General features: G+C 66.9%; 45 protein-coding genes, 7 tRNA genes and 1 pseudogene. 31 read left to right on the plus strand and 22 right to left on the minus strand.

The window, feature by feature from the left end:
* Window positions 1–122: 122 nt before the first annotated feature.
* From greB to VV867_RS26090, 3 genes are read right to left on the minus strand one after another with little or no spacing between them, the layout of a single operon-like run.
* The gene (gene greB / locus VV867_RS26080) at window positions 123–620 is read right to left on the minus strand and encodes a transcription elongation factor GreB (protein ID WP_089391706.1); all 498 of its coding nucleotides are present in this window, start codon (window positions 618–620) and stop codon (window positions 123–125) included.
* A gap of 37 nt (window positions 621–657) precedes the next feature.
* Window positions 658–3,150 (minus strand): ABC transporter permease, encoded by a 2,493-nt coding sequence (locus VV867_RS26085; RefSeq protein ID WP_328567975.1) that lies wholly within the window; start codon window positions 3,148–3,150, stop codon window positions 658–660.
* 13 nt (window positions 3,151–3,163) lie between these two features.
* Window positions 3,164–3,847: an ABC transporter ATP-binding protein gene (locus VV867_RS26090; RefSeq protein WP_109933153.1), complete on the minus strand. Its 684-nt coding sequence runs from the start codon at window positions 3,845–3,847 to the stop codon at window positions 3,164–3,166.
* Window positions 3,848–3,857: 10 nt separating this feature from the next.
* Between VV867_RS26090 and VV867_RS26095 the strand changes: the two genes are divergently transcribed.
* The 3 genes from VV867_RS26095 (at window position 3,858) to VV867_RS26105 (ending at window position 5,864) form a co-directional block, all read left to right on the plus strand.
* Window positions 3,858–4,463, plus strand: coding sequence for an arylesterase (locus VV867_RS26095; RefSeq protein WP_109933152.1), 606 nt, complete (start codon window positions 3,858–3,860; stop codon window positions 4,461–4,463).
* A 71-nt stretch (window positions 4,464–4,534) separates the two neighbouring features.
* Complete coding sequence (locus VV867_RS26100) at window positions 4,535–4,813, plus strand: hypothetical protein (protein WP_109933151.1); 279 nt, start codon at window positions 4,535–4,537, stop codon at window positions 4,811–4,813.
* A gap of 76 nt (window positions 4,814–4,889) precedes the next feature.
* Window positions 4,890–5,864 (plus strand): L,D-transpeptidase family protein, encoded by a 975-nt coding sequence (locus VV867_RS26105; RefSeq protein WP_109933150.1) that lies wholly within the window; start codon window positions 4,890–4,892, stop codon window positions 5,862–5,864.
* A 128-nt stretch (window positions 5,865–5,992) separates the two neighbouring features.
* Here VV867_RS26105 and oprI read toward each other — a convergent pair whose 3' ends face one another.
* Both oprI and VV867_RS26115 read right to left on the minus strand, forming a co-directional pair.
* Window positions 5,993–6,244: an outer membrane lipoprotei OprI gene (gene oprI / locus VV867_RS26110; protein ID WP_024128796.1), complete on the minus strand. Its 252-nt coding sequence runs from the start codon at window positions 6,242–6,244 to the stop codon at window positions 5,993–5,995.
* 405 nt (window positions 6,245–6,649) lie between these two features.
* A tRNA-Ser gene (locus VV867_RS26115) sits at window positions 6,650–6,739 on the minus strand.
* A 161-nt stretch (window positions 6,740–6,900) separates the two neighbouring features.
* On the opposite strand from VV867_RS26115, the gene earP reads away from it, so the two are divergent.
* Window positions 6,901–8,031, plus strand: a complete 1,131-nt coding sequence (gene earP / locus VV867_RS26120; protein WP_328567958.1) for an elongation factor P maturation arginine rhamnosyltransferase EarP — start codon at window positions 6,901–6,903, stop codon at window positions 8,029–8,031.
* A 43-nt stretch (window positions 8,032–8,074) separates the two neighbouring features.
* Window positions 8,075–8,641 carry an elongation factor P gene (gene efp, locus VV867_RS26125; RefSeq protein ID WP_009623501.1) on the plus strand — a complete coding sequence of 189 codons (567 nt, stop codon included), beginning with the start codon at window positions 8,075–8,077 and terminating at the stop codon, window positions 8,639–8,641.
* A 59-nt stretch (window positions 8,642–8,700) separates the two neighbouring features.
* On the opposite strand, the gene VV867_RS26130 is transcribed toward efp, so the two are convergent.
* The 4 genes from VV867_RS26130 to VV867_RS26145 form a co-directional block, all read right to left on the minus strand.
* The gene (locus VV867_RS26130) at window positions 8,701–9,720 is read right to left on the minus strand and encodes an alpha/beta hydrolase (protein WP_328567959.1); all 1,020 of its coding nucleotides are present in this window, start codon (window positions 9,718–9,720) and stop codon (window positions 8,701–8,703) included.
* A 27-nt stretch (window positions 9,721–9,747) separates the two neighbouring features.
* On the minus strand, window positions 9,748–10,176 hold the full coding sequence (locus VV867_RS26135) for an organic hydroperoxide resistance protein (protein ID WP_109935380.1): 429 nt from the start codon (window positions 10,174–10,176) through the stop codon (window positions 9,748–9,750).
* Window positions 10,177–10,322: 146 nt separating this feature from the next.
* Window positions 10,323–10,775, minus strand: a complete 453-nt coding sequence (locus tag VV867_RS26140; protein WP_109935381.1) for a MarR family winged helix-turn-helix transcriptional regulator — start codon at window positions 10,773–10,775, stop codon at window positions 10,323–10,325.
* A gap of 45 nt (window positions 10,776–10,820) precedes the next feature.
* A complete protein-coding gene (locus VV867_RS26145; RefSeq protein ID WP_275627142.1) occupies window positions 10,821–11,792 on the minus strand; it encodes a LysR family transcriptional regulator in 972 nt (323 codons plus the stop codon).
* 101 nt (window positions 11,793–11,893) lie between these two features.
* Here VV867_RS26145 and VV867_RS26150 point away from each other — a divergent pair, with 101 nt between their 5' ends.
* Window positions 11,894–12,634 (plus strand): sulfite exporter TauE/SafE family protein, encoded by a 741-nt coding sequence (locus tag VV867_RS26150; RefSeq protein ID WP_328567960.1) that lies wholly within the window; start codon window positions 11,894–11,896, stop codon window positions 12,632–12,634.
* A 6-nt stretch (window positions 12,635–12,640) separates the two neighbouring features.
* On the opposite strand, the gene VV867_RS26155 is transcribed toward VV867_RS26150, so the two are convergent.
* A complete protein-coding gene (locus VV867_RS26155) occupies window positions 12,641–13,498 on the minus strand; it encodes a LysR substrate-binding domain-containing protein (RefSeq protein ID WP_109936011.1) in 858 nt (285 codons plus the stop codon).
* Window positions 13,499–13,595: 97 nt separating this feature from the next.
* On the opposite strand from VV867_RS26155, the gene VV867_RS26160 reads away from it, so the two are divergent.
* The 3 genes from VV867_RS26160 to VV867_RS26170 all read left to right on the plus strand — a co-directional run bounded on the left by VV867_RS26160 (window position 13,596) and on the right by VV867_RS26170 (window position 15,616).
* Entirely contained in the window at window positions 13,596–13,829 is a 234-nt protein-coding gene (locus VV867_RS26160; RefSeq protein ID WP_109936012.1) for a DUF1127 domain-containing protein, read from the plus strand.
* 30 nt (window positions 13,830–13,859) lie between these two features.
* Entirely contained in the window at window positions 13,860–14,330 is a 471-nt protein-coding gene (locus tag VV867_RS26165; protein WP_328567961.1) for a DUF3291 domain-containing protein, read from the plus strand.
* Between the two features lie 62 nt (window positions 14,331–14,392).
* Window positions 14,393–15,616 (plus strand): winged helix-turn-helix domain-containing protein, encoded by a 1,224-nt coding sequence (locus VV867_RS26170; protein ID WP_328567962.1) that lies wholly within the window; start codon window positions 14,393–14,395, stop codon window positions 15,614–15,616.
* Between the two features lie 6 nt (window positions 15,617–15,622).
* Here VV867_RS26170 and VV867_RS26175 read toward each other — a convergent pair whose 3' ends face one another.
* A complete protein-coding gene (locus tag VV867_RS26175; RefSeq protein ID WP_109936015.1) occupies window positions 15,623–16,486 on the minus strand; it encodes a universal stress protein in 864 nt (287 codons plus the stop codon).
* Between the two features lie 179 nt (window positions 16,487–16,665).
* Between VV867_RS26175 and VV867_RS26180 the strand changes: the two genes are divergently transcribed.
* Entirely contained in the window at window positions 16,666–17,271 is a 606-nt protein-coding gene (locus VV867_RS26180) for a tRNA-(ms[2]io[6]A)-hydroxylase (protein ID WP_328567963.1), read from the plus strand.
* Window positions 17,272–17,600: 329 nt separating this feature from the next.
* Here the strand turns inward: VV867_RS26180 and VV867_RS26185 are convergent, their stop codons facing one another.
* The 3 genes from VV867_RS26185 to VV867_RS26195 all read right to left on the minus strand — a co-directional run bounded on the left by VV867_RS26185 (window position 17,601) and on the right by VV867_RS26195 (window position 19,126).
* On the minus strand, window positions 17,601–17,810 hold the full coding sequence (locus VV867_RS26185) for a YgdI/YgdR family lipoprotein (RefSeq protein WP_089391689.1): 210 nt from the start codon (window positions 17,808–17,810) through the stop codon (window positions 17,601–17,603).
* A 73-nt stretch (window positions 17,811–17,883) separates the two neighbouring features.
* Window positions 17,884–18,627, minus strand: coding sequence for a UDP-2,3-diacylglucosamine diphosphatase (gene lpxH, locus VV867_RS26190; protein WP_328567964.1), 744 nt, complete (start codon window positions 18,625–18,627; stop codon window positions 17,884–17,886).
* A 4-nt stretch (window positions 18,628–18,631) separates the two neighbouring features.
* Window positions 18,632–19,126, minus strand: a complete 495-nt coding sequence (locus VV867_RS26195) for a peptidylprolyl isomerase (protein ID WP_328567965.1) — start codon at window positions 19,124–19,126, stop codon at window positions 18,632–18,634.
* Window positions 19,127–19,249: 123 nt separating this feature from the next.
* On the opposite strand from VV867_RS26195, the gene VV867_RS26200 reads away from it, so the two are divergent.
* Window positions 19,250–20,932 (plus strand): glutamine--tRNA ligase/YqeY domain fusion protein, encoded by a 1,683-nt coding sequence (locus tag VV867_RS26200; RefSeq protein ID WP_328567966.1) that lies wholly within the window; start codon window positions 19,250–19,252, stop codon window positions 20,930–20,932.
* Complete coding sequence (cysS, locus tag VV867_RS26205) at window positions 20,933–22,318, plus strand: cysteine--tRNA ligase (protein ID WP_109936330.1); 1,386 nt, start codon at window positions 20,933–20,935, stop codon at window positions 22,316–22,318.
* 340 nt (window positions 22,319–22,658) lie between these two features.
* On the opposite strand, the gene folD is transcribed toward cysS, so the two are convergent.
* On the minus strand, window positions 22,659–23,513 hold the full coding sequence (folD, locus tag VV867_RS26210) for a bifunctional methylenetetrahydrofolate dehydrogenase/methenyltetrahydrofolate cyclohydrolase FolD (protein ID WP_109936331.1): 855 nt from the start codon (window positions 23,511–23,513) through the stop codon (window positions 22,659–22,661).
* Between the two features lie 263 nt (window positions 23,514–23,776).
* Here folD and VV867_RS26215 point away from each other — a divergent pair.
* From VV867_RS26215 to VV867_RS26255, 9 genes are all read left to right on the plus strand, one after another.
* Window positions 23,777–23,853, plus strand: a tRNA-Arg gene (locus VV867_RS26215).
* 29 nt (window positions 23,854–23,882) lie between these two features.
* Window positions 23,883–23,958 (plus strand) — tRNA-His (locus tag VV867_RS26220).
* Between the two features lie 52 nt (window positions 23,959–24,010).
* Window positions 24,011–24,095 (plus strand) — tRNA-Leu (locus VV867_RS26225).
* Window positions 24,096–24,237: 142 nt separating this feature from the next.
* Window positions 24,238–25,548 (plus strand): trigger factor, encoded by a 1,311-nt coding sequence (gene tig / locus VV867_RS26230; RefSeq protein ID WP_275627137.1) that lies wholly within the window; start codon window positions 24,238–24,240, stop codon window positions 25,546–25,548.
* Between the two features lie 91 nt (window positions 25,549–25,639).
* Window positions 25,640–26,278: an ATP-dependent Clp endopeptidase proteolytic subunit ClpP gene (gene clpP, locus VV867_RS26235; protein ID WP_009623460.1), complete on the plus strand. Its 639-nt coding sequence runs from the start codon at window positions 25,640–25,642 to the stop codon at window positions 26,276–26,278.
* Between the two features lie 106 nt (window positions 26,279–26,384).
* A complete protein-coding gene (gene clpX, locus VV867_RS26240) occupies window positions 26,385–27,665 on the plus strand; it encodes an ATP-dependent Clp protease ATP-binding subunit ClpX (protein ID WP_109936333.1) in 1,281 nt (426 codons plus the stop codon).
* Window positions 27,666–27,799: 134 nt separating this feature from the next.
* On the plus strand, window positions 27,800–30,196 hold the full coding sequence (gene lon / locus VV867_RS26245; protein ID WP_109936334.1) for an endopeptidase La: 2,397 nt from the start codon (window positions 27,800–27,802) through the stop codon (window positions 30,194–30,196).
* A gap of 136 nt (window positions 30,197–30,332) precedes the next feature.
* Entirely contained in the window at window positions 30,333–30,605 is a 273-nt protein-coding gene (gene hupB, locus VV867_RS26250; RefSeq protein WP_003087931.1) for a nucleoid-associated protein HU-beta, read from the plus strand.
* Between the two features lie 230 nt (window positions 30,606–30,835).
* Complete coding sequence (locus tag VV867_RS26255; protein WP_275627136.1) at window positions 30,836–32,713, plus strand: SurA N-terminal domain-containing protein; 1,878 nt, start codon at window positions 30,836–30,838, stop codon at window positions 32,711–32,713.
* Window positions 32,714–32,995: 282 nt separating this feature from the next.
* Here the strand turns inward: VV867_RS26255 and VV867_RS26260 are convergent, their stop codons facing one another.
* Window positions 32,996–33,766: a DODA-type extradiol aromatic ring-opening family dioxygenase gene (locus VV867_RS26260; RefSeq protein ID WP_328567967.1), complete on the minus strand. Its 771-nt coding sequence runs from the start codon at window positions 33,764–33,766 to the stop codon at window positions 32,996–32,998.
* Between the two features lie 338 nt (window positions 33,767–34,104).
* Between VV867_RS26260 and VV867_RS26265 the strand changes: the two genes are divergently transcribed.
* Together VV867_RS26265 and VV867_RS26270 are read left to right on the plus strand one after the other, a co-directional pair.
* Entirely contained in the window at window positions 34,105–34,296 is a 192-nt protein-coding gene (locus tag VV867_RS26265) for a hypothetical protein (RefSeq protein ID WP_146219654.1), read from the plus strand.
* Between the two features lie 98 nt (window positions 34,297–34,394).
* Window positions 34,395–35,048 carry a thiopurine S-methyltransferase gene (locus tag VV867_RS26270; protein WP_328567968.1) on the plus strand — a complete coding sequence of 218 codons (654 nt, stop codon included), beginning with the start codon at window positions 34,395–34,397 and terminating at the stop codon, window positions 35,046–35,048.
* Between the two features lie 48 nt (window positions 35,049–35,096).
* Here VV867_RS26270 and htpX read toward each other — a convergent pair whose 3' ends face one another.
* From htpX to VV867_RS26285, 3 genes are all read right to left on the minus strand, one after another.
* On the minus strand, window positions 35,097–35,987 hold the full coding sequence (gene htpX / locus VV867_RS26275) for a protease HtpX (protein WP_328567969.1): 891 nt from the start codon (window positions 35,985–35,987) through the stop codon (window positions 35,097–35,099).
* Between the two features lie 144 nt (window positions 35,988–36,131).
* Window positions 36,132–36,578 (minus strand): hypothetical protein, encoded by a 447-nt coding sequence (locus VV867_RS26280; RefSeq protein WP_328567970.1) that lies wholly within the window; start codon window positions 36,576–36,578, stop codon window positions 36,132–36,134.
* 2 nt (window positions 36,579–36,580) lie between these two features.
* A complete protein-coding gene (locus VV867_RS26285; protein ID WP_089391675.1) occupies window positions 36,581–37,792 on the minus strand; it encodes a pyridoxal phosphate-dependent aminotransferase in 1,212 nt (403 codons plus the stop codon).
* A 301-nt stretch (window positions 37,793–38,093) separates the two neighbouring features.
* Between VV867_RS26285 and msrB the strand changes: the two genes are divergently transcribed.
* From msrB to VV867_RS26300, 3 genes are all read left to right on the plus strand, one after another.
* Window positions 38,094–38,495, plus strand: a complete 402-nt coding sequence (msrB, locus tag VV867_RS26290; RefSeq protein WP_109936341.1) for a peptide-methionine (R)-S-oxide reductase MsrB — start codon at window positions 38,094–38,096, stop codon at window positions 38,493–38,495.
* Window positions 38,496–38,607: 112 nt separating this feature from the next.
* Complete coding sequence (locus VV867_RS26295) at window positions 38,608–39,093, plus strand: glutathione peroxidase (protein ID WP_328567971.1); 486 nt, start codon at window positions 38,608–38,610, stop codon at window positions 39,091–39,093.
* Entirely contained in the window at window positions 39,090–39,557 is a 468-nt protein-coding gene (locus tag VV867_RS26300) for a MarR family winged helix-turn-helix transcriptional regulator (RefSeq protein WP_328567972.1), read from the plus strand. The genes VV867_RS26295 and VV867_RS26300 overlap by 4 nt, the downstream gene beginning before the upstream one ends.
* A gap of 13 nt (window positions 39,558–39,570) precedes the next feature.
* Here VV867_RS26300 and VV867_RS26305 read toward each other — a convergent pair.
* Window positions 39,571–41,941 (minus strand): annotated as a pseudogene (locus tag VV867_RS26305) (ATP-binding protein).
* 95 nt (window positions 41,942–42,036) lie between these two features.
* Between VV867_RS26305 and VV867_RS26310 the strand changes: the two are divergent.
* Window positions 42,037–42,930: an ATP-binding protein gene (locus tag VV867_RS26310; protein WP_275627131.1), complete on the plus strand. Its 894-nt coding sequence runs from the start codon at window positions 42,037–42,039 to the stop codon at window positions 42,928–42,930.
* Window positions 42,927–43,409, plus strand: a complete 483-nt coding sequence (locus VV867_RS26315) for a GAF domain-containing protein (RefSeq protein WP_328567973.1) — start codon at window positions 42,927–42,929, stop codon at window positions 43,407–43,409. The genes VV867_RS26310 and VV867_RS26315 overlap by 4 nt, the downstream gene beginning before the upstream one ends.
* 272 nt (window positions 43,410–43,681) lie before the next feature.
* Here the strand turns inward: VV867_RS26315 and VV867_RS26320 are convergent, their stop codons facing one another.
* Both VV867_RS26320 and VV867_RS26325 read right to left on the minus strand, forming a co-directional pair.
* Entirely contained in the window at window positions 43,682–44,359 is a 678-nt protein-coding gene (locus VV867_RS26320; RefSeq protein WP_328567974.1) for a glutathione S-transferase family protein, read from the minus strand.
* A 10-nt stretch (window positions 44,360–44,369) separates the two neighbouring features.
* Window positions 44,370–45,137: a hypothetical protein gene (locus VV867_RS26325; protein WP_109936346.1), complete on the minus strand. Its 768-nt coding sequence runs from the start codon at window positions 45,135–45,137 to the stop codon at window positions 44,370–44,372.
* Between the two features lie 217 nt (window positions 45,138–45,354).
* Here VV867_RS26325 and VV867_RS26330 point away from each other — a divergent pair.
* The 3 genes from VV867_RS26330 (at window position 45,355) to VV867_RS26340 (ending at window position 45,669) form a co-directional block, all read left to right on the plus strand.
* Window positions 45,355–45,430 (plus strand) — tRNA-Glu (locus VV867_RS26330).
* A 2-nt stretch (window positions 45,431–45,432) separates the two neighbouring features.
* Window positions 45,433–45,508: transfer RNA gene (locus VV867_RS26335), tRNA-Gly, on the plus strand.
* Window positions 45,509–45,593: 85 nt separating this feature from the next.
* A tRNA-Gly gene (locus tag VV867_RS26340) sits at window positions 45,594–45,669 on the plus strand.

Here is a 45,669-nt window from a genome sequence, read left to right on the forward strand (position 1 = left end):
GCCTAATACATAGATGCAATCGGGTTCCTCTGTTCAAAAGCGGGTTGACGGTGGGGGTGAGTCCATACATAGGAGCGGACCTTGTCCGCGATTGCGCCGGCAGGCGCTGCGCGGGGCCTCGCTCAGGGATAGTCGATCTCGACCACGAACCAGAGCTTCTCGCCCGCCGGCGTGCGCACCAGCACCTCGGCGTCCAGCTCCTTGCCCACCAGGGCGCGGGCCAGGGGCGAGTCGATGCTGATCTGGTTGCTGCGCAGGTCCAGTTCGTCCGGCCCGACGATGCGGTAGCGGGCCTGTTCGCCGTCCTCGTCCTCCAGCGTCACCCAGGCGCCGAAGTAGACCTTGTTCGGGTCGCCCGGGCGGTCGCGCACCACCTTGAGGTTCTCCAGGCGCTTGCGCAGGAAGCGCACGCGGCTGTCGATCTCGCGCAGCATCTTCTTGCCGTAGATGTACTCGGCGTTCTCCGAGCGGTCGCCGAGCGCGGCCGCCTCGCTCACCGCCTGGGTCACCTGGGGGCGGCGCACGTTCCACAGTTCGTGCAGTTCGGCGCGCAGGCGCGCCTCGCCTTCGGGGGTGATCAACGGGGTTCCGGCGGTGCGCGGCGGGCGATAGCGGCTCATGGGGTTCCGGCTGTGGCTGGGCAGGCCAGGGAGTCTATCAGCCTTCGCGCAGCAGGCGCAGCGGGCTCAGGGTCAGCGCCCGGCGCGTGCCGAACAGCCCGGCGCCGCCCACCAGCAACGCGCCCAGCAGCGGCAGGCCGAGCAGCCAGGGGTGCGGCCGCCAGGGCAACTGGAACACCAGACTGTAGAGCAGGTAACTGATCAGCTCGCAGCCCAGGGCCGCCAGCACGCCGCTCACCGCGCCGAGCAGGGCGAACTCGCTGCGCCGGGTGCGCTGCAGCAGCTCGCGCTCGGCGCCCAGGGCACGCAGCAGGGCGCCCTGGCGCAGGCGCTCGTCGAGGGTGGCCTGCAGGCCGGCGAAGAGCACCACGAAGCCGGCGGCGAGGACGAACAGCAGCACGTATTCCACCGCCAGGGTGACCTGGTCGAGGATGCTGCGCAGCTGGCTCAGCAGCACGTCCACCGGCAGCAGGGTGACGGTGGGGAAGGCGCGGGCCAGTTCGATGGCGCTGCGCGGGTCGCTGGCGGGCAGGTAGAAGCTGGTCAGGTAGGTCACCGGCAGGTCGGCGAGGGTGCCGGGCTGGAAGACCATGAAGAAGTTCGGCTGGAAGTTGTCCCACTTCACCGAGCGCAGGCTCTGCACCTGCACCTCGCGGGTCTGCCCGGCGACGCTGAAGCTCAGGCGGTCGCCCAGCTTGATGCCGAGGTTGCCGGCGAGCTTCTCCTCCACCGAGACGCCGGGCAGTCCGCCCGCCGCGGCATCGCCCCACCAGCGCCCGGCCACCAGCTGGTTGCCGGCGGGCAGCTGCTGCGCCCAGGTCAGGCCGAGGTCGCGCTGCAGGGCGCGCTCGCTGCGCACGTCTTCGCTGAGCGCCTGCACCGGCTGGCCGTTCACCGCCACCAGGCGGCCGGGGACCATGGGGAACAGCCCTTCGGCGTTGGGCGAGACCTTGCGCACGCGGGCCTCGAAGGCGTCCTTCTCGGCCGGCAGGATGTTCAGGGCGAAGTAGTTGGGCGCGTTGGCCGGCAACTGGGCGTGCCAGGTGTCCAGCAGCTCGCCGCGCAGCAGGGCGATCAGCGCCATGGCCAGCAGGATCAGGCCGAAGGCCAGGCTCTGCCCGGCGGCGGCCAGCGGGTGGCGCAGCAACTGGCCCAGGCCCAGGCGCCAGGGCAGGCTGGCGCGCGCGAGCAGGCGGCGCAGGCTGTTCAGGGCGAACAGCAGCAGGCCGCCGAGGAGGGCCGCGGCGACCACCCCGCCGCCCAGCAGGGCCAGGGTCAGGCGCAGGTCCAGGCTCAGCCGCCACATGATCAGGCCCAGCGCCAGCAGCGCGCAGCCGTAGGCCAGCCAGCTGCGCATGGGCACCGGCAGCAGGTCGCTGCGCAGTACCCGCAGCGGCGGCACCCGGCCCAGGGCCGCCAGCGGCGGCAGGGCGAAGCCGGCGAGGGAGACCAGGCCGGTGGCGACGCCGGCCAGCGCCGGTACCGGCCCGGCCGGCGGAATCTGCGGCGGCAGCAGGTCGCCCAGCAGTGCCACCAGGCCGAGCTGCGCCAGGTAGCCGAGCAGTGCGCCCAGCAGGCTGGCGGCCAGGCCCAGGCTGAACAGTTGCAGCCCATAGAGCAGCAGGGCTTCGCGACGGCTCAGGCCCAGGCAGCGGAGCAGGGCGCTGGCGTCGAAGCGGCGGGCGGCGAAGCGGTTGGCCGAGAGCGCCACCGCCACGCCGGCGAGGAGGATGGCTGCCAGGCTGGCGAGGTTCAGGTAGCGCTCGGCGCGTTCCAGGGCGTCGCCGATCTGGCGGTTGCCGTGGTGCGCGTCGAGCAACTGCTGGTTCGCCGCCAGCCCCGGTTCCATCGCGCGGCGGTAGGCCTGCAGGGCTTCGCCGTCGCCTTCCCAGAGGTCGCGGTAGCGCACCCGGCTGCCGGGCTGGACCACGCCGGTGGCGTCCAGGTCGCGCAGGTTCATCAGCACCCGCGGGGTAAGGCTGTAGAAGTCGCCGGCGCGGTCCGGCTCGTAGGTCAGCACGCGGGCGATGCGCAGGCCCTGGCGGCCGATCTCGATGCTGTCGCCGACCTTCAGGTCGAGGCTGGTGAGCAGGCGTGCCTCCACCCACACCTCGCCGGGCTGCGGGCGACCGCCGGCCTGCTCCGGCTCCAGGGGCGCCGCCGCGCTCTTCAGCTCGCCGCGCAACGGGTAGCTGTCATCCACTGCCTTGACGCTGCTCAGCTGGATGCCCTGGTCGGTGGCGATGACGCTGGAGAACTCGACGCTGTAGGCGTGCTTCAGGCCCAGGCGGTTGCCGCTGTCGACCTGCTGCTGCGCGGCCGGCTGGGTGCCGCTCAGGACCAGGTCGGCGCCGAGGAATTCCGAGGCGCGCACCAGCATGGCGCCGTTCAGCCGCGCGCTGAAGTAGCCGATGGCGGAGCTGGCGGCCACCGCCACCAGCAGGGCGAAGAAGAGCACGCGCAGTTCGCCGCTGCTCCACTCGCGCAGCAGTTGGCGCAGGGCCAGGCCGAACAGGCGCGACAGCGGCAGCGATTTCATCGGCTCAGGGCTCCGCGTGGTCGATCAGGTGGCCGCTTTCCAGGCGGATCTGCCGTTGGCAGCGGTGCGCCAGGCGTTCGTCGTGGGTGACCAGGACCAGGGTGGTGCGGCGCTCGCGGTTGAGCTCGAAGAGCAGGTCGCTGATGCGCTCGCCGGTGGCGCTGTCGAGGTTGCCGGTGGGCTCGTCGGCGAACAGCACGTCGGGCTCGGCGGCGAAGGCGCGGGCGATGGCGACGCGCTGCTGCTCGCCGCCGGAGAGCTGGCGCGGGTAGTGGGTCAGGCGCTGGCCCAGGCCGACGCGCTCGAGCAGGACACGGGCGCGCTCGCGGGCGTCGCCGCGGCCTTCCAGCTCCAGGGGCAGCATCACGTTCTCCAGCGCGTCGAGGCTGTCGAGCAGCTGGAACGACTGGAAGACGAAGCCGACATGGGCGGCGCGCACCCGCGCGCGCTGGTCCTCGTCCAGTTCCGCCAGGCGGTGCCCGGCCAGTTCGACGCTGCCGCCGCTGGGCTGGTCCAGCCCGGCCAGCAGGCCGAGCAGGGTGGACTTGCCGGAGCCGGAACTGCCGACGATGGCCAGGCTGTCGCCGCGCTGCAGGGCCAGGGAGAGGTCGTGGAGGATGGTCAGCTCGCCTTCCGCGCTGGGGACGACCTTGCTAAGGTTGCGCGCGGTGAGAATGCTTTCGCTCATGGAGGGTCCGATGCGTGCATGGCTATCGAGCGTCTGCCTGGCGTTGCTGCTGGTCGCCCAGCAAGCCGCGGCGCAGACGCTGCTGGTCGTCGGCGATAGTATCAGCGCCGGTTTGGGGGTGGATACCGGCCGCGGCTGGGTCAGCCTGCTGGAGCAGCGGCTGAAGGACGAGGGTTTCGACTACCGGGTGGTCAACGCCTCGGTCAGCGGCGACACCAGTGCCGGCGGCCTGGCGCGCCTGCCGGCGCTGCTTTCCGGGGAGAAGCCGAGCGTCGTGGTGATCGAGCTGGGCGGCAACGACGGCCTGCGCGGGCAGGCGCCGCAACAATTGCAACAGAATCTTGCTTCGATGGTCGCGGCCTCGCGCCAGGCCGGGGCCAAGGTGCTGCTGCTGGGCATGCGCCTGCCGCCCAACTATGGCGAACGCTATACCCAGGCTTTCGCCCGGGTGTTCCAGCAGGTCGCCGAGCAGGGCAAGGTGCCGCTGGTGCCGTTCTTCCTCGACGGCGTGGGCGGGGTGCCGCAGATGATGCAGGCGGACGGCATCCACCCGGCCGTGGTGGCGCAACCGCGCCTGCTGGATAACGTCTGGCCGCAGCTCAAGCCGTTGCTCTGATCGCCGGGTCGTCGGAAGGCTTCCCCGCGCGGGGGCTTTCCGCTATGTTTGCGCACCCTTCAGGAGCCGCCATGTCCCGCCCCGCCTGGACCCTCTTCGCCTACCAGCTGATCGAACCCGATTCCCAGCTCGATCTGTTCGCCTGCCGCGAGGTGCGCGTGCATCTCGTCGCCCGGCAGCTGGAGCTGGGCTCCCCAGCGGACCGCACCCTGTGCGGTGGCCTGTTGCCGGCGCAACCGCTCTGGCGCGAGGCTCAGCGGCCGCAGCTGCGCGACCGGCGGCTGTGCCCGGAGTGCCTGAAACGCCTGGAACAGGAAAAGCGCGGGCAACGATTTTCCTGGCTATTGTGAACTCTCCCGGAAAACAGGGTCTGAGTGGTACACTAACGCCCCCTCTGTCAACTGTGCTCTCGCCAAGGATCTCCGGATGTTGTCGCGTGTTATCGCCGCCTGCTCGCTGTCTTTTGCCGCGCTGCTCTCGGCCGGCCCCGTTTCCGCCCTCGAGCTGCCGTTGCCGGCGCCCGGCGAGGATATCGTCGGCCAGGTGCAGGTCATCAAGGCCAAGTACGAAGACACCTTCGCCGACCTCGGCCAGACCTATGACCTGGGCTACCAGGAGATGCTCGCCGCCAACCCGGGCGTCGACGCCTGGCTGCCCGGCGTGGGCACCGAGGTCATCATCCCGACCCGCTTCATCCTGCCGCCGGGCCCGCGCGAAGGCATCGTGATCAACATCGCCGAGTACCGCCTGTACTACTTCCCGAAAGGCAAGAACGTGGTCTACACCTACCCGCTGGGTATCGGCCGCGAGGGCTGGGGCTCGCCCATCGCCCACACCAACATCGTCGCCAAGACCAAGGACCCGGCCTGGTACCCGCCGGCGTCGATCCGCGCCGAGCACGCCGCCGACGGCGACCCGCTGCCGACCGTGGTGCCGCCGGGCCCGGACAACCCGCTGGGCCCGTACAAGATGTCGCTGGGCGTTCCCGGCTACCTGATCCACGGTTCGAACAAGAAGTTCGGCATCGGCACCCGCACCAGCCACGGTTGCTTCCGCATGTACAACGGCGACGTGACCGAGCTCTTCCCCATGGTGCCGGTGGGCACTTCGGTGCGCATCATCAACGAGCCGTACAAGTTCGGCCGCAGCGAAGGCAAGATCTACCTGGAGGCGCACACGCCGATCGACGACCATGGCAACCCTTCGGTCGTGGACAAGCACACCGCGGTGATCAACGCGCTGCTCAAGCGTGAAGACATCGCCAACCAGATGCAGATGGACTGGAACGTGGTGCGCGAAGTGGTGGCGGCCGAAGACGGCCTGCCGGTGGCCATCGCCCAGCCGCAGCAGCCCGGTACCTCGGTGGCCGCCAGCGAGAACACGACGGTGCAGATGCCCTGACGCCCGGGGCCTGCCGCAGGAGCCCGCCGACCGCAAGGTCCGCGGGCTTTTTGCTGCCCGTGGAAAACGCCGGGCAATAAAAAAGCCGACCTCGAGAGGTCGGCTTTTCGAACAGATCCGAGGATCTATTACTTGCGGCTGGCTTTGTCCAGCATACGCAGGGCGCGCTCGTTAGCCTCGTCAGCGGTCTGCTGGGCTTTCTGAGCAGCGGCCAGAGCTTCGTCAGCGTGACGGTAGGCTTCGTCAGCGCGGGCTTGGGCACGGGCAGCGGCGTCTTCAGTAGCGGTCAGACGGGCTTCGGTTTCTTTCGAGTGGCTGCTGCAACCGGTGGCCAGAACAGCAGCCAGAGCCAGAGCAGAGAATTTCAGAACGTTGTTCATCGTGTTCCCCTTAAGGTGGACATTTCCATTAAAGCAATTCCCCATGGGACTGGGAAATTAGCCGGACTACATAGTACTCATTACTTGTAGTAAGTAAACTGACTGAACGCAAGTAGGGCACTTTTTTTTCATGCTACGCGGGGTTGAACTCTTATTACCCCGGCATGTTGTGCAAAAAATGTGCAGATACGCCCGGCTGCCCTACAGTGGGGCTGTTGCAATGTCGTGAAGCACGGGCCAAGTGTTCGAGTATAGCGCCCCGAACTAATGCTAATTCGCGATAGGACGAAAGTCTGGTGGGAACTAACGGCGAGTAACTGTGGTCGCCAATTGCCGGTGCATTGGATGCAACCGGCTGGAATGAAAAAGCCCGGCTAACTTCATCAGTCAGCCGGGCTTTTGATCTGGCGGTGAGGGAGGGATTCGAACCCTCGATACGGTTTCCCGTATACACACTTTCCAGGCGTGCTCCTTCAACCGCTCGGACACCTCACCAGGGTTTCGACAGCGCGTTGTCTGTCGAGGCGCGCACTTTACTCAAAGGTTTTCCCAAACGCAAATGTTTTTTCAACGGATTCATCGGCTTAAGGTGATCAAGGGGAAACCGCGGCGGCCCGCCTTGTTAAACTGGCGGCTTCCTTGGAAAGGCGAGTGCGATGGCGAGCTGGGATCTCTTCTGCTGCGTGGTGGACAACTACGGCGACATCGGCGTGACCTGGCGCCTGGCCCGCCAGCTCGCCGGCGAGCATGGCCAGGCGGTGCGCCTGTGGGTGGACGACCTCAAGGCGTTCGCGAGGCTGTGCCCCGGGGCCGATCCGGCGCTGCCCGGCCAGCGCCTGGCGGGCGTCGAGGTCCGCCACTGGCCGGCGCTGTGGGAGGACACGCCGGCCGCCGACGTGGTCATCGAGGCGTTCGCCTGCCCGCTGCCGCCGGCCTACGTGGAGGCCATGCGCGGGCGCGCCGTGCCGCCGCTGTGGCTGAACCTGGAATACCTGAGCGCCGAGGACTGGGTGGCTTCCTGTCATGGCCTGCCTTCGCTGCAGGCCAGCGGCCTGCAGAAGTATTTCTATTTTCCCGGCTTCCAGGCTGGCGTCGGCGGCCTGCTGCGCGAGGCGGGGTTGCTGGAGCGGCGCCGGGCGTTCCAGGCGGATGACGCCTGCCGACGGAGGTTCCTGGCCAGCCTCGACGTGGAGGTGCAGGGTGAGGAATGCCTGATTTCCCTGTTCGCCTACGAGAACCCGGCGCTGGCGTCCTGGCTGGATGCGCTGGCGCAGGGACCGCGACCCACGCTGTTGCTGGTGCCGGAAGGGCGCGTGCTGGGCGATGTCGCCGCCTGGCTGGGCCTGCCCGGGCTGGCGCCGGGCGACCGCCACCGGCGCGCCAGCCTGCGGGTGCAGGTACTGCCGTTCGTCCGCCAGGAGGACTACGACCTGCTGCTGTGGAGCTGCGATGTCAACGCGGTGCGCGGCGAGGATTCCTTCGTCCGCGCGCTCTGGGCGGGGCGGCCGTTCGTCTGGCACATCTATGAGCAGGAGGAGGGCGTGCACCTGGAGAAGCTGGACGCCTTCCTCTCTCTATACAGCGAAGGCATGGAGCCTGGGCTCGAGGCTGCCCTGTTGGCCTACTGGCACGCCTGGAACGGCCTCGGCGACGCGGCGACGGCCTGGATGGCGCTGCAGCAGCGGGCCGGAGACTGGCGGGAATGGGCGCTGCGCTGGAGCGAAAAGCATGCCGCACAGCCGGATCTCGCCGCGGGGCTGGTGCGTTTTTATACAAATTGGCTATGATACGTCCCCTGTTTTTTGTCTCCAATCCAAATCGGATATTCGTATGAAAACCGCTCAAGAGTTCCGCGCAGGCCAGGTTGCCAACATCAACGGCGCCCCCTGGGTCATCCAGAAGGCCGAGTTCAACAAATCCGGCCGTAACAGCGCCGTCGTCAAGATGAAGCTGAAGAACCTGCTGACCGGCGCCGGCACCGAGACCGTGTTCAAGGCCGATGACAAGCTGGAACCGATCATCCTCGACCGCAAGGAAGTGACCTACTCCTACTTCGCGGACCCGCTGTACGTCTTCATGGACAACGAGTTCAACCAGTACGAGATCGAGAAGGGCGACCTGGAAGGCGTGCTGACCTTCATCGAAGACGGCATGACCGACGTCTGCGAAGCGGTTTTCTACAACGACAAGGTGATCTCCGTCGAACTGCCGACCACCATCGTTCGTGAAATCGTCTACACCGAGCCGGCTGTCCGCGGCGACACTTCCGGCAAGGTCATGAAGACCGCCCGCCTGAAGAACGGTGCCGAGCTGCAGGTTTCCGCGTTCTGCGAAATCGGCGACTCCATCGAGATCGATACCCGCACCGGCGAGTACAAGTCCCGCGTCAAGGCCTGAGCCTTCGCGTGACCTGAAAATGCCCGGCATCTGCCGGGCTTTTTCGTTTCTGGCACAGGTTATTTCAGGTGCACCTTCAGCTCCTCGCCGGCCTGGCGCAGGGCGGCCTGCACGGCGGGTACGCCAGCCAGCGGGTTGAGCAGGCCGTAGTCGTGGATCATGCCGTTGTAGCGCACGGCGGTGACCGCCACGCCGGCGGCGTCCAGCTTGCGGGCGTAGGCTTCGCCTTCGTCGCGCAGCACGTCGAACTCGGCGGTCTGCACCAGCGCCGGCGGCAGGCCCTTCAACTGGTCTAGGGTGGCGCGCAGCGGCGAGGCGTAGATCTCCGCGCGCTGCTTCGCGTCGGTGGTGTAGCTGTCCCAGAACCACTGCATCATCGGCTTGGTGAGGAAGTGTCCCTGGGCGAACCGGTTGTACGAGGCCGTCTCGAAGCTGGCGTCGGTCACCGGCCACAGCAGGGCCTGGAAGCGCAGCTTCGGAGTGCCCTTGTCCTTGGCCATCAGCGCGACCACCGCGGCCATGTTGCCGCCGACGCTGTTGCCGGCCACCGCCAGGCGCGAGCCGTCGACGTCCAGTTCCTTGCCGTGCTCGGCCACCCACTTCGTGGCGGCGTAGGCCTGGTTGATGGCCACCGGGTAATGGGCCTCGGGGGAGGGCGTGTAGTCGACGTACACCGCCGCAGCGCCGGAGCTGACCACCAGGTCGTGGATCAGCCGGGCGTGGGTCGGGTAGTCGCCCAGCACCCAGCCGCCGCCGTGGAAGAACATGAAGGCGGGCAGGCTGCCCTTGGCGCCGGCCGGGCGGACGATGGTCAGCTTGATGCGCTGGCCGTCGGCCTGGATGGTCTTCTCGCTGACGCGGGTGCCGGAGAGGTCGACCTTCACCGAGGCCTGGGCGCCGCTCAGTACCGCGCGGGCATCCTTCGGCGCCAGGGTTTCCAGGGGCTTGCCGCCGCCGGCCTGCAGGGCCTCGAGGAAGGCCTGGGTGTCGTGCTGCACGCCGGGGCTGCCGGCGGCGAAGGCGTTGCCGATGGCCAGGGCGAGCAGGCCGCCGGCGAGAGTCTTGCTGAGCGCTTTCATGTTCGGGTTCTCCTTGGGCGGTAGGGGTCAGACGGCGACGTTCAGGCGGACTTCGATGTTGCCGCGGGTGGCGTTGGAGTACGGGCAGACCTGGTGGGCCGCGGCGACCAGTTCCTCGGCGACGGCGCGCTCCAGGCCGGGCAGATCGATGTTCAGTTCCACTTCCAGGCCGAAGCCGCCGGGGATCTGGCCGATGCCGACCTTGCCGGTGATGGAGGCGTCGGCGGGGAGCTGCCGTTTGCTCTGGCTGGCGACGAATTTCAGTGCGCCGATGAAGCAGGCCGAGTAGCCGGCGGCGAAGAGTTGCTCGGGGTTGGTGGCGTTGCCGCCCTGGCCGCCCAGTTCGCGCGGGGTGGTCAGTTTCACGTCGAGGTTGCCGTCGGAGGAGACGGCGCGGCCGTCGCGGCCTCCGGTGGCAGTGGCGGTAGCGGTGTAGAGGGCCTTGATGGTTTGCATGGTGGTGTCTCCGGGTCTGGTTTGTTCGTTAAAGTTTTGCGCGCTAAGTAAGTGCGTGAGGCAGAATTTAGTCCTGAGTTATTTTGCGCGCAAGATATTTATCGGAAGAATTCGCGATAAGCGCTTCCTGAATCGGGAATAAGGCGCTAGTCCGCGCCTTGCAGGCTGCCGCGCAGGTCCACCAGCTCGTCCTTCAGCTTGCCCAGCTGTTCCAGGTCCAGGCCGCTGGCGGCGAGGATGCAGCCGGGGATGCGTTCAGCCTGGCGCTGCAGGGCGCGGCCCTTGTCGGTCAGGCGCAGCTCGACCACCCGCTCGTCGCTGGCGCTGCGCTTGCGGGTGATCAGGCCTTCGCCTTCCAGGCGCTTGAGCAGCGGGGTGAGGGAGCCGGGGTCGGTGAGCATACGCGCGCTGATCTCGCCGACGGTGATGCCGTCCCGCTCCCAGAGCACCAGCATGGCGATGTACTGCGGGTAGGTCAGGCCCAGTTCCTGGAGCAGCGGCTTGTAGACCTTGGTCATCTGCAGCGAGGTGGAATAGAGGGCGAAGCACAGCTGGTTATCGAGCTTGAGCGATTCGCAGGCGTCCTTGGGTTGGCTCATGACGGGCCTCCGAATAGATGATTGCGCCTTAATTTAGCGCGCTGGCTATTTTTTCGCCAGTTCGTCGCTCGCCAGGTGCCCGGCGAGGGCGCTGTCCCAGGGCGGCGGGAAGCCGAAGCGTTCGACGAGGAAGGCCAGCAGCCGCTGGCTGCGCGGGTGTGTGCCGCGTTCCAGGCGCAGGGCGTGGATGCCGCCCGGCTCGGGCTCCGGCAGGCCCTGCTCGCAGAACAGTGGCTGCAGCTCGCCGCGCACCAGGTATTCGCTGCACAGCCAGGTCGGCAGGTGGGCCAGGCCGAGCCCCTGCAAGGCGCCTTCGACCAGGGTTTCCGCATTGTTGGCGGTCAGCCGCAGGCGCCGCGGGCGCAGGTGCTGCAGGCGCCCGTCGACGGCGAAGCGCCAGGCCAGCGGCGGGGCCAGGCCTTCCCAGTCCAGGCCGACGTGCCCGGGTAGCTGCAGCGGCGAGGCAGGCCGGCCGTGGCGGGCCAGGTAGTCGGCGCTGGCGCAGACGATGCGGCGCATGGGCGCCAGCGGCGTGGCCACCAGGCGGCTGTCCGGCAACGGGCCGATGCGCAGCACCAGGTCGACCTGGCCGAGGTTGTCGCCCTGCAGGTCGGTGAAGCTGTCGATCAGGCGCAGCTGCACGTCCAGGCCGGGGTTGGCCTTGAGGAAGTCGGCCAGGGCTGGCGCCAGGTGGCGGCGGCCGAAGGGCACGGGCGCGTCGATGCGGATCAGGCCCTCGGGCGCGGTGCTCAGCGATACCGCTTCGGCGCGGGCCTGGCGCAGTTCCTCGACGATGCGCCGGGCCCGCTCGGCGAACGCCAGGCCGGCCGGGGTGGCGCGCACCAGGTGGGTGCTGCGGGTCAGCAGGGGGCTGCCCAGGCCGCGCTCGAGGGCGTCCATGCGCCGCGCCACCGCCGAGGGCGTGAGCTGGCGCAGGCGCGCGGCGGCGGAGAAGCTGCCGCTGTCGAGGACGTCGAGGAACAGGTCCAACTGGTCTTCCAGGGCGCTGGGGGTCATGGCGGCTGCCTTTGCAGAAAACGCCAAGCCATTGTGCTCGGCTTTGCGTTTCCCATCCAGCAGCGGTCTTCTAGCATGGCGCCGAAGGGTAGGAGGTAGCGATGCTGGACATGGGCTTGGACTTTCTTCTGGGGCTGGTCCTGGGTTGCCTGGGCGGGCTTTTCGGGATCGGCGGCGGGCTGCTGGCGATCCCGGCGCTGGGCGTGCTGTTCGGCCTCGACCAGCAACTGGCGCAGGGCACGGCCCTGGTGATGGTGGTGCCCAACGTGCTGCTGGCGCTGCGCCGTTATCACCAGCGCAATCGCATCGATCCCGGCCAGGCGGCGGTGCTGGCGGTGACCGGGCTGCTCTGCGCCTTCCTCGCCTCCAGCCTGGCGCTGCGCATCGACGCGGCGCACATGCGCACGGCCTTCGTGGTGTTCCTGCTGGCCCTGGCCGGCTACCTGCTGCTGCGCCAGCGCGGCGAGGCGCAACCGCGGGAGGCCGCGCCGGGGCTGCCCTGGTTCGCCGCACTGGGCCTGGGGGCGGGTTCCCTGGGCGGGCTGTTTGGGGTGGGCGGCGGCGTGCTGGCCACGCCGGTGCTGACCTCGCTGTTCGGCTTCAGCCAGGTGGTGGCCCAGGGGCTGGCCCTGGCATTGGCGGCGCCGAGCACGGCGGTGGCGCTGGGCACCTATGCGCTGCACGGCCATGTCGACTGGCGCATGGGTGCCTGTCTCGCGGCCGGCGGCCTGCTGAGCATCTCCTGGGGCGTGAGGCTGGCCCACGCGCTGCCCGAGCGCGCCCTGCGCTTCGCCTTCAGCCTGTTCCTGGTGGCCTGCGCGCTGCTCCTGCTGCGCCAGTGAGGCGGCTCAGGCGGCGGCGAAGCCTTCGACGATGTAGTCGGCCAGCTTGTCGGTGACCGGCGACTGCCGCGGCGGGTTGCGCAGCAGCACGATGCTCGCCGAGGGCAGGGTCGGCAGGCCTTCCTCCTCGCCGATGATGCGCAGGTTGCCGGTGAGCAGGCTGCGCAGCTGGGCGGTGACCGCCAGGCCCGCGCTGGCCACGGCGAACAGCGCCGAGAGGCTGGGGCTGCTGTAGGCGATGCGGTAGTCGATCTCCATCGCTTCCAGGGCATTGCAGGCCCAGGCGCGGCAGAAGCAGGTGGTGTTGAACATCGCCAGCGGCAGCGGGCGCTGCTCCTGCGGACAGAAGCTTTCCGCGGCCATCCAGACGAAGGGCTCCTGGCGCAGCAACTGGCCGATCTCGGTGCCCGGCTCGCGGGTGACGATGGTCAGGTCCAGGTCCTTGCGGGTGAGCAACTGCGAGGAGGTCTCGCAGTGCACTTCCACCTGTACCAGCGGGTAGGCCTGGGCGAAGCGCGAGAGGATGTCCGGGAGGAAGCGCATCACGTAGTCGTCCGGCGTGCCGATGCGCACCGCGCCGACCATGTGCGGCTGGCGCAGGGTGTTGAACACCTCGCCCTGCAGCCGCAGGATGCGCCGCGCGTAGCCCAGCAGCACCTGGCCCTCGGGCGTCAGGCGCACCTGGCGGCCGTCGCGTTCGAACAGGGTGCGTTCCAGCACGTCGTCCTCCAGGCGTTTCATCTGCATGCTCACCGCCGACTGGGTGCGGTTGACCACTTCGGCGGCGCGGGTGAAACCACCGTGGTCGGCGATGGCGACGAAGGTGCGCAGCAGTTCGCTGTCGATGCTGGGGAAGCTGCTCATACATCAAGCTCCGAGATGGGATGCATAAGAATGATTCGTTGGATTGATCTTATGCCCGGCGCGAGACTGGTGCCAACCCCACAGGGAGGACGGCACGATGAAAGCGCAATTCGGTTTCGTGATGGCACCCTCGGTGCTTGCCCAGCGGCACTCCGCCGCTGTCTTCTGGCATGGCCTGCTGGGCCGCATCCGCCGCTGGCGGGAGCTGGCGCGGCAGCGCGAACAGCTGGCCAGCCTCAGCGACGCGGCGCTCAAGGACATCGGCCTGAGCCGCGCGGACATTCTCCAGGAAGCGGAGAAACCCTTCTGGATCGACCACCTGCGTCGCTGAACCCCGCCTGACGTGCACAAGGAAAGGCCCATGTCGCAACCCTACCACCTGGCCCAGGTCAACATCGCCCGGGCCAGGGCCCCGCTCGATCACCCGCTGATGCGGGATTTCGTCGACCAGCTGGCGCCCGTCAACGCCCTGGCCGAGGCCAGCCGCGGTTTCGTCTGGCGTTTGCAGGACGAGGCGGGCGACGCCACCGGCGTCCAGGCCTTCGACGACCCGCGGATCATCGTCAACCTGTCGCTGTGGGAGTCCCTGGAGGCCCTGCGCGACTATGTCTATGGCGGCGAGCACCTCGCCGTGCTGCGTCGGCGCCGGGACTGGATGGAGAAGCTGCCGGGGCCGACCCTGGCGCTCTGGTGGTTGCCGGCCGGGCAATTGCCGAGCCTGGCCCAGGCCCGCGCGACCCTGCGCAGCCTGGCCGAAAGGGGGCCGAGCGCCGAGGCCTTCAGCATCGCCCGGCCGTTCCCCGCGCCCGGCATGGAAGCCCTGCCGGCCTGATGTCGGCGCTGGCGGCTTTGGCGTAGGATCGAGAGCCCCGATCCGCCCAGCAGGAAGCGCCCATGACCGACAGCCTGTCCCTCAAGCAAGCCCGCCGCCTGGCCCTGGCGGCCCAGGGTTTCGCCGGCCGCCGGCCGCTCGCCCGGGTGCAGCGCCGGCACCTGCAGCAGGTGCTGGAACGCCTGGGCGTGCTGCAGATCGATTCGGTCAATGCCCTGACCCGCTCGCACTACCTGCCGCTGTTCTCGCGCCTGGGCTGCTACCCGCAGGCGCTGCTGGACGAGGCGGCCTGGAGCGCCGGGCGCCACCGGCGGATGTTCGAGTACTGGGGGCACGAGGCTTCCCTGCTGCCGCTGGAGCTCTACCCGCTGATGCGCTGGCGCATGCGCCGCGCAGCCGTGGGGCAGGGCATCTATAAGCAGCTGGCGCGCTTCGGCGAGGAGCGCCGCGAGGTGATCGAACGGGTGCTGCAGGCGGTACGTGAGCAGGGCGCCCTGGGCGCCGGCAGCCTGACCACCCGCAGCGAGCGCGCCGGCCCCTGGTGGGACTGGAGCGACGAGAAGCACGCCCTGGAATGGCTGTTCGCCGCCGGCGAGGTGACGGTGGCCGGGCGCCGCGGCTTCGAGCGGCTCTACGACCTGCCCGAGCGGGTGCTGCCGGCCTCCTTGCTGGCGCTGCCGGAGCCGGGCGCCGAGGAGGCCCAGCGCGGCCTGCTGCTGCATGCCGCCAACGCCCTGGGCGTGGCCAGCGAGACCGACCTGCGCGACTACTTCCGCCTGGATCCGGCCGACAGCAAGGCGCGCCTGGCCGAGCTGGTGGAAGCCGGCGCCTTGCGCCAGGTGCGCGTGCAGGGCTGGTCGCAGGCGGCCTACGTCGCCGGCGAGCCGGTCATTCCGCGCAAGGTGACGGCCAGCGCGCTGCTGTCGCCCTTCGATTCCCTGGTGTGGGAGCGCGCCCGCACCGAGCGGCTGTTCGACTTCCGCTACCGCCTGGAGATCTACACCCCGCAGCACAAGCGGGTCTACGGCTACTACGTGCTGCCCTTCCTGTTCGACGAACGCCTGGCGGCGCGCATCGACCTGCGCGCCGAGCGGGCGGCGGGGCGCCTGGCGGTCCATGCCGTGCACGAGGAACAGCGGCCGCTGGGCGAGGAGGGGATGCTGGCGCTGGCCGGGCGGTTGCGCGAGATGGCTGCCTGGCTGGGCCTGGAGGAGGTACACGTGGGCTGCCGCAAGGCGGAGGGCGTCCGCCTGCGGGCGATGCTGGCGGCCGGGGCGGCCGCCTAGCGGTGGTCAGGCCTTGGCGGCCAGTTCCTCGAGGTGGGCGATGACTTCGTCCGGCTTGAGCACCAGCACGTCGCTTTCCAGGGCATCGAGCACCACCTCGGCGGTGTTGCCGATCAGCGCGCCGGAGAAACCGGTGCGCGCCACGGTGCCGATCACCGTCACCGCCGCGTCCAGCTGGTGCGCGGTACGCGGGATGAGCACGTCGGCCGGGCCTTCCTCGATGTGCAGGTGCTGGTCGTCCACCCCGTACTCGGCCTGGAAGGCCTTGCAGGCCTCGCGGTAGCGGGCCTCGATGGTTTCGCTGAGCTGGAAGGTCGGGTCGGCGGCGGACAGCATCGGCGAGGGGTGGGCGCTGATCACGTGCAGCGGGCCGTGGGTCAGCCCGGCGATGTCGTAGGCGTGGCTGACGATGTTGGCGTGCAGCGCGTGGTGCTCGGCGTCGTTGTTGCCGACGTCGACCGCGGCGAGGATGTTGCGCCCGGCCCAGGGCGTGGCGCTCTTCACCAGCAGCACGGGGGCGGGGCAGTAGCGCAGCAGCTTCCAGTCGTCGGGGGTGAGCAGGGCCTTCTTCAGCGGGCTGTCGGGGTGGTGCTGCTTGACCACCAGCCCGCAGCCCTCGGCCTGCTGCTCGGCGATGATGGTGGCGTGCAGGCTGTCGTGCCAGGCCTGCCGGCAACTGCTGCTGTAGCCTTCCTCGCGCAGGCTGGCGGTCAGTTCCTCGAGCCGGGCGCCGGCGTCGCCTTGCTTGCTGCAGGCCAGCAGGTGCAGGTGGGATTGAGTGACGCTGGCGATCAGCTTGGCGCGCTTGAGCGCCAGGCCGTCGGGCTGGTCGGGGGCCACTACTACGAGAATGCTGCGGATGGCTTGCATGGTCGTCTCCCTTGGCACTTGCCGTTGCTTTGCAGCAACTGTAGACGCGATCCGGCCGCGTGCTTCTTGAGGTGCGTCAAGTGTGGCGCTGGCCGTGCGCCGCCGCATTCGTATAATGCTCCGCCTTTGGCCGCCGGCGAACCCTTTTGCGCTGCGGCGATGAGCGACTGGAGCCCGTCATGTTGTCCGAAATCCGCGAATTCCTTGGTTGCGCCACGCCCGACGCCTGGGTCGAGGCCGCACTGCGGGACCAGGAAGTGCTGCTGATCGACCACAAGAACAACGAGTTCAAGGCCGCCAGCACGGCCCTGGCGCTGATCGCCAAGTACAGCGCCCACGAGGAGCTGGTGAACTTCATGTCGCGCCTGGCACGCGAGGAACTGCGCCACCACGAGCAGGTGCTGGCGATCCTCAAGAAGCGCGGCATCGCCCTGCGGCCGATCTCCGCCGGCCGCTATGCCTCGGGCCTGCGCGCGGTTGTGCGCAACCACGAGCCGCACAAGCTGGTCGACACCCTGATCGTCGGCGCCTTCATCGAGTGCCGCAGCTGCGAGCGCTTCGCCGCGCTGGTGGACCACCTGGACGCCGACCTGGCGAAGTTCTACGGCTCGCTGCTGAAATCCGAGGCGCGGCATTTCCAGGGCTACCTGGCGCTGGCCCGGCGCTATGGCGACGAGGTCGATATCCAGCGGCGGGTGGCGGACATCCGGGAGGTGGAGGCGGGGCTCATCAGCTCGCCGGACGGGGAGTTCCGCTTCCACAGCGGTGTGCCGCAGGTGGCTTGAGGCCTTCCCTGTTGGCGAACCCGATCGCGGACAAAGTCCGCTCCTACAGGGAAATGCCACGCCTTCCGGCAACCTGTAGGAGCGAGCTTGCTCGCGAACGGACTCCGCAGCGGGGTTTATTCGCGAGCAAGCTCGCTCCTACGAAGAGCATATCGGCGCGGGGCGCAAGACAGTTGCTCCTACGATCGTGCCCCCCTGGAACTGTAGGAGCGGGCCCTGCCCGCGATTCGCGCGCAGGGCGCGCTCCTACAGGGGAATGATGTGGGTGGGGCGGTGTAGGAGCGGACTCCGTCCGCGATAGGCGGATGACGCCCGTGCCCCGCGTGCCTTCAGCGCTCGATGATCTGCCGGATCTGCGACTGCGGGATCATCTGTTCCCGGCCCTCGGCGTCCTCGAAGCGGATCATGCCGCTGGCCTTGTCCAGCTTCGGCTTGTTGTCGGTGGTGATCATCTGGCCATCGGCGGTGCTGATGATGTACTCGCTGGAGCAACCGGCGAGGGCGAGCAGGCAAGCGGCGAGCAGCAGGTGTCTTTTCATGGTGGTCCCGGGCGGTTCGGCTATGAATAGCTTGAGCATAGCTGCTGGCCCGGGGCCATGAAGTTGACGGGCGTCAGTGGTCGGAGGGTTCCGCCTCGAGGCCGAAGGGCGCCTGGTTCAGGCCGTTGGCATCGGCCTGCAGGGCCCAGCCCTGGCGGTCCCAGTCGCCGAGGACGATGCGCCGTGCGCGCTGGCCGTCGAGCTGCAGTTCGTGCACCGCCGGGCGATGGGTATGGCCGTGGATCAGGGTGCGCACGCCATGCTCGCGCATGACCTTCAGCACCTCTTCCGGCGTCACGTCGACGATCTCGCTGGCCTTCATCCGCGTTTGCGCGCGGCTTTCCTTGCGCAGCTTGCGCGCCAGCTGGTGGCGTTTCGACAGCGGCAGGTTGCGCAGGATGAACAGCGAGACCGGGTTGCGCAGCCAGCGGCGCAGCTTCATGTAGCCGGCGTCCAGGGTGCACAGGCTGTCGCCGTGCATCAGCAGCACCTTCTCGCCGTTCAGGGCGATGGCGCTGGGGTCGCGCAGCAGGGTGCAGCCGGCCTCGCGGCAGAACGCCTTGCCGATGAGGAAGTCGCGGTTGCCGTGCATCAGGTAGATGCGCGTGCCGCCGTCGGCCACCTCGCGCAGGGCGCGGGCGATGGAATGCTGGAACCCGTCCATGCCGTCGTCGCCGATCCAGGCCTCGAAGAAGTCGCCCAGGATGTAGAGGGCTTCGGCCTGGCTGGCGCGGGTGCGGAGGAAATGCAAGAACGCCCGGGTGATGTCCGGGCGTTCCGCTTCCAGATGCAGGTCCGAGATGAACAGGACGCTCATCGACTCACTCGACGATCTCGGCCTTCTCGATGATCACGTCTTCGCTGGGCACGTCCTGGTGGCCGGCGCGCATGGTGGTGGCCACGCCCTTGATCTTGTCGACCACGTCCATGCCGTCCACCACCTGGCCGAACACGCAGTAGCCCCAGCCCTGCACGGTCGGCGCGCTGTGGTTGAGGAAGTCGTTGTCGGCGACGTTGATGAAGAACTGCGCGCTGGCCGAATGCGGCTCCATGGTGCGGGCCATGGCGACGGTGCCGGCCTTGTTGCCGACGCCGTTGTTGGCTTCGTTCTTGATCGGGGCGCGGGTGCTCTTCTGCTTCATGCCCGGCTCGAAACCGCCGCCCTGGATCATGAAGTTGTTGATCACGCGGTGGAAGATGGTGTTGTCGTAATGACCGCTCTTCACGTACTCCTTGAAGTTGGCCACGGTCTCCGGGGCCTTGTCTTCGAAGAGTTCCAGGGTGATGACGCCATGGTTGGTGTGCAGCTTGATCATGAGGGGATTCCACTCTGTCGGGAAAATCGAAGGCCTGTCAGGGGGTTGACAGCTTCGGCTATGATAAGCGCTTTGGTTTGGCCGGCCTACCCTGGCTGAACGTCAGTAACGATCAAGGACACCATGAGCAAGCCCACCGCCGATTCGAAAGAAGCCACTGTCGCCGCCAACTTCCTGCGCCCCATCGTCCAGGCAGACCTGGACAGCGGCAAGCACCAGAAGATCGTCACCCGCTTCCCGCCGGAGCCCAACGGCTACCTGCACATCGGCCACGCCAAGTCGATCTGCCTGAATTTCGGCCTGGCCCGTGACTTCGGCGGCGACTGCCACCTGCGCTTCGACGACACTAACCCGGCGAAGGAAGACCAGGAATACATCGACGCCATCGAGGCCGACGTGAAGTGGCTGGGCTTCCAGTGGGCCGGCGAGGTGCGCTACGCCTCCAACTATTTCGACCAGCTGCACGCCTGGGCGGTGGACCTGATCAAGGCCGGCAAGGCCTTCGTCTGCGACCTCAACGCCGAGGAGATGCGCCAGTACCGCGGCAGCCTGACCGAGCCGGGCAGGAACAGCCCCTACCGCGAGCGCTCGGTGGAGGAGAACCTCGACCTGTTCGCGCGCATGAAGGCCGGCGAGTTCCCCGACGGCGCCAAGTCGCTGCGGGCGAAGATCGACATGGCCTCGCCGAACATCAACCTGCGCGACCCGATCCTCTACCGCATCCGCCACGCCCATCACCACCAGACCGGCGACAAGTGGTGCATCTACCCCAGCTACGACTTCACCCACGGCCAGTCGGACGCCATCGAGGGCATCACCCACTCCATCTGCACCCTGGAGTTCGAGGACCATCGCCCGCTGTACGAGTGGTTCCTGGCCAACCTGCCGGTGCCGGCCCAGCCGCGCCAGTACGAATTCGCCCGGCTGAACCTGAACTACACCATCACCAGCAAGCGCAAGCTCAAGCAACTGGTCGACGAAGGCCATGTGAACGGCTGGGACGACCCGCGCATGTCGACCCTCTCGGGCTACCGCCGCCGCGGCTACACCCCGGCCTCGATCCGCAACTTCTGCGACATGATCGGCGTGAACCGCGCCGGCGGCGTGGTGGATATCGGCATGCTGGAATTCGCCATCCGCGAGGACCTGGACGCCAACGCCGCTCGCGCCATGTGCGTGCTCAAGCCGCTGAAGGTGGTGATCACCAACTACCCCGAGGGCAAGGTCGAGAACCTCGAGCTGTCGCGCCACCCGAAGCAGGACATGGGCGTGCGCGTGCTGCCGTTCGGCCGCGAGATCTACATCGACGCCGGTGACTTCGAGGAGGTCCCGCCGGCCGGCTACAAGCGCCTGGTCCCCGGTGGCGAGGTACGCCTGCGCGGCAGCTACGTGATCCGCGCCGACGAAGCCGTCAAGGACGCCGCCGGCAACATCGTCGAACTGCGCTGCAGCTACGACGAGAACACCCTGGGCAAGAACCCGGAAGGCCGCAAGGTCAAGGGCGTGATCCACTGGGTGCCGGCCGCCGAGAGCGTCGAGTGCGAAGTGCGCCTGTACGACCGCCTGTTCAAGTCGGCCAACCCGGAGAAATCCGAAGAGGGCGGCAGCTTCCTCGACAACATCAACCCGGATTCGCTGGTGGTGCTCAAGGGCTGCCGCGCCGAGCCGTCGCTGGCCAGCGCCAGCGCCGAGGAGCGCTTCCAGTTCGAGCGCGAAGGCTACTTCTGCGCCGACAGCAAGGATTCCAAGGCCGGCGCCCCGGTCTTCAACCGCACCGTGACCCTGCGCGATTCCTGGGGGCAGTAAATGGCGCTTTCCGTCTACAACACCCTGAGCAAGGTCAAGGAACCCTTCCAGCCGCTGGTGGGCAACCAGGTGCGCATGTACGTGTGCGGCATGACCGTGTACGACTTCTGTCACATCGGCCACGCCCGCGTCATGGTCGCCTTCGACGTCATCGCCCGCTGGCTGCGCCAGCGCGGCTATGAGCTGACCTACGTGCGCAACATCACCGACATCGACGACAAGATCATCCGTCGCGCCCAGGAGAACGGCGAGCCCTTCGACGCCCTGACCGAGCGCATGATCGCCGCCATGCACGAGGACGAGGCGCGCCTGTCGGTGCTGCGCCCGGACATCGAGCCGCGCGCCACCGGCCACATCGCCGGCATGCACGCGATGATCCAGACGCTGATCGACAAGGGCTTCGCCTACGCTCCGGGCAACGGCGACGTCTACTACCGCGTCGGCAAGTTCGTCGGCTACGGCAAGCTGTCGCGCAAGAAGATCGAGGACCTGCGCATCGGCGCGCGCATCGAGGTCGACGAATCCAAGGAAGACCCGCTGGACTTCGTCCTGTGGAAGGCCGCCAAGCCGGGCGAGCCGAGCTGGGCGTCGCCCTGGGGCGCCGGGCGTCCGGGCTGGCACATCGAGTGCTCGGTGATGTCCACCTGCTGCCTGGGCGAGACCTTCGACATCCACGGCGGCGGCCCGGACCTGGTGTTCCCGCACCACGAGAACGAGATCGCCCAGAGCGAGGCGGCCACCGGCAAGCCCTACGCGGCCACCTGGATGCACGCCGGCGCGGTGCGCGTGGACGGCGAGAAGATGTCCAAGTCCCTGGGCAACTTCTTCACCATCCGCGAGGTGCTGGAGAAGTACCACCCCGAGGTGGTGCGCTTCCTGCTGGTGTCCAGCCACTACCGCAGCCCGATCAACTATTCCGAGGACAACCTCAAGGAAGCCAAGGGCGCGCTGGAACGCTTCTACACCGCGCTGCGCGGCCTGCCCGAGGCCGAGGCGGCCGGCGGCGAAGCCTTCGCCGAGCGTTTCGCCGCGGCCATGGACGACGACTTCAACACCCCCGAGGCCGTCGCCGTGCTGTTCGAGATGGCCCGCGAGGTCAACCGCCTGCGCGAGGCCGACCTGCAGGGCGCGGCGGCCCTGGCGGCGAAGCTGCGCGAGCTGGCCGGCCTGCTGGGCGTACTGCAGCTTGAGCCGGATGCCTTCCTCCAGGCCGGCGCCGCCGGCAAGGTCGACGCCGCCCAGGTGGAAGCGCTGATCCAGGCCCGCCTGGAAGCCCGCGCGGCGAAGAACTGGGCCGAGTCCGACCGCATCCGCGACGAGCTGACCGCCATGGGCGTGGTCCTGGAAGACGGCAAGGGCGGCACCACCTGGCGCCTGGCCGAGTGATCCGCCGTTGAAATGAAGGAAGGCCGCTGATGCGGCCTTTTTTCTGCCTCGCCGGCCGCGCCGAGATGCTCTTCGTAGGAGCGAGCTTGCTCGCGAACGGACTCCGCTGCGGGGCTCATTCGCGAGCAAGCTCGCTCCTACGAGAAGCCGCGCCCGCCCGCAGCGTAGGAGCGGACCTTGTCCGCGATGGCCGGGCGTTCCGGCGCGCTATCCCCTGTAGGAGCGCGCCCTGCGCGCGAATCGCAGGCAGGGCCTGCTCCTACAGGTTGCCGGGAGGCAATGGTTTCGCCATGAAAAAAAGGCCGCTGATGCGGCCTTTTCTGCGTCGGGGCAGGGCTGGTTACTTGTGCAGCTCTTCCGCGGCGTACAGGGTGTTCTCCAGCAGGCAGGCGCGGGTCATGGGGCCTACGCCGCCCGGCACCGGGGTGATCCAGCTGGCGCGCTCGGCCGCCACCTCGTATTCCACGTCGCCCACCAGCCGGCCGTCGGCCTGGCGGTTGATGCCGACGTCGATGACGATGGCGCCTTCCTTGATCCACTCGCCCTTGACCAGGCCCGGCTTGCCGGCGGCCACCACCACCAGGTCGGCGCGGCGCACGTGCTCGGCCAGGTCGCGGGTGAAGCGGTGGGTGACGGTCACGGTGCAACCGGCCAGCAGCAGCTCCAGGGCCATGGGGCGGCCGACGATGTTGGAGGCGCCGACGATCACCGCGTCCATGCCGTACAGGTCGGCGCCGGTGCTCTGCAGCAGAGTCATGATGCCCTTCGGGGTGCAGGGGCGCAGCAGCGGGATGCGCTGGGCCAGGCGGCCGACGTTGAACGGGTGGAAGCCGTCCACGTCCTTGTCCGGGTTGATGCGCTCCAACAGCTGCGAGGCGTCCAGGTGGGCGGGCAGGGGCAGCTGCACCAGGATGCCGTCGATCGCCGGGTCGGCGTTCAGTCGGTCGATCAGGGCCAGCAGTTCTTCCTGGGTGGTGCTTTCCGGCAGGTCGTAGGCCTGGGACAGGAAGCCCACTTCCTCGCAATCCTTGCGCTTGTGCGCGACGTAGACTTGGGATGCCGGATCGCTGCCGACCAGGATCACCGCCAGGCCGGGGATGCGCAGCCCTTGCTGGCGGCGCTCGGCGACGCGTTGGGCTATCTGCTGGCGGAGGCTGGCGGCGATCGCTTTGCCGTCGATCAGTTTTGCGGTCATGTCGGAGGAGCAACCATAGAGACGGGGAAAAAAGGACGCGCATTTTCGCACGCCGCCCACATAAGGCAAAGGCGGGCGTCCGCTGATTTGCCGTAACTCCTTTATCTCTTTGAAATTTTTTTGAAAAAACCGTTGACGAGGGTAGGGCTCGTCGCTAACATGCGCCCCGCTTGCCGAGCACAGCCTGAAGCAAGAACAGCAGGCGGTGCAAACCGGTTCAGTGGTTTCCACTGATCTGCTTAGCAAGGGTTGCAGCCACTAAAGCGCCCGTAGCTCAGCTGGATAGAGCATCCGCCTTCTAAGCGGATGGTCGCAGGTTCGAGTCCTGCCGGGTGCGCCATTATGGCGTGCGGTAAAGCGTGTAATATGGTGGGCGTAGCTCAGTTGGTAGAGCACAGGATTGTGGCTCCTGGTGTCGTGGGTTCGATTCCCATCGTCCACCCCATATTCCGAAGCGCCAGGCCTAGAGCCTGGCGTTTTCGTTTCTGCGGTTCCCTGCGGACGTGGTGAAATTGGTAGACACGCCGGATTTAGGTTCCGGTGGCGCAAGCTGTGAGAGTTCGAGTCTCTCCGTCCGCACCATTCTTTTCCAGAAGCTCTCGCAGCCCGAGTATTTCCGCCGCTTTCAGCCTGGGTGACTTCTGCATTTCTTGTGACTAGAATGCTTGCCCTTGATTCTGGGAGCCGGAAGGACCGGCTTACGTCTGTGCCACGAGGAATATCCATGCAAGTTTCCGTTGAAAGCACCTCCGCTCTTGAGCGCCGCATGACCGTTGGCGTGCCGGCCGAGCGCATCGAGACCGAAGTCAACAAGCGTCTGCAGCAGACCGCTCGTCGCGCCAAGGTTCCCGGCTTCCGTCCCGGCAAGGTGCCGATGAGCGTGATCCGCCAGCGCTACGAAGCCGCCGCTCGTCAGGAAGCCCTCGGTGACCTGATCCAGGAAACCTTCTACGAAGCCGTGGTCGAGCAGAAGCTGAACCCGGCCGGCGCCCCGTCGGTGGAGCCGAAGGTATTCGAGAAGGAGAAGGGCCTGGAATACGTGGCCACCTTCGAAGTCTTCCCGGAATTCCAGGTCGCCGGCTTCGACGGCATCGAGGTCGAGCGCCTGCAGGCCGACGTGGCCGACGCCGACGTCGACAACATGCTGGAAATCCTGCGCAAGCAGAACACCCGCTTCGAGGCCGTCGAGCGCGCCGCGCAGAACGACGACCAGCTGAACATCGACTTCGTCGGCAAGATCGACGGCGAAGCCTTCGCCGGCGGTTCGGCCAAGGGCACCCTGCTGGTGCTGGGCTCCGGCCGCATGATCCCGGGCTTCGAAGAAGGCCTGGTCGGCGCCAAGGCCGGTGAAGAGCGCGTGCTCACCCTGAACTTCCCCGAGGACTACCAGAACCTCGACCTGGCCGGCAAGGCCGCCGAGTTCAGCGTCACCGTGAACAGCGTCAGCGAGCCCAAGCTGCCGGAACTGACCGAAGAGTTCTTCGCCCTGTTCGGCATCAAGGAGAGCACCCTGGAAGGCTTCCGCGCCGAAGTTCGCAAGAACATGGAGCGCGAGCTGCGCCAGGCCATCAAGTCCAAGGTGAAGAACCAGGTGATGGAAGGTCTGGTGACCGCCAACCCGATCGACGTGCCCAAGGCCCTGATCGGCAACGAAGTGAACCGTCTGCGCGTGCAGGCCGTCCAGCAGTTCGGCGGCAACATCAAGCCCGAGCAACTGCCGGCCGAGCTGTTCGAAGAGCAGGCCAAGCGTCGCGTGGTCCTGGGCCTGATCGTCGCCGAGCTGGTCAAGCAGCACGAGCTGAAGGCCGATGAAGCCCGCGTTCGCGAGATGATCGAAGAGATGGCTTCGGCCTACCAGGAGCCCGAGCAAGTGGTCGCCTGGTACTACAAGAACGACCAGCAGCTGAACGAAGTGCGCTCGGTTGTACTGGAAGAACAAGTTGTAGATACTGTCCTGCAGAAGGCCAAAGTGACCGATAAGCAGGTATCCTACGAAGACGCGGTCAAGCCTGCTGAAGCTCCTGTAGCGGCCTGATCCAACCCTTCGTTCGATCGTCATAAGCCAGCCCTCGGGCTGGCTTATGTCTTTGAGACATATCTATTTCATTAGGGAGTGATCGTCGGACATGCCGAATACCTTCATGCCGCAAGTTCCGAACATCCAGGCCGCCGGTGGTCTGGTGCCGATGGTGGTGGAGCAGTCCGCCCGCGGTGAGCGTTCCTACGACATCTATTCGCGCCTGCTGAAGGAGCGGATCATCTTCCTGGTCGGCCAGGTCGAGGACTACATGGCCAACCTGGTGGTGGCCCAGCTGCTGTTCCTCGAAGCCGAGAACCCGGACAAGGACATCCACCTGTACATCAACTCGCCGGGTGGTTCGGTGACTGCCGGCATGTCCATCTACGACACCATGCAGTTCATCAAGCCGGACGTGTCGACCATCTGCGTCGGCCAGGCCTGCAGCATGGGCGCGCTGCTCCTCGCGGGCGGCGCCGCCGGCAAGCGCTACTGCCTGCCGCACTCGCGGATGATGATCCACCAGCCGCTGGGCGGCTTCCAGGGCCAGGCCTCGGACATCGAGATCCACGCCAAGGAAATCCTCTTCATCAAGGAGCGCCTGAACCAGGTGCTGGCGCACCATACCGGCCAGCCGCTGGACGTGATCGCCCGCGACACCGACCGCGACCGCTTCATGAGCGGCGAGGAAGCGGTGCAGTATGGTCTGATCGATCAGGTTTACACTCAGCGCCCCTCGGCCGCCTGAGTCTTTCCGCTCGAACACGGCCGGGCGACCGGCCGTTTCGCGGGCTTGAAAATGCCCGCATTTGCCTTCATCTTGTGTTTCAAGCCTATCCGACTGGAACGATCTAATGACTGACACCCGCAACGGCGAGGACAACGGCAAGCTGCTGTATTGCTCCTTCTGCGGCAAGAGCCAGCACGAAGTGCGCAAGTTGATTGCCGGCCCCTCGGTCTTTATCTGCGACGAGTGCGTCGACCTGTGCAACGACATCATCCGCGAGGAGGTGCAGGAAGCACAGGCGGAGAGTAGCGCGCACAAGCTTCCGGCGCCGAAAGAGATCCGTTCCATCCTCGATCAGTATGTGATCGGCCAGGAACGTGCGAAGAAAACCCTGGCGGTAGCGGTCTACAACCACTACAAGCGCCTGAATCAGCGCGACCGCAAGGACGACGTCGAGCTGGGCAAGAGCAACATCCTGCTGATCGGGCCGACCGGCTCGGGCAAGACCCTGCTCGCCGAGACCCTCGCGCGCCTGCTGAACGTGCCTTTCACCATCGCCGACGCCACCACCCTGACCGAAGCCGGTTACGTGGGCGAGGACGTCGAGAACATCATCCAGAAGCTGCTGCAGAAGTGCGACTACGACGTAGAGAAGGCCCAGATGGGCATCGTCTACATCGACGAGATCGACAAGATCTCGCGCAAGTCGGACAACCCGTCCATCACCCGTGACGTGTCCGGCGAAGGCGTGCAGCAGGCCCTGCTGAAGCTGATCGAGGGCACCGTCGCCTCGGTTCCGCCCCAGGGCGGCCGCAAGCACCCGCAGCAGGAGTTCCTGCAGGTCGATACCCGCAACATCCTGTTCATCTGCGGTGGCGCGTTCGCCGGCCTGGAGAAGGTCATCCAGAACCGCTCCACCAAGGGCGGCATCGGCTTCAGTGCCGAGGTTCGCAGCCAGGACATGGGCAAGAAGGTCGGCGAGGCGCTGCGCGAGGTGGAGCCGGAAGACCTGGTCAAGTTCGGCCTGATCCCGGAATTCGTCGGCCGCCTGCCGATCATCGCCACCCTCGACGAACTCGACGAGGCGGCGCTGATGCAGATCCTCACCGAGCCGAAGAACGCCCTCACCAAGCAGTACGCCCGCTTGTTCGAGATGGAAGGCGTGGACCTGGAGTTCCGCCCGGACGCCCTCAAGGCCGTGGCCCGCAGGGCCCTGGAGCGCAAGACCGGCGCCCGTGGCCTGCGCTCGATCCTCGAAGGTATCCTGCTCGACACCATGTACGAAATCCCCTCGCAGACCGAGGTCAGCAAGGTGGTCATCGACGAGAGCGTCATCGACGGCTCGTCCCAGCCCCTGCTGATCTACGAGAACAGCGAGCAGCCTGCCAAGGCTGCGCCTGAGGCATAAAAGAAAAGGGGGCCTTCGGGCCCCTTTTTCCTTCCCGTCTACCGCGCTTGTTTTTTCCCTGGCCTAACCCCATCTTAGGCCCAAGGGTCTAACCCCATCTTTTTTGGCCAAGTGCCGCTGTAGAGCCGAATATCATGAAAACACTCGTCGAGTTGCCCCTGCTTCCCCTGCGTGACGTAGTGGTCTATCCGCACATGGTCATTCCCCTGTTCGTGGGGCGCGAGAAATCCATCGAGGCCCTGGAGGCCGCGATGACCAGCGACAAGCAGATCCTCCTGCTGGCGCAGAAGAACCCCGCCGACGACGACCCGGGCGAAGACGGCCTGTACCGCATGGGCACCGTGGCCACCGTGCTGCAGCTGCTGAAGCTGCCCGACGGCACCGTGAAGGTCCTGGTGGAGGGCGAGCAGCGTGGCCATGTCGAGCGTTTCATCGACGAGGACGCCCATTGCCGCGCCGAAGTGTCGATCATCGACGAGGCGCCGGTCGGCGAGCGCGAGTCCGAGGTTTTCATCCGCAGCCTGCTGAGCCAGTTCGAGCAGTACGTGCAACTGGGCAAGAAGGTTCCGGCCGAAGTGCTGTCGTCGCTGAACAGCATCGACGAGCCGGGCCGCCTGGTCGACACCATGGCCGCGCACATGGCCCTGAAGATCGAGCAGAAGCAGGAAATCCTCGAGATCACCGAGCTGGCCGCCCGCGTCGAGCACGTGCTGGCCATGCTGGATGCCGAGATCGACCTGCTGCAGGTCGAGAAGCGCATCCGCGGCCGCGTGAAGAAGCAGATGGAGCGCAGCCAGCGCGAGTACTACCTGAACGAGCAGATGAAGGCCATCCAGAAGGAACTGGGTGACATCGACGAGGGCCACAACGAGGTCGAGGAGCTGAAGAAGCGCATCGACGCCGCCGGCCTGACCAAGGAGGCGCTGGCCAAGGCCAACGCCGAGCTGAACAAGCTCAAGCAGATGTCGCCGATGTCCGCCGAGGCCACCGTGGTGCGCTCGTACATCGACTGGCTGGTGAACGTGCCGTGGAAGGCCGAGAGCAAGGTGCGCCACGACCTGGCCAAGGCCGAGGATATCCTCGATGCCGACCACTACGGGCTGGACGAGGTCAAGGAGCGCATCCTCGAGTACCTCGCCGTGCAGAAGCGCGTGAAGAAGGTCAAGGGCCCGGTGCTCTGCCTGGTCGGCCCGCCCGGCGTGGGCAAGACCTCGCTGGCCGAGTCCATCGCCCGCGCCACCAACCGCAAGTTCGTGCGCATGGCCCTGGGTGGCGTGCGTGACGAGGCCGAGATCCGCGGCCACCGCCGCACCTACATCGGCTCCATGCCCGGCCGCCTGATCCAGAAGATGACCAAGGTGGGCGTGCGCAACCCGCTGTTCCTGCTCGACGAGATCGACAAGATGGGCAGCGACATGCGCGGCGACCCGGCCTCGGCCCTGCTGGAAGTGCTGGACCCGGAGCAGAACCACAATTTCAACGACCACTACCTGGAAGTGGACTACGACCTTTCGGACGTGATGTTCCTCTGCACGGCCAACTCCATGAACATCCCGGCCCCGCTGCTGGACCGCATGGAAGTCATCCGCCTGCCGGGCTACACCGAGGACGAGAAGGTCAACATCGCCTCGAAATATCTTGTGTCGAAGCAGACTGCGGCCAATGGTCTCAAGAAGGGCGAGCTGACCTTCGACGAGGCGGCCATCCGCGACATCATCCGCTACTACACCCGCGAGGCGGGCGTGCGCAGCCTGGAGCGGCAGATCGCCAAGGTCTGCCGCAAGGCGGTGAAGGAGGGGACCAAGGCCCGGCGCATCGAGGCCAAGGTGACTACCGAGACCCTCGAGAACTACCTGGGCGTGCGCAAGTTCCGCTACGGCCTGGCCGAGCAGCAGGACCAGATCGGCCAGGTCACCGGGCTGGCCTGGACCCAGGTGGGCGGCGAACTGCTCACCATCGAGTCGGCCATCGTCCCCGGCAAGGGTGCGCTGACCAAGACCGGTTCGCTGGGCGACGTGATGGCGGAGTCCATTACCGCTGCGCTGACCGTCGTTCGTAGTCGTGCGAAAAGTCTGGGAATTCCGGCGGACTTCCACGAAAAACACGATATCCACATCCACGTCCCGGAAGGCGCCACGCCCAAGGACGGCCCCAGCGCCGGCATCGGCATGTGCACCGCGCTGGTCTCGGCGATCACCCAGATCCCGGTGCGCGCGGACGTCGCCATGACCGGCGAGATCACCCTGCGCGGCCAGGTGCTGGCCATCGGCGGGCTCAAGGAAAAACTTCTGGCGGCCCACCGCGGGGGAATCAAAACCGTGATCATCCCGGAAGAAAATGTCCGTGATCTCAAGGAAATTCCGGATAACATTAAGGCAGATCTCGTTATTAAACCGGTTAAATGGATTGACGAGGTCCTGCAAATTGCGCTGCAATACACGCCGGAGCCCTTGCCCGATGCGGCTCCCGAGATGGTTGCAAAGGATGAAAAACGCGAGTCTGATTCCAAGGAGCGAATCAGCACGCATTAGCCGGGGGGCTTTCTTGACACTGTTTTTGGGCCCTTGTTATAAAGCGGCACTTGCTTTGTCAGTTGGCAAACCAGCACCTGCTTTTGCTTACACCTAACACATAGAAACATACTCAACAGAAATAAGGGGACTTAGAGTGAACAAGTCGGAACTGATCGATGCAATTGCCGCATCTGCTGATATCCCGAAAGCTGTTGCCGGTCGCGCTCTGGACGCGGTAATCGAGTCCGTCACTGGCGCCCTGAAGGCGGGTGACTCCGTCGTACTGGTTGGCTTCGGCACCTTCGCTGTCAAAGAGCGTGCTGCCCGCACCGGTCGCAACCCGCAAACCGGCAAGCCGATCAAGATCGCTGCCGCTAAGATCCCGGGCTTCAAAGCCGGTAAAGCCCTGAAGGATGCTGTCAACTAAGCGTCTTTCCGGTCTTGACCTGTCCGGTCCGACCTAGCGTCGGATCGGCCGCGGAGCGGCGCTCGGGATGGGTTACCATCCCGCATCGCCGGGGGTCGCGGGCCAAGGCTCGCTAGCTCCGCCCGTTACGAGAAGGCGCATCCTCGGATGCGCCTTTCTCATATCCGCATATTAAATACCCACGCCTCGCCGCCACTGACGGCAGGTGCGTGGCCGCTTTTGGGGGCCGCATGCTGCAAAACATCAGGGACAATTCCCAGGGCTGGATCGCCAAGACCATCATCGGTGTCATCGTCGTGCTGATGGCGCTGACCGGTTTCGATGCCATCATCCGGGCTACCCATCACGAGAATGTCGCTGCCAAGGTCAATGGCGACGACATCAGCATCCCCGAGCTGCAGCAGGCTCAGGAAATGCAGCGCCGCCAGCTGCAGCAGCGCCTGGGCAAGGACTTCGATGCCTCGACCCTGGACGACAAGCTGCTCAAGGACGCCGCACTCAAGGGCCTGATCGAGCGCAAGCTGTTGCTCCAGGCTGCACAGAACGACAAGTTCTCCTTCACCCAGCAGCAGGTCGACCAACTGATCCTGCTGACCCCCGAGTTCCAGCTCGACGGCAAGTTCAACTCCGACAAGTTCGACCAGGCACTGCGCCAGAACGGCTACACCCGCATGCAGTTCCGCCAGATGCTCGAGCAGGAAATGCTCATCGGCCAACTGCGCGCCGGCATCGCCGGTTCCGGCTTCGTCACCGACAACGAACTGCAGGCCTTCGCCCGCCTGGAGAAGCAGACCCGCGACTTCGCCACCCTGACCTTCAAGGCCGATCCGTCCAAGGCCAAGGTCGAGGATGCCGACATCAAAGCCTACTACGACGCCCACAAGGCCGAGTTCATGAGCCCGGACCAGGTGGTGATCGACTACATCGAGCTGAAGAAGTCGTCCTTCTTCAACCAGGTCGTCGCCAAGGACGAGGACCTGCAGGCCCAGTACCAGAAGGAAGTCGCCGGCCTCTCCGAGCAGCGCGACGCCGCGCACATCCTCATCGAGGTCAACGCCAAGCAGAGCGATGCCCAGGCCAAGGCCAAGATCGAGGAGATCAAGGCGCGCCTGGCCAAGGGCGAGGACTTCGCCAAGCTGGCCAAGGAGCAGTCCAACGACATCGGCTCCGCCGGCAATGGCGGTGACCTGGGTTACGCCGGCCGTGGCGTCTACGACCCGGCCTTCGAGGATGCGCTCTATGGCCTGAAGGCCAAGGGCGACGTGTCCGAGCCGGTGCGTACCCAGTACGGCTGGCACCTGGTCAAGCTGCTCGGCGTGCAGGCGCCGGAAGTCCCGAGCTTCGCCAGCCTGAAGCCCAAGCTGGAACAGGACCTGAAGAGCCAACTGGTGGAGCAGCGCTTCGTCGACGCCACCAAGCAGCTGGAAAGCTCCGCCTACGAGGCCTCCGACCTGGCCCAGCCGGCCCAGGAACTGGGCCTGAAGGTCGAGACCAGCAAGCCCTTCGGCCGCGAAGGCGGCGAGGGCGTCGCCGCCAACCGCCAGGTCATCCAGGCTGCCTTCAGCACCGAGGTGCTGGAAGACGGCGCCAACAGCGGCGCCATCGAGCTGGACCCGGAGACCGTGGTTGTGCTGCGCGTCAAGGAGCACCATAAGCCGCAGCAGCAGACCCTGGAGGAAGTCACCGCTTCCATCCGCGAAGTGCTGCAGCGCCAGCATGCCGCCGACGCCGCCAAGGCACAGGGCGAAGCCCTGCTGGCAGGCCTGCGCGATGGCAAGACGCCGCTGGCCCAGGCCCAGAACGGCCAGACCTGGAAAGTGGTGGAAGCCGCTTCCCGTGGCCAGGAGGGCGTCGACCCGCTGCTGCTCCAGGAAGTGTTCCGCATGGCGCGTCCGGCCAAGGCCGGGCAACCGACCTTCGCCGGTGTGACCCTGGGTAATGGCGACTACGTGCTGGTGCGCCTGAACGGCGTCAGCGAGCCGGGCGCCACCCTGAGCGACCAGGAGAAGGCCATGTACCGCCAGTTCCTCGCCTCGCGCAGCGGCCAGGAAGACTTCGCCGCTTTCCGTCGCCAGTTGAACGACCAGGCCAAGGTGGAGAAGTACTGATCCACCTGGTGTGAAAAAAGGCGGAGCAGGGTGACCTGCTCCGCCTTTTTCATTGGGGTGCCGTTCATCCGCGAAGGGAAATGCCGTGCCTCCCGGCGGGCGCGTAGGGCGAATAACGCGAAGCGTTATCCGCCGATCGGGGCGCTCACCTGGCACCTTCATGGCCATGGAGCGCGGGCCAACGGCGGATAACCGCGAACGGTTATGCGCCCTACGGTTTTCCTCGCGCGGTGCCTCCCGGCGAAGCGTTATCCGCTTGCGGTGCCCTTGTGGGGGGCGCACTCAACCGAAACGGTAGATATCCATCCCGAGCGCTCCCAGGGTGAAGCCGGCGTGCTCGACGCGCATGGTGGGGCCGCCGGCACCGCGGGCGAAGTACAGCGGTAGCAGGTGTTCTTCGCTGGGGTGGTTGCGCGCTGCCGACGGGGCCTGCTGGCGATAGTCGAAAAGCGCGGCTTCGTCGTCGCTCGCGAGCTTCTCGACGATCCAGTCGCGGAAGGCCTGGGCCCAGGGCTCGACCACGTCGGGGCCGGCGTGCCAGTCCAGTTCGCCGAGGTTGTGAGTGATGCTGCCCGAACCGATCAGCAGGAAGCCCTCTTCGCGCAGTTGGCGCAGAGCCTTGCCGACGTGGTCCTGCAGGCGCGGGCCGAGGCGGCTGGGCAGCGACAGCTGCAGCACCGGGATGTCCGCGGCCGGGTACATCAGGCTCAGTGGGACCCAGGCGCCGTGGTCCAGCGGCCGCTCGGCGTCGAGGCTGGCCGGGATCTGCCGGCTGGCCAGCAGTTCGACGACCCGCCGGGCCAGCTCGGGCGCGCCGGGGGCGGGGTACTGGACCTCGTAGAGGGCGCGGGGGAAACCGTAGAAGTCATGCCAGGTCTCCGGCCGCGGGCTGGCGGTGACGCGCAGGTCCGGCGTTTCCCAGTGCGCCGATACCACCAGGATCGCCTTCGGCCGGGGCAGCTCGTCGGCCAGGCGCTTGAGCGGCGCCGCGCTGGCGCCGGGTTCCAGCGCCAGCATGGGGGAGCCGTGGGATATGAACAGGGTAGGGAGCATGGAGCACCTCCAAAGTGATGGCGTTATGTTCCCGCTGCGATAGATCGAAATCCAGTATGGGTTTTCGACCATAACCATCCGTCAATTCGATGCCGCCAGGCTGTGCCCGAGGCGACGATCGGGTTGAACCTGGATGGCCAGTGGCCGCTCCAAGCCACTGTCTGCCCTTGGCGAAGACGGTTGCCGAGGTGGTTTTGCAGGCTGCGTCGCAAAGCCATCTATCCTCTGAAAAGAGCTACAGCAAGTTGCGGCCTGCTTCTCTTTGACTGAGGGGTGGGGGCGGAGATACTGCGCGCCCCGCGATGCAGTCGTCGTTTCCAGCGTTCGAGGTCCCATCCATGCAAACCTTCAGGCAAGAGCTGATCCTCCGGGAAGGCGACCGTCTCGTGCTCGCCGACGGTACCGAGCTCATCGTTCGCCGCATCCGCTCGGGGCGGGTGAGCCTGGGGGTGGTCGAGCGGCATGAGCCGGCCGTGCGCCACGGCTGGCTGCACTGGCCGCTGCGGCCGGCGTTGCTGCGCGGTCGCTAGCGGCAGACGCCCCGCTGGGCGATCATGGGCACCCGGCGGAGCCGCTCCGTCGATTCCGTGCAGGCAATCCGGCCTGCACCGCAGCAGGAATGGAGCCCATGCACGAAGACTTCTGGCAGGCGCGCTGGTCGCGCAACGAAATCGGTTTCCACCTCGCCGAGGTCAACCCCTACCTCGTTCGCCACTGGCCGACGCTGGCCCTGCCGCGGGGCGCGCGGGTGCTGGTGCCGCTGTGCGGCAAGTCGCGCGACCTGGTCTGGCTGGCGGAGCAGGGCTACCGGGTGCTGGGGGTGGAGCTGGCCGAGCGCGCGGTGAAGGACTTCTTCGCCGAGCAGGGCTGGCAGCCCGAGGTGGAGCAGCGGGGTGCGCTGTGCAGTTATCGGCATGGCAACGTCGAGATCCTCCAGGGCGATTTCTTCGACCTGGCGGCCGAACACCTGGCCGATTGCCAGGCGCTCTACGACCGGGCCGCGCTCATCGCCCTGCCGCCGGACATGCGCGAGGACTACGCGCGGCACCTGGCCGCCATCCTGCCGCGGCCGCTGGAGGGCCTGCTCGTCACCCTGGAATACCCCCAGGAGCAGATGTCCGGGCCGCCGTTCGCGGTGCTGGCGGATGAAGTGAGGACGCGCTTCTCGCAGTGGCAGGTCGTGGAACTGGAGCGCCTGGACGTGCTGGGCGAGAACTGGAAGTTCCTCGACCGCGGGGTGAAGCGCCTGGAAGAAGTGGTGTTCCGCTTGCACCGGGACTGAAAAGCAGAAGGGCGGCCCCGGGGCCGCCCTTCTGCTTTATCGGCGCGATCAGCGCGCGGCGTTGCGCAGCGCCTCGATGCGTTCTTCCAGCGGCGGGTGGCTCATGAACAGGCCGGCGAGGCCATGCTTGAGCCCGCCGTTGATGCCGAAGGCGGTCAGGCTGTCGGGCATGTGCACCGGCACGCCCTGTTCGGCGCGCAGGCGCTGCAGCGCGGCGATCATCGCGTTGCTGCCGGCCAGGTGGGCGCCGGCGGCGTCGGCGCGGAACTCGCGGCGGCGCGAGAACCACATGACGATGATGCTGGCGAGGATGCCCAGCACCAGCTCCGCGACTATGGTCGCGATGTAGTAGGCCGGGCCGCGGCCCTCCTCGGTCTTGAACACCGCCTTGTCGACGAAGTTGCCGAAGATGCGCGCGAAGAACATGACGAAGGTGTTCACCACGCCCTGCACCAGGGCCAGGGTGACCATGTCGCCGTTGGCCACGTGGCCGATCTCGTGGGCGAGCACCGCGCGCACTTCATCCGGCGAGAAGCGCTCGAGCAGGCCCTGGCTGACGGCCACCAGGGCGTCGTTGCGGTTCCAGCCGGTGGCGAAGGCGTTGGCCTCGTAGGCCGGGAAGATCCCCACCTCGGGCATCTTGATGCCGGCTTCGCGCGAGAGCTGCTCGACGGTCTGCAGCAGCCACTGCTCGTGGCGGGTGCGCGGCTGGCTGATGATTTCCGTGCCGGTGGTGGTCTTGGCCATCCACTTGGACAGGAACAGTGAGATGATCGAGCCGGCGAAGCCGAAGACGGCACAGTAGACCAGCAGCGCTTGCAGGTTGAGGTCGATGCCGTTGGCGGCCATGACCCCGTTGAAGCCGAGCAGGCTCAGGGTGATGCTGGCGACGAGCACGACCGCCAGGTTGGTGGCCAGGAACAGCAGGATGCGCATCATGGGTAAGACTTCTCCTCGCGACTTGGGCGCACGGCGCGCAGGGGCACGCCGATGCCCCGGGCGTGCGCGCTCCGGGGCCGGGCTGGATTATGCGGGGTATATGCGGTCGGCCCCTAGGCGATTCAACGTGGGGACTATTTCAAACTATGTCTCTTTTTCCACGCCACCGTACTCGAAGAGTAGCCGGGCCAGGCGCGCGATGCGCTCGCTATGCGCATCGGCCAGCGCGTCGCGCAATTGCTGCGCGAGGGTGGCCTGCTGGCGGCGCACGCTGGCGGGCAGCTGCGGATCGTCGGCGCTATCGCGGGGCAGGGCGCGGCTCAGGCGCAGGAAGCCCTTTTCGCTGAGCACGGCCTGGTCCAGGGCTTCGTGGCGGATGCAGCCGTCGTAGCGAAGGTAGCCTTCCTCGGCCAGCCACAGCAGCGCGCCCAGGCAGGCCTGGTGGCGCTTGCTGGGCAGGCCGAACTCGTCGTGCTCCTCGCGGCCGATGAGGTCTTCCACGTACAGGGCGACCTTGCGCGGGAAGGCCTGGTAGAGCAGGAGCATCCCGGCGGCGGCGTCCTTGTAGAAGTCGTCTATCTGCAGGTCCATGGTTACTGGCGGTAGCTCCCGAGGAAGCTGCCGATGCGCCCGATGGCCTGTTCCAAGTCGTCGACGCGGGGCAGGGTGACCACGCGGAAATGGTCCGGCCACGGCCAGTTGAAGGCGGTGCCCTGGACGATCAGCAGCTTCTCGGACAGCAGCAGGTCGAGGACGAACTTCTCGTCGTTGTGGATCGGGCAGACCTTGGGGTCGATGCGCGGGAAGGCGTAGAGCGCGCCCATGGGCTTGACGCAGCTGACCCCGGGGATGTCGTTGAGCAGCTCCCAGGCGCGGTTGCGCTGTTCCAGCAGGCGGCCGCCGGGCAGCACCAGGTCGTTGATGCTCTGGTAGCCACCCAGGGCGGTCTGGATGGCGTGCTGGCTGGGCACATTGGCGCACAGGCGCATGTTGGCCAGGATGTCCAGGCCCTCGATGTAGCTCTGGGCCTTGTGCTTGGGCCCGGAGATGGCGATCCAGCCGGAGCGGAAGCCGGCCACCCGGTAGGCCTTGGACAGGCCGTTGAAGGTCAGGCAGAGCACGTCCGGCGCCAGGGAGGCGGTGGAGATGTGCACGGCGTCGTCGTAGAGGATCTTGTCGTAGATCTCGTCGGAGAAGATCACCAGGTTGTGCTGGCGCGCCAGCTCGACGATGTCCAGCAGCACTTCCCTGGAATAGACCGCGCCGGTGGGGTTGTTCGGGTTGATCAGCACCAGGGCCTTGGTGTTGCTGGTGATCTTGGCCCGCATGTCGGCGATGTCGGGGAACCAGCCCGCCTGCTCGTCGCACAGGTAGTGCACCGGCTTGCCGCCGGCCAGCGATACCGAGGCGGTCCACAGCGGGTAGTCGGGCGCCGGGATCAGCACCTCGTCGCCGTTGTTGAGCAGCGCCTGCAGGGCCATGACGATCAGCTCGGAGACGCCGTTGCCCAGGTAGATGTCCTCGATGCCGACGCCTTCCACCTGCTTCTGCTGGTAGTACTGCATCACCGCCTTGCGCGCGCTGAACAGGCCCTTGGAGTCGCTGTAGCCCTGCGCCGTGGGCAGGTTGCGGATGACGTCCTGGAGGATTTCGTCGGGGGCCTCGAAACCGAACGGCGCCGGGTTGCCGATGTTCAGCTTGAGGATGCGATGGCCTTCCTCTTCCAGGCGTTTGGCGTGCTTGAGCACCGGCCCGCGGATGTCGTAGCAGACGTTGGCGAGCTTGTTCGATTTGCTGACCTGCATGATGTGGCGTTCCCGAAATGAAGGTTCCCGCGGCCGGGCCCGGCTTGGCAGGCTGTAACGCGGGTGACAGACTGGCGTCAATACGAGGTGCGGAATGTCGCGCGTCCTGGCGGTTAAACTGAAAAAACGCCTGGTTGACGGAGAAACGAACGAAAAAAAGCCCATAAAAAGGCTTTTTTATCGTCGATGATCCCTTGAGCGGCAGATTCTGCATCCGGCGATGACGTCACGCATCATACGTGCGGCCCGTTTTCCGCGAAAGGGCGCGGACGGGCTTTTTTCAAGCTTGCGAGGTACAACGATGGAAAAGATCGAGAAGCCCCTGGAAAGCTGGCGCGAGGAGCTCGACGAACAGCAGTTCCACGTCTGCCGCCTGGGCGGCACCGAGCGCGCCTTCACCGGCGAGTACTACGCGACCAAGACCCCCGGCATCTACCACTGCGTGTGCTGCGGCGCGGCGCTGTTCGACTCGGACGCCAAGTACGATTCCGGCAGCGGCTGGCCGAGCTACTTCCAGCCGGTGTCGAAGCAGGCCATCGCCGAGTTGGAGGACTTCAGCCACGGCATGCACCGCATCGAGGTGCGCTGCGCCGCCTGCGAAGCCCACCTGGGCCACGTCTTCCCCGACGGGCCGCGGCCGACCGGGTTGCGCTACTGCATCAACTCGGCGTCGCTGAAGCTGGTGCCGCGCGACGGGGCCTGAGTGGCGCGAGGCCCGCTGGTCACCAGCGGGCCTTTTTTCGGCAGAAATAAATTGTGTGCAATTTAATTGGGCGCTATCTTGCTCGCACCCCCACTTCTCCGGAGCCATTTCCATGAGCGACGTACTGCTGGACATCCCCTGCACGACCATCAAGGGCGAGCAGAAGACCCTGGCCGATTTCGGCGGCAAGGCGCTGCTGGTGGTGAATACCGCCAGCAAGTGCGGTTTCACCCCGCAGTACAAGGGCCTGGAGGCACTGTGGGAGCAGTACCGCGACAAGGGCCTGGTGGTGCTGGGCTTCCCCTGCAACCAGTTCGGCAAGCAGGAGCCGGGCGACGAGGGCGAGATCTCGCAGTTCTGCGAGCTGAACTTCGGCGTCAGCTTCCCGCTGTTCAGGAAGATCGACGTCAACGGCGCCGACGCCCACCCGCTCTACGTGCAGTTGAAGAAGCGCGCGCCGGGCGTGCTGGGCAGCCAGGGCATCAAGTGGAATTTCACCAAGTTCCTGGTCAGCGGCGACGGCAGCCGGGTCAAGCGCTTCGCTCCGCTGACCAAGCCGGAGGAACTCGCCGCCGAGATCGAAGCGCTGCTGCGATGAGCCGCCGCGAACCGGAACAGGCGCTGCTGCTGGACAACCAGCTGTGCTTCCGCCTGTACGCCGCCTCGCGGGCGATCATCCGCGGCTACCGGCCGATGCTCGACGCCCTCGGCCTGACCTACCCGCAGTACCTGGTGATGCTGGTGCTGTGGGAATGGCAGGACCGCCCGCCCGCGCAGCCGACCGTGAAGGCCCTGGGCGAGCGCCTGCTGCTCGACTCCGGCACCCTCACGCCGCTGCTCAAGCGCCTGGAGCAGCTCGGCCTGGTACAGCGCCGCCGGGCGCGGCAGGACGAGCGCGAGGTGCACCTGGGCCTGAGCGGGGAGGGCATCGCCCTGCGCGAGAAGGTGGCGCCGCTGCGCGAGGCGCTGCTGTGCGCCAGCGGCCTGGACCTCGACGCCATGGGCGAGCTGCGCGTTCGCCTGGACGACCTGCTCGGGCAACTGCTGGCGCTGGAACCCTGAGGCGCCGCCGGCCTCAGGCATTCAGCCGGGGTTGGGCCCAGCGTTCCAGCATCGCCGCCATCTCGTCGCGGTGGAAGGGCTTGGCCAGGTAGTCGTCCATGCCGGCCAGGCGGCAGCGCTCGCGCTCGTCGGGCAGCGCGTTGGCGGTCAGGGCGATCACCGGCAGGTCCTTCCAGCGCGGCTCCTGGCGGATCAGGCGGGTCGCCTCGTAGCCGTCCATCACCGGCATGTTGCAGTCCATCAGTACCAGCTCGAAGTCTTCCTGGGCCAGGGCGGCCAGGGCCTCCTCGCCGTCGGCGGCGACCCGCACCCGGCAGCCGAGCTTCTGTAGCAGGCCCCTGGCCACCAACTGGTTGACCGGGTTGTCCTCCACCAGCAGCACGCGCGCGGCGAACTGTTCCGGGGCCTTGCCCGGCGCCTGCCGCTGGGCCTGCAGGGCCTGGCGCCGCAGGGCCTGCTCCAGGGCCTGGTGCAGGGTGGCGCGGCTGAGCGGGCGGGCCAGCTGGCGCAGGGGCGCCAGCTGCTGCGCCAGCTCGGCCTCGACGAAGCTGCCGTAGGCAGTGACCAGCAGCACCGGGCGGTCCTTGAGGTGCCGGCGCAGGCCGACCAGGCAGTCCGGGCAGTCGGACAGCAGCACGTCCAGCTCCACGCCCACCAGGCTGGCGTCGATGTCCAGGCGCCGGTAGTCCAGGCCCCAGCGCGGCAGCCAGGCCTGCAACAGCTCGGCCAGGCCGCTGTTGGCCGGGCACTGTGCAACCACCTTGCCGCTCAGGGGCTCCAGCGCCTGCGCGGGGCCCAGGGCGGGCAGCGGCAGGGTCGCGGCGAACTCGCTGCCCAGGCCCGGTTGCGAGCTGACGCTCAGCTCGCCTTGCATGGCCTCGCAGAGCTTGCGCGTCAGCGCCAGGCCCAGGCCGGTGCCGCCGAACTGGCGGGTGATGCCGGCGTCGGCCTGGGTGAAGGGCTGGAAGATGCGCTGCAGGGCGTCGGGGGCGATGCCGATGCCGGTGTCGCGGACGCTGATGCGCACACCGTCCTCCCAGGGTTCGACGCGCAGGTCGACGCGGCCCAGGCGGGTGAACTTGAGGGCATTGGACAGCAGGTTGCTGACGATCTGCCGCACCCGCGTCGGGTCGCCCTCCAGCTGCGCCGGCAGTTCGGGGCTGACCAGGCAGGTCAGCTCCACCGCCGGGGCGGCGTTCTGCGACAGCAGGCTGGCGGTGTCTTCCACCAGGGTGGCGAGGTCGAAGGGAATCTTCTCCAGCTCCAGCTGGCCGGACTCGAACTTGGACAGGTCGAGCACGTCGTTGAGCAGGTCCACCAGCACCTTGCCCGAGTCGTGGGCGATGGACAGCTGCTGGCGCTGCTCCGGGCTCAGCGGGCCGTCCAGGGCCAGGCCGAGCATGCCCAGCAGGCCGTTGAGCGGGGTGCGGATCTCGTGGCTCATGTTGGCCAGGAAGGTGGCGCGGGCCTGGGCCATGTCCAGGGCGTTGAGGCGAGCGCTTTCCAGTTGCTGGTTGGACTGCGTCAGCCGGGCGTTGGCCGCCTTCAGCTCGGCGGTGCGCGCCGCCACTATGTTCTCCAGCTCGGCCAGGTAGCGGGTCAGGCGGTCCTCGGCCTCGCGGCGCTGTTCCATCTCCACGGCGATATGGCTGAGCTGGCGGTTGGTCACCTCCACCAGCACGCCGATCTCGTCACGCTCGTGGCCGTGGGGGCAGGGCAGGCGCAGGCGCGTGGGCGAGCGCGGGTCGTGGCGGGCGAGGACCTCGATCAGGCTCACCAGCGGCTTGGTCAGCAGGCCGTAGAACAGCACCAGGAGGATCAGCGACAGTAGCAGGCTGCGGACGAAGCCGGAGATCAGCGTCATGCCGGCGCGGCGCAGGAAGTCGTTGCCGAAGACGAAGGTGTCGATCTCCAGGCGCAGCACGCCGAGGGATTCCCGGGGCTGGTGTTCTATATAAAGCGGCTCCTCGTAGACGCGCATGTGCCCGAAGAGGAAGTCGCTGAGCGGGCGCAGGCGGCTCTCCGCCGGCGGCCGGCCGGCGCTGGCCAGGGCGACGTCGGCGCTGTCGATGATCTCCGCGCGGATCACCGCCGGCGAGCGCAGCAGGCCCACCACCAGTTCCTGGGCCAGTTCGGCGTCTATGTTGTAGGCGATGCGCGCCGCCGGGTTGTGGCTGACGTCCAGCAGGGCGCGTACTTCGCGGTTGATGGAGGCGTCCTGGCTGGCATAATCGACGCCCACCTGGATGAGGCTGAGCAGGGTGCCGAGGATGAAGGCGACCAGCACCGTCAGGCTGGCCTGCTTGAACGAGAGGCGATGGGTAAGCGCAATATCCATGAGGTGCGGGACTTCGCCTCGAGAGTGCTTTTCTGGCGCCTAGCATAGCCCAAGCCGATAGGCTGTCGGCAGAGGCGATGCCATCTCTGTGACATGACCGAATACCAGCGTCGGTACGCTGAAGACTCCTGGGAGAAAGCCGTGGATTCCCGTCTGAATGATTTCCTGGCCCGCGCGGAAAACGTGCTGGCCCGGCTGGAGCCGTTGCTCCCGGCGCTGCGCGAGCCCATCGACTGGCAGCGCTGCCTGGCCGCCCGCTGGCACCGCGATGGCCGCAGCGGTTACCTGCAGGCGCTGCAGGTGAACCTCGACCTGCGCCTGGACGACCTGCTGGGCGTGGACAAGCAGCGCGAGCAGCTGGCCCGCAACACCCGCCAGTTCGTCGCCGGCAAGCCGGCCAACCACGCCCTGCTGTGGGGCGCCCGCGGCACCGGCAAGTCGTCGCTGGTACGCGCGCTGCTGGCCGCGCTGGCCCACGACGGGCTGCGCCTGATCGAGATCGAGCGCGACCACCTGGCCGACCTGCCGCGGGTGGTGGAGCAACTGCAGGGCCTGCCGCAGCGCTTCGTGCTGTTCTGCGACGACCTTTCGTTCGACGCCGGCGAGGGCGACTACCGGGTGCTCAAGAGCGTGCTCGACGGCTCGCTGGAGCAGGCCCCGGAGAACGTCCTGCTGTACGCCACCTCCAACCGCCGCCACCTGGTCTCGGAAAAGCAGAGCGACAACGAGAACTGGAAGATGGTCGACGGCGAACTGCACCCCAGCGAGGCGGTGGAGGACAAGATCGCCCTGTCCGACCGTTTCGGCCTGTGGCTGTCGTTCTACCCCTTCACCCAGGAGCATTTCCTGGAGGTGGTACGGCACTGGGTGGAGGTGCTGGCCGGCAGGTCCGCGCTGGCCTTCACCTGGGACGAACCGCTGGAGAAGGAAGCCATCCGCTGGGCCCTCGGGCGCGGCAACCGCAACGGCCGCTGTGCCTATCAATTCGCCCGCTACTGGGTGGGCCGCCAACTGCTCGAAGGAGAAGAACCATGATCGACCTGCAACGAACCGGCGCCGGGCTGGGTGGCTACGCGCTGCTGGCGGCGCAGGCCGAGGCGCTGTTCGCCGACGAGCGCGACTTCATCGCCAACGCCTCGCAGTTCGCCGCCCTGCTGTTCCACGAACTGGGCGACCTGAACTGGGCCGGCTTCTACCTGAACAGGGACGAAGAGCTGGTGCTGGGACCGTTCCAGGGCAAGGTGGCCTGCGTGCGCATCCCCTTCGCCAAGGGCGTGTGCGGCGCCGCGGCGCGCACCCGCCAGACGCAGCGGGTGGAAGACGTGCACGCGTTCCCCGGGCACATCGCCTGCGACAGCGCCTCCAACAGCGAACTGGTGGTGCCGCTGGTCAAGGACGGCCGGCTGATCGGCGTGCTTGACCTGGACAGCCCGAGCATCGGCCGCTTCAGCGCCGAAGACCAGGCCGGCATCGAGCACCTGGCCGGGATCTTCCTGCGCCTGACCGATTGCTGAACCGGAGCCGGCCCCTCCTGCAGGGGGCGGCGTAGGAGCGGATCTCATCCGCGAACCGCGCCGGAACCTCCGGCTATCGCGGACAAAGTCCGCTCCTACGGTTCCAGGCAGCACGGACGTAGGAGCGGACTCCGTCCGCGATTGGATTCACCGGCCACGTCGAACATCCTGGTGGCACGGATGGCGGCGGATAACCGCGAACGGTTATTCGCCCTACGCCACCCACGCCATCCCCCGTAGGGCACCGAGGTTCCGGCCGGCGGTGGGTTGGTTCAGGCCGGCGCCTGGGCAATGCGGGCGCGGATTTTGTCGATGATGCGCCCCTCGCCTTCGAGAACCGTCTGCAGGGCAGGGCGCTGCAGCATGCGTTCGAAGTGCGCGGCCAGGCGCGGCCAGCGCCCGGCATCCAGGCTTTCGCCGCCATGGCGCATGTTCACCAGCTGGCAGGCCACGGCGATGTCCGCCAGGCTGAGGCGGTCGTCGACGAAGTAGTCGGCATCGCCCAGGCAGCCTTCCAGGTAGTCGAAGTGCTGCGGCAGCCGTTCCTGCAGCGCACCTTCCACCGCCGACTCGTCGCACGGCTTGCCCATCAGCGGCTTGAGCACGCGGTTGCGGAACACGGTGAAGGTGGCCAGGGGCGCCACTTCGTAGTCGGCGTATTTTTCCAGCCAGCTGATCCGCGCGCGGGCCACGGCGCTGCCGCCGCACAGGGGCGTGGCCTGGGGATCGCGGTCTTCCAGGTAGTGGCAGATGACGCTGGAGTCGGCCAGGGTGACGTCGCTGTCGCGCAGGGCGGGGATGCGTCGCAGCGGGTTGAGGTCGGCGTACCAGTCCGGCGGGTTGAACGGGTCGACGTTCTCCAGCTGGTAGTCCAGGCCCTTCTCCGCCAGGCACAGGCGGACCTTGCGGACGAAGGGGGATAGGGCGGCGCCGTAGAGGGTCAGGCTCATGCGGGTCTCCTCAGTCGTAGAGATTCTTCTTCTTCCAGATGTCGTCTTCGTCCAGCGCCTTCAGGCCTTCGGTCAGCTCGGTGTTTTCCTCGGGGGAGGGCTGGCTGCTTTCCAGGACCAGGGCATTGGCGCGCTCGAGCTGCTGTTCCAGCTGCTTCAGCTGGGCCTGGTAGCGGCCCAGGTCGGCCTGCTTCTGCAGGTACTGTACGCCGCGCTCGAAGGCCAGGCGGGCCTGGCGGGGCTGGTTCTGCTGCAGCGCCTGCTGGCCGATGTTGGTGAAGAACTCTATATGCAGCTGGGTGAGCAGGTGGCGGATTTCCTTCAGCCAGCGCTGGGCGTCGTTGCGCGGCAGCAGTCCGTCCTGGGCGAAGCGGTTGACCTGGGCGTGCAGGCCCTCGAAGAGGAAGCGCACTTCCTTGGCCTTGGCCTCGGTGAGGATCAGCTGCGGGGCGTTGCGCACCTCGATGGCGCTGCCCTGGCCCACCAGGCGGTTGAGCTCGGCGACGCGCTCGGCCACCTGGGGCGTCTTTTCCAGCTTGAGCAGGCGTTCGCCCAGGCTGAGTTCGAAACGGCTGAGCAGCAGCTTGAGGTCCGCGGAGATGAACTGGCCGGGCAGGCTCTCGGCGATGGCGCCGCAGCGGCGGAAGCGATCCTGCAGGTCGGCTTTCTCCCGGGCCTTCTCCAGCTTGCGGTTTTCCAGCTGCTGGTTGATGAAGACGATGGCGATCAGAATGACGATGCCGGCGACGACCAGGGCGGTGATGACGAGTGGCGACACCTTGGAAACTCCCTGAAGGATTTTTCCCGAGTGTAATGGCTCGCTGACACTGCTCATAGCGGCGGATCGAAATTTGACCAGAAGTCTTTGATTTAAAAAATTTTTTCCGGAAGGGTTGACGCCCCTCCAAAGGCTCCATAGAATGCGCGCCACTTCGACGCGAAAGCCGAAAGGCAAAGCGAAGAAGCCGGAAAGAATGTTGTAAGTTCCGGGCCGCGTCCCCTTCGTCTAGTGGCCTAGGACACCGCCCTTTCACGGCGGTAACAGGGGTTCGAGTCCCCTAGGGGACGCCATTGCGGGAATAGCTCAGTTGGTAGAGCACGACCTTGCCAAGGTCGGGGTCGCGAGTTCGAGTCTCGTTTCCCGCTCCAGATTCTCGGTCATCGCCCCGGCGGTGAACGGAAAGCGAAATGGCGTTACCCTCCGGCCAGAAGCTGGAGGTTGCAACAAGTTGATGCGGGAATAGCTCAGTTGGTAGAGCACGACCTTGCCAAGGTCGGGGTCGCGAGTTCGAGTCTCGTTTCCCGCTCCA

Origin of the sequence: Pseudomonas sp. JH-2 (assembly GCF_036231725.1) — a bacterium.
GTDB lineage: Bacteria > Pseudomonadota > Gammaproteobacteria > Pseudomonadales > Pseudomonadaceae > Pseudomonas > Pseudomonas delhiensis.

Excerpts from the sequence above, each read along its gene's own strand:
- VV867_RS26105 (WP_109933150.1), top strand. The coding sequence starts at position 4,890 with ATGTTGTCGCGTGTTATCGCCGCCTGCTCGCTGTCTTTTGCCGCGCTG.
- VV867_RS26270 (WP_328567968.1), top strand. The coding sequence starts at position 34,395 with ATGCACGAAGACTTCTGGCAGGCGCGCTGGTCGCGCAACGAAATCGGT.
- efp (WP_009623501.1), top strand. The coding sequence starts at position 8,075 with ATGAAAACCGCTCAAGAGTTCCGCGCAGGCCAGGTTGCCAACATCAAC.
- lpxH (WP_328567964.1), bottom strand. The coding sequence starts at position 18,627 with ATGAGCGTCCTGTTCATCTCGGACCTGCATCTGGAAGCGGAACGCCCG.
- VV867_RS26100 (WP_109933151.1), top strand. The coding sequence starts at position 4,535 with ATGTCCCGCCCCGCCTGGACCCTCTTCGCCTACCAGCTGATCGAACCC.
- htpX (WP_328567969.1), bottom strand. The coding sequence starts at position 35,987 with ATGATGCGCATCCTGCTGTTCCTGGCCACCAACCTGGCGGTCGTGCTC.
- oprI (WP_024128796.1), bottom strand. The coding sequence starts at position 6,244 with ATGAACAACGTTCTGAAATTCTCTGCTCTGGCTCTGGCTGCTGTTCTG.
- VV867_RS26315 (WP_328567973.1), top strand. The coding sequence starts at position 42,927 with ATGATCGACCTGCAACGAACCGGCGCCGGGCTGGGTGGCTACGCGCTG.
- VV867_RS26260 (WP_328567967.1), bottom strand. The coding sequence starts at position 33,766 with ATGCTCCCTACCCTGTTCATATCCCACGGCTCCCCCATGCTGGCGCTG.
- VV867_RS26320 (WP_328567974.1), bottom strand. The coding sequence starts at position 44,359 with ATGAGCCTGACCCTCTACGGCGCCGCCCTATCCCCCTTCGTCCGCAAG.
- VV867_RS26090 (WP_109933153.1), bottom strand. The coding sequence starts at position 3,847 with ATGAGCGAAAGCATTCTCACCGCGCGCAACCTTAGCAAGGTCGTCCCC.
- lon (WP_109936334.1), top strand. The coding sequence starts at position 27,800 with ATGAAAACACTCGTCGAGTTGCCCCTGCTTCCCCTGCGTGACGTAGTG.
- VV867_RS26170 (WP_328567962.1), top strand. The coding sequence starts at position 14,393 with ATGACCGACAGCCTGTCCCTCAAGCAAGCCCGCCGCCTGGCCCTGGCG.
- VV867_RS26145 (WP_275627142.1), bottom strand. The coding sequence starts at position 11,792 with ATGACCCCCAGCGCCCTGGAAGACCAGTTGGACCTGTTCCTCGACGTC.
- folD (WP_109936331.1), bottom strand. The coding sequence starts at position 23,513 with ATGACCGCAAAACTGATCGACGGCAAAGCGATCGCCGCCAGCCTCCGC.
- VV867_RS26280 (WP_328567970.1), bottom strand. The coding sequence starts at position 36,578 with ATGGACCTGCAGATAGACGACTTCTACAAGGACGCCGCCGCCGGGATG.
- msrB (WP_109936341.1), top strand. The coding sequence starts at position 38,094 with ATGGAAAAGATCGAGAAGCCCCTGGAAAGCTGGCGCGAGGAGCTCGAC.
- VV867_RS26285 (WP_089391675.1), bottom strand. The coding sequence starts at position 37,792 with ATGCAGGTCAGCAAATCGAACAAGCTCGCCAACGTCTGCTACGACATC.
- tig (WP_275627137.1), top strand. The coding sequence starts at position 24,238 with ATGCAAGTTTCCGTTGAAAGCACCTCCGCTCTTGAGCGCCGCATGACC.
- VV867_RS26195 (WP_328567965.1), bottom strand. The coding sequence starts at position 19,126 with ATGATCAAGCTGCACACCAACCATGGCGTCATCACCCTGGAACTCTTC.
- VV867_RS26130 (WP_328567959.1), bottom strand. The coding sequence starts at position 9,720 with ATGAAAGCGCTCAGCAAGACTCTCGCCGGCGGCCTGCTCGCCCTGGCC.
- VV867_RS26185 (WP_089391689.1), bottom strand. The coding sequence starts at position 17,810 with ATGAAAAGACACCTGCTGCTCGCCGCTTGCCTGCTCGCCCTCGCCGGT.
- clpP (WP_009623460.1), top strand. The coding sequence starts at position 25,640 with ATGCCGAATACCTTCATGCCGCAAGTTCCGAACATCCAGGCCGCCGGT.
- VV867_RS26150 (WP_328567960.1), top strand. The coding sequence starts at position 11,894 with ATGCTGGACATGGGCTTGGACTTTCTTCTGGGGCTGGTCCTGGGTTGC.
- VV867_RS26265 (WP_146219654.1), top strand. The coding sequence starts at position 34,105 with ATGCAAACCTTCAGGCAAGAGCTGATCCTCCGGGAAGGCGACCGTCTC.
- clpX (WP_109936333.1), top strand. The coding sequence starts at position 26,385 with ATGACTGACACCCGCAACGGCGAGGACAACGGCAAGCTGCTGTATTGC.
- VV867_RS26200 (WP_328567966.1), top strand. The coding sequence starts at position 19,250 with ATGAGCAAGCCCACCGCCGATTCGAAAGAAGCCACTGTCGCCGCCAAC.
- cysS (WP_109936330.1), top strand. The coding sequence starts at position 20,933 with ATGGCGCTTTCCGTCTACAACACCCTGAGCAAGGTCAAGGAACCCTTC.
- VV867_RS26165 (WP_328567961.1), top strand. The coding sequence starts at position 13,860 with ATGTCGCAACCCTACCACCTGGCCCAGGTCAACATCGCCCGGGCCAGG.
- VV867_RS26135 (WP_109935380.1), bottom strand. The coding sequence starts at position 10,176 with ATGCAAACCATCAAGGCCCTCTACACCGCTACCGCCACTGCCACCGGA.
- VV867_RS26295 (WP_328567971.1), top strand. The coding sequence starts at position 38,608 with ATGAGCGACGTACTGCTGGACATCCCCTGCACGACCATCAAGGGCGAG.
- VV867_RS26155 (WP_109936011.1), bottom strand. The coding sequence starts at position 13,498 with ATGAGCAGCTTCCCCAGCATCGACAGCGAACTGCTGCGCACCTTCGTC.
- VV867_RS26140 (WP_109935381.1), bottom strand. The coding sequence starts at position 10,775 with ATGAGCCAACCCAAGGACGCCTGCGAATCGCTCAAGCTCGATAACCAG.
- earP (WP_328567958.1), top strand. The coding sequence starts at position 6,901 with ATGGCGAGCTGGGATCTCTTCTGCTGCGTGGTGGACAACTACGGCGAC.
- VV867_RS26255 (WP_275627136.1), top strand. The coding sequence starts at position 30,836 with ATGCTGCAAAACATCAGGGACAATTCCCAGGGCTGGATCGCCAAGACC.
- VV867_RS26095 (WP_109933152.1), top strand. The coding sequence starts at position 3,858 with ATGCGTGCATGGCTATCGAGCGTCTGCCTGGCGTTGCTGCTGGTCGCC.
- VV867_RS26180 (WP_328567963.1), top strand. The coding sequence starts at position 16,666 with ATGTTGTCCGAAATCCGCGAATTCCTTGGTTGCGCCACGCCCGACGCC.
- VV867_RS26300 (WP_328567972.1), top strand. The coding sequence starts at position 39,090 with ATGAGCCGCCGCGAACCGGAACAGGCGCTGCTGCTGGACAACCAGCTG.
- greB (WP_089391706.1), bottom strand. The coding sequence starts at position 620 with ATGAGCCGCTATCGCCCGCCGCGCACCGCCGGAACCCCGTTGATCACC.
- VV867_RS26160 (WP_109936012.1), top strand. The coding sequence starts at position 13,596 with ATGAAAGCGCAATTCGGTTTCGTGATGGCACCCTCGGTGCTTGCCCAG.
- VV867_RS26175 (WP_109936015.1), bottom strand. The coding sequence starts at position 16,486 with ATGCAAGCCATCCGCAGCATTCTCGTAGTAGTGGCCCCCGACCAGCCC.